The organism is Winogradskyella psychrotolerans (assembly GCF_018860565.1).
Classification (GTDB): domain Bacteria; phylum Bacteroidota; class Bacteroidia; order Flavobacteriales; family Flavobacteriaceae; genus Winogradskyella; species Winogradskyella damuponensis.
Map to the genome: position 1 here is coordinate 57672 of NZ_JAHKPS010000009.1, position 57671 is coordinate 115342.

Annotated in this window: 52 protein-coding genes (2 of these 52 cut by a window edge); 12 read left to right on the forward strand and 40 right to left on the reverse strand. The window is 32.3% G+C overall.

Annotated features, from left to right (window positions below; genetic code table 11):
* From menD to KO504_RS02780, 3 genes are all read right to left on the reverse strand, one after another.
* Nucleotides 1-494, reverse strand: partial view of a 2-succinyl-5-enolpyruvyl-6-hydroxy-3-cyclohexene-1-carboxylic-acid synthase gene (gene menD, locus KO504_RS02770; RefSeq protein WP_215924801.1) — the start only. Its footprint begins 1267 nt before the window's first position; 494 of the gene's 1761 nt are visible here — the first part of the coding sequence; the start codon lies at nucleotides 492-494; the stop codon falls past the left edge of the window.
* Between the two features lie 84 nt (nucleotides 495-578).
* The gene (locus KO504_RS02775; RefSeq protein WP_215924802.1) at nucleotides 579-1697 is read right to left on the reverse strand and encodes a chorismate-binding protein; all 1119 of its coding nucleotides are present in this window, start codon (nucleotides 1695-1697) and stop codon (nucleotides 579-581) included.
* A gap of 3 nt (nucleotides 1698-1700) precedes the next feature.
* Nucleotides 1701-2126 (reverse strand): PaaI family thioesterase, encoded by a 426-nt coding sequence (locus tag KO504_RS02780; protein WP_215924803.1) that lies wholly within the window; start codon nucleotides 2124-2126, stop codon nucleotides 1701-1703.
* Nucleotides 2127-2179: 53 nt separating this feature from the next.
* On the opposite strand from KO504_RS02780, the gene KO504_RS02785 reads away from it, so the two are divergent.
* Nucleotides 2180-2818: an alpha/beta hydrolase gene (locus KO504_RS02785; RefSeq protein WP_215924804.1), complete on the forward strand. Its 639-nt coding sequence runs from the start codon at nucleotides 2180-2182 to the stop codon at nucleotides 2816-2818.
* 26 nt (nucleotides 2819-2844) lie between these two features.
* Here the strand turns inward: KO504_RS02785 and KO504_RS02790 are convergent, their stop codons facing one another.
* The 10 genes from KO504_RS02790 to KO504_RS02835 form a co-directional block, all read right to left on the reverse strand.
* Complete coding sequence (locus KO504_RS02790; RefSeq protein ID WP_215924805.1) at nucleotides 2845-3243, reverse strand: response regulator; 399 nt, start codon at nucleotides 3241-3243, stop codon at nucleotides 2845-2847.
* Nucleotides 3244-3245: 2 nt separating this feature from the next.
* Entirely contained in the window at nucleotides 3246-8045 is a 4800-nt protein-coding gene (locus tag KO504_RS02795) for a PAS domain-containing sensor histidine kinase (RefSeq protein ID WP_215924806.1), read from the reverse strand.
* 507 nt (nucleotides 8046-8552) lie between these two features.
* Entirely contained in the window at nucleotides 8553-8900 is a 348-nt protein-coding gene (locus KO504_RS02800) for a YtxH domain-containing protein (RefSeq protein WP_252723604.1), read from the reverse strand.
* A 91-nt stretch (nucleotides 8901-8991) separates the two neighbouring features.
* Entirely contained in the window at nucleotides 8992-9366 is a 375-nt protein-coding gene (locus KO504_RS02805; protein WP_215924807.1) for a glyoxalase, read from the reverse strand.
* A 46-nt stretch (nucleotides 9367-9412) separates the two neighbouring features.
* The gene (locus KO504_RS02810) at nucleotides 9413-10111 is read right to left on the reverse strand and encodes a DNA alkylation repair protein (RefSeq protein WP_215924808.1); all 699 of its coding nucleotides are present in this window, start codon (nucleotides 10109-10111) and stop codon (nucleotides 9413-9415) included.
* A 29-nt stretch (nucleotides 10112-10140) separates the two neighbouring features.
* Nucleotides 10141-11382, reverse strand: coding sequence for an RNA polymerase sigma factor (locus KO504_RS02815; protein WP_215924809.1), 1242 nt, complete (start codon nucleotides 11380-11382; stop codon nucleotides 10141-10143).
* 6 nt (nucleotides 11383-11388) lie between these two features.
* A complete protein-coding gene (locus KO504_RS02820) occupies nucleotides 11389-11736 on the reverse strand; it encodes a YciI family protein (RefSeq protein ID WP_115816784.1) in 348 nt (115 codons plus the stop codon).
* Nucleotides 11737-11852: 116 nt separating this feature from the next.
* On the reverse strand, nucleotides 11853-12287 hold the full coding sequence (locus tag KO504_RS02825) for a hypothetical protein (RefSeq protein ID WP_215924810.1): 435 nt from the start codon (nucleotides 12285-12287) through the stop codon (nucleotides 11853-11855).
* Nucleotides 12287-13234, reverse strand: coding sequence for an NAD(P)H-dependent flavin oxidoreductase (locus KO504_RS02830; protein WP_215924811.1), 948 nt, complete (start codon nucleotides 13232-13234; stop codon nucleotides 12287-12289). The genes KO504_RS02825 and KO504_RS02830 overlap by 1 nt, the downstream gene beginning before the upstream one ends.
* 90 nt (nucleotides 13235-13324) lie before the next feature.
* Nucleotides 13325-14539, reverse strand: a complete 1215-nt coding sequence (locus KO504_RS02835; RefSeq protein WP_252723605.1) for a class I SAM-dependent rRNA methyltransferase — start codon at nucleotides 14537-14539, stop codon at nucleotides 13325-13327.
* A gap of 207 nt (nucleotides 14540-14746) precedes the next feature.
* On the opposite strand from KO504_RS02835, the gene KO504_RS02840 reads away from it, so the two are divergent.
* Both KO504_RS02840 and KO504_RS02845 read left to right on the forward strand, forming a co-directional pair.
* Entirely contained in the window at nucleotides 14747-15412 is a 666-nt protein-coding gene (locus KO504_RS02840; protein WP_215924813.1) for a NeuD/PglB/VioB family sugar acetyltransferase, read from the forward strand.
* 7 nt (nucleotides 15413-15419) lie between these two features.
* Complete coding sequence (locus KO504_RS02845; protein WP_215924814.1) at nucleotides 15420-16733, forward strand: CoF synthetase; 1314 nt, start codon at nucleotides 15420-15422, stop codon at nucleotides 16731-16733.
* Nucleotides 16734-16735: 2 nt separating this feature from the next.
* On the opposite strand, the gene KO504_RS02850 is transcribed toward KO504_RS02845, so the two are convergent.
* From KO504_RS02850 to dnaK, 7 genes are all read right to left on the reverse strand, one after another.
* Nucleotides 16736-17836 carry a sugar-transfer associated ATP-grasp domain-containing protein gene (locus KO504_RS02850; RefSeq protein WP_215924815.1) on the reverse strand — a complete coding sequence of 367 codons (1101 nt, stop codon included), beginning with the start codon at nucleotides 17834-17836 and terminating at the stop codon, nucleotides 16736-16738.
* A 179-nt stretch (nucleotides 17837-18015) separates the two neighbouring features.
* Nucleotides 18016-19068, reverse strand: coding sequence for a hypothetical protein (locus tag KO504_RS02855; RefSeq protein WP_215924816.1), 1053 nt, complete (start codon nucleotides 19066-19068; stop codon nucleotides 18016-18018).
* Between the two features lie 15 nt (nucleotides 19069-19083).
* Complete coding sequence (locus KO504_RS02860; RefSeq protein ID WP_215924817.1) at nucleotides 19084-19860, reverse strand: hypothetical protein; 777 nt, start codon at nucleotides 19858-19860, stop codon at nucleotides 19084-19086.
* Nucleotides 19847-20413, reverse strand: coding sequence for an RNA polymerase sigma factor (locus KO504_RS02865; protein WP_215924818.1), 567 nt, complete (start codon nucleotides 20411-20413; stop codon nucleotides 19847-19849). Before KO504_RS02865 ends, KO504_RS02860 begins: the two co-directional genes overlap by 14 nt.
* 73 nt (nucleotides 20414-20486) lie before the next feature.
* A complete protein-coding gene (locus tag KO504_RS02870; protein ID WP_215924819.1) occupies nucleotides 20487-21002 on the reverse strand; it encodes an outer membrane beta-barrel protein in 516 nt (171 codons plus the stop codon).
* A 183-nt stretch (nucleotides 21003-21185) separates the two neighbouring features.
* Nucleotides 21186-23849, reverse strand: coding sequence for a BspA family leucine-rich repeat surface protein (locus KO504_RS02875; RefSeq protein WP_215924820.1), 2664 nt, complete (start codon nucleotides 23847-23849; stop codon nucleotides 21186-21188).
* Between the two features lie 203 nt (nucleotides 23850-24052).
* Nucleotides 24053-25957 (reverse strand): molecular chaperone DnaK, encoded by a 1905-nt coding sequence (dnaK, locus tag KO504_RS02880; RefSeq protein ID WP_215924821.1) that lies wholly within the window; start codon nucleotides 25955-25957, stop codon nucleotides 24053-24055.
* Nucleotides 25958-26228: 271 nt separating this feature from the next.
* On the opposite strand from dnaK, the gene KO504_RS02885 reads away from it, so the two are divergent.
* From KO504_RS02885 to KO504_RS02895, 3 genes are all read left to right on the forward strand, one after another.
* Nucleotides 26229-29768 (forward strand): choice-of-anchor I family protein, encoded by a 3540-nt coding sequence (locus KO504_RS02885; RefSeq protein WP_215924822.1) that lies wholly within the window; start codon nucleotides 26229-26231, stop codon nucleotides 29766-29768.
* A gap of 180 nt (nucleotides 29769-29948) precedes the next feature.
* Nucleotides 29949-30443 carry a dihydrolipoamide dehydrogenase gene (locus KO504_RS02890; RefSeq protein ID WP_215924823.1) on the forward strand — a complete coding sequence of 165 codons (495 nt, stop codon included), beginning with the start codon at nucleotides 29949-29951 and terminating at the stop codon, nucleotides 30441-30443.
* 133 nt (nucleotides 30444-30576) lie between these two features.
* On the forward strand, nucleotides 30577-32001 hold the full coding sequence (locus KO504_RS02895; protein ID WP_215924824.1) for an L-serine ammonia-lyase: 1425 nt from the start codon (nucleotides 30577-30579) through the stop codon (nucleotides 31999-32001).
* An 87-nt stretch (nucleotides 32002-32088) separates the two neighbouring features.
* Here the strand turns inward: KO504_RS02895 and KO504_RS02900 are convergent, their stop codons facing one another.
* The 3 genes from KO504_RS02900 to KO504_RS02910 all read right to left on the reverse strand — a co-directional run bounded on the left by KO504_RS02900 (nucleotide 32089) and on the right by KO504_RS02910 (nucleotide 35946).
* Nucleotides 32089-34776, reverse strand: coding sequence for a hypothetical protein (locus KO504_RS02900; RefSeq protein WP_215924825.1), 2688 nt, complete (start codon nucleotides 34774-34776; stop codon nucleotides 32089-32091).
* On the reverse strand, nucleotides 34751-35599 hold the full coding sequence (locus KO504_RS02905; RefSeq protein WP_215924826.1) for a GLPGLI family protein: 849 nt from the start codon (nucleotides 35597-35599) through the stop codon (nucleotides 34751-34753). The genes KO504_RS02900 and KO504_RS02905 overlap by 26 nt, the downstream gene beginning before the upstream one ends.
* 86 nt (nucleotides 35600-35685) lie before the next feature.
* On the reverse strand, nucleotides 35686-35946 hold the full coding sequence (locus KO504_RS02910) for a hypothetical protein (RefSeq protein WP_215924827.1): 261 nt from the start codon (nucleotides 35944-35946) through the stop codon (nucleotides 35686-35688).
* Nucleotides 35947-36131: 185 nt separating this feature from the next.
* On the opposite strand from KO504_RS02910, the gene panB reads away from it, so the two are divergent.
* The 3 genes from panB to KO504_RS02925 all read left to right on the forward strand — a co-directional run bounded on the left by panB (nucleotide 36132) and on the right by KO504_RS02925 (nucleotide 38247).
* Nucleotides 36132-36950 carry a 3-methyl-2-oxobutanoate hydroxymethyltransferase gene (gene panB, locus KO504_RS02915; protein ID WP_215924828.1) on the forward strand — a complete coding sequence of 273 codons (819 nt, stop codon included), beginning with the start codon at nucleotides 36132-36134 and terminating at the stop codon, nucleotides 36948-36950.
* Nucleotides 36951-37164: 214 nt separating this feature from the next.
* Nucleotides 37165-37446, forward strand: coding sequence for a four helix bundle protein (locus KO504_RS02920; RefSeq protein WP_354667377.1), 282 nt, complete (start codon nucleotides 37165-37167; stop codon nucleotides 37444-37446).
* A 99-nt stretch (nucleotides 37447-37545) separates the two neighbouring features.
* Entirely contained in the window at nucleotides 37546-38247 is a 702-nt protein-coding gene (locus KO504_RS02925; protein WP_215924829.1) for an RluA family pseudouridine synthase, read from the forward strand.
* Here the strand turns inward: KO504_RS02925 and KO504_RS02930 are convergent.
* From KO504_RS02930 to tilS, 12 genes are all read right to left on the reverse strand, one after another.
* On the reverse strand, nucleotides 38244-39044 hold the full coding sequence (locus tag KO504_RS02930) for a sensor histidine kinase (RefSeq protein ID WP_215924830.1): 801 nt from the start codon (nucleotides 39042-39044) through the stop codon (nucleotides 38244-38246). The two genes, KO504_RS02925 and KO504_RS02930, sit on opposite strands and share 4 nt — an antisense overlap.
* Nucleotides 39029-39703 carry a hypothetical protein gene (locus KO504_RS02935; RefSeq protein ID WP_215924831.1) on the reverse strand — a complete coding sequence of 225 codons (675 nt, stop codon included), beginning with the start codon at nucleotides 39701-39703 and terminating at the stop codon, nucleotides 39029-39031. Before KO504_RS02935 ends, KO504_RS02930 begins: the two co-directional genes overlap by 16 nt.
* Before the next feature lie 15 nt (nucleotides 39704-39718).
* Nucleotides 39719-40231 carry a hypothetical protein gene (locus tag KO504_RS02940; protein ID WP_215924832.1) on the reverse strand — a complete coding sequence of 171 codons (513 nt, stop codon included), beginning with the start codon at nucleotides 40229-40231 and terminating at the stop codon, nucleotides 39719-39721.
* Between the two features lie 441 nt (nucleotides 40232-40672).
* Nucleotides 40673-40957 (reverse strand): carboxyltransferase domain-containing protein, encoded by a 285-nt coding sequence (locus tag KO504_RS17415; protein WP_354667380.1) that lies wholly within the window; start codon nucleotides 40955-40957, stop codon nucleotides 40673-40675.
* 409 nt (nucleotides 40958-41366) lie between these two features.
* The gene (locus tag KO504_RS02950; RefSeq protein WP_215924834.1) at nucleotides 41367-42485 is read right to left on the reverse strand and encodes a DUF2891 domain-containing protein; all 1119 of its coding nucleotides are present in this window, start codon (nucleotides 42483-42485) and stop codon (nucleotides 41367-41369) included.
* Nucleotides 42486-42552: 67 nt separating this feature from the next.
* Nucleotides 42553-44091, reverse strand: a complete 1539-nt coding sequence (locus KO504_RS02955) for a YifB family Mg chelatase-like AAA ATPase (protein WP_215924835.1) — start codon at nucleotides 44089-44091, stop codon at nucleotides 42553-42555.
* A gap of 76 nt (nucleotides 44092-44167) precedes the next feature.
* A complete protein-coding gene (locus tag KO504_RS02960; protein WP_215924836.1) occupies nucleotides 44168-44491 on the reverse strand; it encodes a hypothetical protein in 324 nt (107 codons plus the stop codon).
* Nucleotides 44492-44493: 2 nt separating this feature from the next.
* On the reverse strand, nucleotides 44494-44997 hold the full coding sequence (locus tag KO504_RS02965; RefSeq protein WP_215924837.1) for a hypothetical protein: 504 nt from the start codon (nucleotides 44995-44997) through the stop codon (nucleotides 44494-44496).
* A 229-nt stretch (nucleotides 44998-45226) separates the two neighbouring features.
* Entirely contained in the window at nucleotides 45227-46189 is a 963-nt protein-coding gene (locus KO504_RS02970; protein WP_215924838.1) for a YheT family hydrolase, read from the reverse strand.
* 78 nt (nucleotides 46190-46267) lie between these two features.
* On the reverse strand, nucleotides 46268-47893 hold the full coding sequence (gene ade, locus KO504_RS02975; RefSeq protein ID WP_215924839.1) for an adenine deaminase: 1626 nt from the start codon (nucleotides 47891-47893) through the stop codon (nucleotides 46268-46270).
* Nucleotides 47894-47895: 2 nt separating this feature from the next.
* Entirely contained in the window at nucleotides 47896-49125 is a 1230-nt protein-coding gene (locus KO504_RS02980) for a T9SS type A sorting domain-containing protein (protein ID WP_215924840.1), read from the reverse strand.
* Entirely contained in the window at nucleotides 49122-50441 is a 1320-nt protein-coding gene (tilS, locus tag KO504_RS02985; RefSeq protein ID WP_215924841.1) for a tRNA lysidine(34) synthetase TilS, read from the reverse strand. Before tilS ends, KO504_RS02980 begins: the two co-directional genes overlap by 4 nt.
* A gap of 155 nt (nucleotides 50442-50596) precedes the next feature.
* Between tilS and KO504_RS02990 the strand changes: the two genes are divergently transcribed.
* A complete protein-coding gene (locus tag KO504_RS02990) occupies nucleotides 50597-51286 on the forward strand; it encodes a hypothetical protein (protein ID WP_215924842.1) in 690 nt (229 codons plus the stop codon).
* Nucleotides 51287-51329: 43 nt separating this feature from the next.
* Here the strand turns inward: KO504_RS02990 and pabB are convergent, their stop codons facing one another.
* The gene (gene pabB, locus KO504_RS02995; protein WP_215924843.1) at nucleotides 51330-52625 is read right to left on the reverse strand and encodes an aminodeoxychorismate synthase component I; all 1296 of its coding nucleotides are present in this window, start codon (nucleotides 52623-52625) and stop codon (nucleotides 51330-51332) included.
* A gap of 330 nt (nucleotides 52626-52955) precedes the next feature.
* Between pabB and KO504_RS03000 the strand changes: the two genes are divergently transcribed.
* A complete protein-coding gene (locus tag KO504_RS03000; protein WP_215924844.1) occupies nucleotides 52956-53846 on the forward strand; it encodes an aldose 1-epimerase family protein in 891 nt (296 codons plus the stop codon).
* A gap of 42 nt (nucleotides 53847-53888) precedes the next feature.
* Nucleotides 53889-55238, forward strand: coding sequence for a DEAD/DEAH box helicase (locus KO504_RS03005; protein WP_215924845.1), 1350 nt, complete (start codon nucleotides 53889-53891; stop codon nucleotides 55236-55238).
* Between the two features lie 233 nt (nucleotides 55239-55471).
* On the opposite strand, the gene KO504_RS03010 is transcribed toward KO504_RS03005, so the two are convergent.
* From KO504_RS03010 to KO504_RS03025, 4 genes are all read right to left on the reverse strand, one after another.
* On the reverse strand, nucleotides 55472-56290 hold the full coding sequence (locus KO504_RS03010) for a mechanosensitive ion channel family protein (protein ID WP_252723606.1): 819 nt from the start codon (nucleotides 56288-56290) through the stop codon (nucleotides 55472-55474).
* A gap of 39 nt (nucleotides 56291-56329) precedes the next feature.
* Entirely contained in the window at nucleotides 56330-56503 is a 174-nt protein-coding gene (locus KO504_RS03015) for a hypothetical protein (protein WP_215924847.1), read from the reverse strand.
* Nucleotides 56487-57080 carry an RNA polymerase sigma factor gene (locus tag KO504_RS03020; RefSeq protein WP_215924848.1) on the reverse strand — a complete coding sequence of 198 codons (594 nt, stop codon included), beginning with the start codon at nucleotides 57078-57080 and terminating at the stop codon, nucleotides 56487-56489. Before KO504_RS03020 ends, KO504_RS03015 begins: the two co-directional genes overlap by 17 nt.
* Before the next feature lie 519 nt (nucleotides 57081-57599).
* A protein-coding gene (locus KO504_RS03025; protein ID WP_215924849.1) for a MotA/TolQ/ExbB proton channel family protein crosses the window boundary here: on the reverse strand, nucleotides 57600-57671 show its 3' end. It continues 345 nt past the right edge of the window; 72 of the gene's 417 nt are visible here — the last part of the coding sequence; the start codon falls outside the window, past its right edge — the gene reads right to left on this strand; the stop codon is at nucleotides 57600-57602.

Here is a 57671-nt window from a genome sequence, read left to right on the forward strand (position 1 = left end):
CCTAAAAATCGTTCTAATTTATTCTCAATATTTTTAAAAATACGCAATTCATTTTCTGGAAGGGTATTATCTGTCTTTTTTAAATCGAGTTTTAAATTGGCACTATATAAAACATGTTCTCCATAAACTCGTTTCTGTTTTATAGTTTGTCCATCTCCAATATCTATCAAATGTTTTGGTCTGTCTGCAGACAAAACCACTAATGGGATATTACTATAATACGCTTCTGCAATTGCAGGATAATAATTTAATAAGGCACTTCCAGATGTACAAACTATAGCAACAGGTTTTTGTAATTTCTGAGCAATACCTAAAGCAAAAAATGCTGCGCAACGCTCATCTACAATACTATAACAGTTAAAAAAATCATCGTGAGTAAAACCAATGGTTAAAGGGGCGTTTCTACTGCCTGGAGAAATAACTATGTGTTTTATATTATGCGTTTTGCATAAAGTAACTATAGTTTGGGACAAAGGTATTTTTGAGTACTTCATATAAATACAAAATTACCTAATAAAAGGAGATAATGAAATAGAGCTTCAACTAAAAATATAACTAATAACGATTACATTCTACACTTAATTAAGTACCGTATTTATTGTAGCTGTTTTATTCACAGTTTCTTCCCATTCGTTCTCTGGGTTAGAAGCTTTGGTAATACCTCCACCTACATAAATATTTGCTTTGGCATCTTTGAGTTGCATACAGCGTAAATTTACATAGAAATTAGATTGTGTTTTTACAACTGCATAAGCGTTATTCTCTACGTTACGTCTATTAGTGTTCCTAGTTTTGCTTTGTTTTAGGTTTAATTCGCCTAAAAAACCAGTGTAATATTCTCTATTATAGTTTTCATGATTAAGAATAAAATCTTTTGCCTTAGCCTTAGAGAACCCACAAACTGCTGGAGTTGGATGCAAGGCTTCGATTATAGCTTTTAAATCTGCATCGCCTTTTAAAACACTGATGATTCTCGTTTTAAGATGTAACAAGTTTCCGGCTCTTACGGTATCTACTTCTGATACATTAATGTTTGACGTATATGGTTTTAATTGTTCAGTTATAAAATCCGTTACAATTTGCTGCTCTTCAAACTCTTTGTTTGTCCAAGTTACCACTGACTGGCTTTGATAAGGCTGTGTTCCTGCTAAAGAAATGGTGGTGAGTCGTTTGCCTTCAACTTTTAATAATAACTCTGGCGTAGCTCCAATCCATAGTCCTACCTTAGGATGATACCAACAGTACACCATCGCATTTGAATAGGTATTAAAAAGGCGTTTAAAAATGGTTAATGGATTCGTATCTTGAAGTGGTTTTGTTTGGCAGCGTGATAATACCACTTTTTGTAAATCGTTATTTTTAATACTTTGGATACCTTTCGAAACTAAATCGATATGTTGAATTCTCTCAGTTTCACTTTGAGTGATTGCGGTAGGTTCAAAATCTTCAACATCTAAACTATCCGTCGTTATTTCAGAATATAAACAGCGTTCTTTTGGAAAAAGAATACTGTTTTGTTTAAGATCAAAAGGAGCAAATAAAAATCCACTCTCAGTAAATGTTTCCGATTTATGAACAGTATCATCTTCTTGCAACCAAGATTTAATGATTGAATTAATTGGTCTACTATAAACTACAAAAGGTAAATTGTTTTTGTATTGCTGCTCTAGAGCATCAAAAAAGGACATCGCATCCATTACTTATTTCTTTTTTGGAAGTGAAATGGTAGATAATCTACATATTGAGATAAGATTATCGGCTTCGTCTGTCACTCTAATATCTAGCAGTTGTGTGGTACGTCCTTTATGCAAAAAAGTCGCTTTAGCATAGATATAACCTTTGGTTACACTTTTTAGATGATTCGCTGTAATTTCTAAACCCCGAACAAACATATTCTCGGTATCTATAAAAATATGCGATGCAAAACTACCAACACTTTCTGCTAAAGCTGCTGTCGCTCCTCCGTGTAATACTCCATCTGGTTGGTATACTTTGGATGTTACAGGCATTTTGGCCACTAAAAAATCATCTCCAAAGTCCACCATTTCAATATCTAAGGTTTCCATTAAGGTGTTTTTGCTTGCTGCATTTGCTTTGGCTAGGAAATCCTCTTTAGTCATTTGCATATAAAAATAGTATTTTTGAATCGATTACAAAGATACAGAAACCGCCTAGAAAAATGAATTCACAAGAGAAAGAAATCTCATACACCAGTACCAACTCCTACTCTACTTTAAATACACTTACGGAACGCACAAAAACGGTTTGGTTGGTGTGTCATGGCATGGGCTATATGAGTCGTTATTTTCTCAAATACTTTAAAGGTTTAAATGCTGAGGACAATTACATTATTGCACCACAAGCTCCCAGCAAATTTTATATTCAACCTAAAATGCATGTTGGTGCTAATTGGTTAACGCGTGATAATACCGAAGCCGGAATGGAAAATATTGTAAACTATATTGATGCAGTATTAGAAGTTGAAAAAATTCCTGAAGGTGTTCATTTAATCGTTTTTGGCTATTCTCAAGGTGTAAGTGTAGCTATGCGATATATTGCAAAACGCCAACTGCAATGCGATCAGCTTGTTCTTCATTCTGGTGGAATTCCAAAAGAATTAACCGCTAAAGATTATAAGTATCTATCTAAAGACACCAAGGTAAAACTGATTTATGGCACTAAAGATGAATACTTAGATGAGCAAAGAATTCAACTTGAGTCAGCACGAGCTACAGATCTATTTGGAGACAAGGTTAGCGTTATGCCTTTTAAAGGCACACATGTTGTAAATGTTGAGTTTATTGAAAAATTGGTCTAAGCCAAACTTAAACAACAAACCGCCATTTAAAGATTAGCCATAATTTCTTGTAACTGTCCCGCCTTTATAGGTTTTATAATATAGTCAGAAATGTCACTAATATTCTTAGCACGTTCAATATCCACAGGGTCTACTGAAGAAGACACCATATAGATAATTATTTTCTTGTTTAATTTTGGTTTTATCTTAACGTACTCTTCCATGAATTGAAAACCATCCATAATAGGCATATTTATATCTAAAAATATGATATCTGGAAGTTCTTCATTATTATAAAGATTATCTATCAAAAACTCTAAGGCCTCTTCACCATCTGAAAAAAGACTTATTTTTTTATCTAAATCAATGGACTTAAGTATTTTAACAATAGTAAATTGATAAATATCATCATCATCAACCACACATATATTGTAATTACTGTTCATAATTAAAAAATTATTGTAAATGTTGTCCCTTCATTAACTTTACTCGATACATTAATAGCTCCACCCATAGCTTCAATTTGTGTTTTGGTCATATATAACCCCACTCCTTTAGCATCAGGATGTCTGTGAAATACTTTATTTAAACCAAAAATTTTATTACCATGTCTATCTAAATTTATACCTAAACCATTGTCAGATATCGTTAATTTAATTTTTTCGTTGTCTCTTTCAGATCTAATGCTAATTTCCGGATCTCTATCCTTAGACTTATATTTTATGGCATTACCTATTAAATTGAGGAAAATACTTTCTAAATAAATTTTATCATAATTTATTAATGGCAATTTAGAAAAATCCGCTTTAATTATAGCATTAGTTTTTAATATTTCTCCACTTAAAATATCTGTTGTTGTTTTTAATACATCTTCAAACAAAATATCTTCCTTCTCCCTAGAATTATCACTTCTTATCTTTAATGCTTCTACTAAGGTATTTAAGGTTAGTGTAAGATGATTAATAACGGTCTCGAATTTTTGAAACAAAACGTCCTTTTCTTCAGGATCATCAGATTCTACATAAAAACCTAAAAGCGAATTTAGATTACTTACTGGCGCACGTAAATTATGAGAGGTAATCTGTGCAAAATCTGCAAGTTGACTATTTTGTATAATCAATTTCTGAGCTAAAACTTCTAAATCATTTTTAGCTTTTATTATTTTCGTCTGGGCTGTTTTTTGTATGGTAATATCTCGAATCGCTGCAGAAATTAATAAGCCTTCTTCTGTTTGTAGCGGGCTCAAACTTATTTGAATTGGTATTTCTACGCCACTTTTATTTATAGCAAATAATTCTTCTCCATTGCCTACGCCCATGGTTCTCACTCTAGGGTTAGTAAAAAATCCATCACGATGCGATACGTGCTCTTCTGAAAACTGCTTAGGAATAAGAATTTCAACAGATCTATTGAATAATTCTTCTGCTGTATATCCAAATAGTTTTTCAGCTTGTTTATTAATCAGTTGAATATTTCCTTCTGCATTTACAATTACCATCGCATCTGGCGCAGACTCTAATAAACCTCTAAATTTATTCTCTGCCATTCGTTGCGCTGTTACATCTTGACATGTACCTATTATTTCTGCGACATCCCCAAAATCATTTGTAGTTACTTGTGCTAAAAGTTGTACAATTTTCACTGTGCCATCTGCCAATTGAATGCGATGCACTATATCTGTAAACCTTTTGTCTTCGACCGTTTTACGCATATGTTCTGCTACACGTTCTTTATCTTCTGGATGGGTATAACTAAGGTATGTTTCTAGAGTTGTTTTAGTATTTTCATCTAATTGAAAAATACGATACAGGTTGGCAGACCATTTAACAGTATCATTTATGATGTCTGCTTGCCAATTACCCATCATAGTTATTTCCTCTGCAAAATTTAGAATTTGGTTTTTACGGAGCAATTCATTCTGTGCCATTTTTCTATCTGAAATATCATTGGCTACAGCTAAAAATCCTATTTTTTCGCCGTCATTATTTTTAATGGCCGTTAAGGTTAATTCTACAGGAAATGTTGAACCATTTTTTCTTTTATATGTCCATTCTCTTGTATCGTGTGCATTTTGCTTTGACAACTCTAAATAAGGACTAAAACCATCAAGATCTTTATTATATTTTTTAGCAATGTCTTTCTTAAATTCTAAAAGCTCTTCTTCTAAATGATAAATATCTGGTTTCTTTTTTCCTATCATTTCTGATGCAGAATAACCTAACAAAATTTCTGCTCCATGGTTAAAGTGGTTAATAACACCTTCATTATCAACCGATACGATAGCTAATGGACCAGAATTAAATATAGCTTTTAATTGTGTGTTAGCATCAAACAATTCTCTTTTGGCAATATAAGCTGCTGTAACGTCTTGGCAGGTACCAATCATTTCAATAATATTACCGAATACATCGGTAATAACTTCTCCTAACAGCTGTATTATTTTTATTTCGCCATTACCAGCGATAATGCGATGTGTAAATCGTTTGAGTTTTTTCTCTACTCTAGTTTGATCAAAATAATTGGTTACAATGTCTTTGTCTTCAGGATGGACAAAACTAAAATACGTATCAAAGCTTAAATCCTCGACCTCCTTATCGAGTCCAAAAATATTATATAAATTATTAGACCATACTACCTTATCGGCAACCGTGTCCCATTGCCAATTCCCTAATAAGGTAATCTCTTCAGCAAAATTTAATAATTGATTTTTTCTTATGAGTTCATTTTTAGCGACGCTTCTTTGGGTAATGTCAAATGCGACCCCTAAAAAACCAATTTTATCATCTTGCTCATTTTTAATTGCTGTTAAGGTTAATTCTACAGGAAACGTAGAACCATCTTTTCTTTTATATGTCCACTCTCGTGTATCGTATTCATTACGCTTTGCTAATTCTAAATAAGGATCACATCCTTCTGGATCTAAACCATACTTTTCTGCTATATCTATACGAAATTGGTCTAGTTCTTCTTCTAAATGATAAATTTCTGGTTCTTTTAATCCTATCATCTCTGAAGCTGAATAGCCTAGTAAAAGTTCTGCTCCACTATTAAAATGGTTTAATATCCCATTATTGTCTGTAGATACAATGGCTATAGGTCCTGAATTAAAGATTGCCTTTAACTGCATGTGGGCTTTATTCAATTCCGCTTCTGCAGCTTTAGCAGCAGTAATATCCTGACTTGTACCATTTATTCTAACAATCTCTCCGTTAGTTTTAGTGATAACTTCTCCTAAAACCTGAATGGTTTTTAATACGCCATCGTCTGTAATAATTCGATGCGTAAACTCATGAAACGATTTTTCTTCTATTATTTTATTTATGTGTTCTTTGACAAAATCTTTATCATCAGGATGAACCAGATTAAAATACGTATCAAAATTTAAGTTATCAGCATCTTTATCGAGATTAAAGATATTATAAAGATTATTAGAACTTTCAATCTCACCGGTAGCTACATTCCATTGCCAATTACCCATTGAGGTAATCTCTTCCGCAAAATTTAATAAGTAATTTTTTCTCAAGAGTTCATCTTGAGCCATTCTTTTTTCTGAAACATCTGTAGATACTCCTAAATACCCAATAAGCTTTCCTTTGTCATCTTTAATAGACGTTAAGGTTAATTGTACAGGTATAACAGCCCCATCTTTTCTTAGATAATGCCATTCTCGAGTATCGTAAGCATTATGTTTAGCAAGTTCTTCTTGTGCGCTAAAACCTGTTAAACTTTTACCGTATTGTTTAGCTATATCTTCTTTAAAAGCATTCAATTCGTCTCTTAAATGATATAAAATAGGTCTTTGTAAGCCTATCATTTCATCTGCTGAATAACCCGTTAAGACTTCTGCTCCAGGATTAAATTTACTAATAATACCATCTGTATTTGTAGCAACAATAGCAATTGCGTTAGAATCGAATATGGCTTTTAATTCCGTATGAGCCTCTCTTAAAGCTATTTGTGAAAGTTTCTTCTCATTAATATCTTGAAACACTCCAAAAATTCGTACACATTTTCCATCTACAATTTCTACCTGACCAATAGCACGCGTCCAAACAATATTACCTTCAAATGTTACCAATTCAACTTCTACATCATAAGGTGTGCCATTTTCTATAGCCTCTTCAACTGCTTTTTCAATAGTGCCTCTACTGTTTCCTTCCTTAAAAAATTGGATGGCTGTTTCTAAATCTGGCTGAAAACCTTCAGGCGCTTCATGTATTTCAAAAACCATTTTACTCCAAAAAATAGTGTTTTTAACCAAATCAATATCCCATGTCCCAAGACGAGACACTTCATTAGATTTTTCTAATATTTTTTCTATTCGTAATTTTTCGTCTTCTTTTTCTTTTAGATGCGTTATATCTTCTGTATGTATTAGTAGACCTCCAATTTTGCCTTCAGAGCTATACCAAGGACGTATATCCCAAGAAATCCATTGTACTGTGCCATCTCCACGAATAAAGGGTGCTTCATCGCAAGTATCAATGGCGCCGTTTAAACATTTTTGGTGTGTTTCTTTCCACTCCTGACCTATTTCTGGAAACATATTATAATGGCTTCTACCTATAATCTCTTCATTCTCCATTTTGTAATCAGCAATCCATCGTTGAGATACCGCTATATATCTCATATCGTTATCTAACATGGCAATAGCTGTTGGTGATTGCTCAATAAACACTTTATTATAAGCGTCTTTTTTTTCTAAATCTATTTTTATACTTGTTAATTCTAATAAATGCTCTTTTACCTTAGCTTCTGATTCTGCTAAATCACTATTTACCTCTAAGAGTTTATCATTTTGCTTAAATAATTGCTTTTGTGCAGGAACTAAAATAAATAGGAACTCTCCCATTAATATTAATATTGCAATAAATGCAAGAATATAAATTGTTTGTAAAAGGCTATGAAGATTTTGATCTGCACTTTTTTGATATTCACTTATTACAGACTGCATTGTTAAAAAATAAGGTAATTCTGAGTCTGCTATAAGATCTACATCTTGGGCAATTAATCTTCTATTTGGAGTATTTATAATATTCTTACTGGCAGAAACTATTTTTTGTGATTGCGTCCCTGTAACCTTAAACAAGGAATCTACAACTTTACTATTCCCTTCTTGCTTATTTACAGAATCTAAATAACGATGTGTCTTTTCAAATTTATCAACATAACCTTTAAACGAATCTATTATATCTGAACTGATTGTGTCACTATTAATACTTTCAAAAGAATATACTAGGCTGTTCATGCGCTCATTTAACAAACACTGATCAGAGGCTTTATTTATAAGTAAAGCTGCTTTTTTTTGATTATTAACGCTACTTCGTAGAATAACTAATGCAGCTATAATAATTAATATAATTGTAGATATAAAAAGGAAATACCTTTTTTTGATTGAATGTTCTAATTTCTTCATTAACCGTTTTTAAAGCATCAAATATGCCTATTAAAAAAATAGATACATATAGATACATTTGCTATAAAAATAATCTAACTATAATATTTCCCATACATAGTATATGAGACACATTCAATTCATTAAGAGCTACTTATATGTAAAAAAAGATGAATATGACTTGGGAGCAATACACATAGATAAAGTGTGTAAAGTACAAAAAAATGTTAATATATTTAGATGTTTAGATTAAGTTAATGCTAATTAATTAAAAAACACGTTCAATAATTCTTTTTAATAAAAACAAAAAAATGAGTCTTTTCAAGATTTGAAAAGACTCATTTTTAGAAGAAAATTACATTAACTTGTTTTCTGAAGGGTTTTATTCTTATCTTTTAAAATAGCTAATTGTTTTTCTAAAAAAGTAATAGCCTGTTCTGTTTTATAACTTGATTTTGAAGCTAAATCTTCTAAATCTTGTTTCAGTTTCTCTTTACCTGAAGAGGCTGCTTTAGATAAATCTTCTTTAACCTCGGTAAAATCGTTAGTAATTTGATCTTTAATTACTTTACCCTCTTTTTTTAGTTTACCTCTTGTAACGCTTCCTTTTTCTGGCGCAAATAAAACGCCTGCTGTAGCTCCTAATAATGCTCCTAATACTAATGCTCCTTTATGAATCATAACTTTTTCTTTTTTTTTATTAAACATGTGTTCTACTAATACGTCGTAAAACAGACTGTTTTGTTACAAACAAATTTATTACCAAGCATTTATGAAAACATTAAGCTATTGAAAACGGTTATTTAATTTGTGCATTGAATTCTCCAAAATGCCATAGGATTCCCGAAGGATCATGAAGAAAAAACTCATTTCCCCAATCATTATAAACAATCTCTGAGCACCTGACATTTTCATACTTTTCTATTAATCCACTTTGCTTCAAATGTTGAAGATGGTTTTGAACATTATCAACTTCAAGGAAAACCATGGTATTATCTATCCAATCTTTTGCGTAATAGTCTTGTAAATAAAAGGCAAATTCTCCTGTTTTAAATACCGACATATTATGAGAAATAACAAATTCTTCAAACCCTAAATCTTTATAAAATTCTCTAGAAATATTGTAAGCTTTTGAACCTATGAATGGTCTTATGGATTTTGGCTTTAGTGTCATATATCTTATATTATAGGATAATAAGTGGTCATTAAACTTTAGGAATCTAAAACCTATAAATAGCTCTCGGATAATTGGACATTCTAATGCCTTCCTTTTGCAATTCGGCTAACGCATTTTTGGCTATCCATTGGGCAGATTTACTTTCTAATTCTAGAATGTCATTAGCGACTTCTATGGCTTTACGATTGAGGTCTACATTTCGTTTTCCTATGTTTCTTAACGCCCAATTTACAGCTTTTTTTACATAGAGTCTCTCATCACAGGCTTCCCGTTTTATAATTGAGAAAAATTGTTCAAATAAGGCGTTATCTGAAGTTTTATCTGCCATACAATACGATGCCAAAGTAGCAAATGCTGCTCTCTTCTCAAACTCTGGTTCTCTTTGTGACCATTCTAATATTTTTGCAAGAGCAAAATTACTTTTTGAAAACAAACCCATACAAAAGCTGTCACATATTTCCCAATTCTCAAAGGTCTTTACCCATTTTTCCATGAGCTCCTCTGTAACATCTTTGGGTTTAAACAGTTTGCTACATAATAAGCGCGCTTCGTAAATTTCACTATCAAAAAGCTGTAAAGCGAGTGTATTGTCTACACCTATTTCTTTAGCTATTACTTTTAAATCTTTATGATAAATACCTAGTGAATTATATGAGATAATGCCAAATTTCTTCGCTTTAAAAGCTACTTTATCCTTGTCTTCTAAGTTATAAAGACATTGTATGATTTCATTATAGGTCATTTAATCAGTCCTATTTTTTTAATTAATTGTTACGAGCGTATCCAAATCGATTTTTTCTTCAATAAATACGCTTTCTCTAAGGTATTAGTTACCGCATCTAAAGCCAAATCAATTTGCAATAAAGCTTCATCAAAATTATCGGTTTCGGCATAATAATCCGCTTTAGCCGCATAATATAAATACGCGCGTTGCTCTAAATCTTCTGGTTTTAGTTGTTTCAAATACATATTTGCTATTTTATAATCCTTAGTCTGCATTGAAACAACTGCCATAGTTAACAAATGTGAAGCCATAGGTTGTAAGGTATAAAGCGCTTTGTACCAGTGTAAAATTTTGTTCCAATTGGTGTCTTCAAATGTTTTAGCTTTTAAGTGTTCGGCTGCAATAGCAGCTTCATAATGGTAACAAGAAAATTCTTCGGTTTCAATGGCTTTATACATCATAGAATTTCCAAGTTGTATTAACGGCAAATGCCATAAGCTTCTATCTTGTTGTTTTAAATCTAGTACTTGGTTATTTACGTTTGTTTTGGCTTCTAATCTTGACGAATGAAAACACATCAAAGCAAAAAGCGCATAACATTCTGGGAATTGGGTTTGTTGATGGTTGAGCAATAATTTACATAAACGCATAGCTTCACCACATAAATCTTCTCTGATTAATTGGTCTTTACTGTTTGAGTGAAACCCTTCATTAAAAATAAGGTATAACACTTCTAATACGCTATCTAAACGTTCTTGTAAGTCTTTGCCTTGGGGAATATTGAATTGCAAATTGGCTGATTTAATCGCTTTACGAGCGCGTAATAATCGTTTTTTAATCGTTTCTTCTTTGGTGAGTAATGCGGAAGCAATTTCTTTAATACTAAATCCGGAAACGGTTTTTAAAGCAAATGAAATGCGGTCTCTAGGATCTAATTTGGGATGGCAAGCCGTAAATATCATTCTAAGCTGTGCATCTTCTATTTCTGCATCTAAAAACAACTCATTAATAGCAATAGCATCAGTGCCTTGCGTAATATGTAGACTATTATTTTTTTGAGCTTTTATGGTTCTAAAAATATCTAGAACTCTATTCTTAGCGGCCTTTGTTAACCATGCTTCAGGATATTTTGGCTGTTCTTTTCTCCAAGACAAGCTCGCTTTTATAAAGGTATCTTGAACGGCATCTTCAATAATATCGAGATGCTGTAGTCCAAATATTCGTGTTAAAACAGAGACCATCTTTCCACTGTGATGGCGAAAAAGATGGTCTATTAGTTTTGGTTCCATTAACGGTTATTGATCGAATACCATAATTTCACGAATTTCTACTGTGTTTCCTAAATCATAATCAGGAAAATCCTTCGCAATCTCTTGAACTGCATCAAAATCCTTGGCTTTTATCAAATAAAATCCACCAACTATTTCTTTGACTTCCGCAGAAGTTAAGTCGGTAACAGTTCTGTCTTTACCAGTAATACGTCTAATTTGTGGTGTTAAGGCTTCACCTCCTTTTAAAATACCTGCTTGTTCCATTTTGGCTCCCCAAGCAAACCATTTTTCCATTCGGCTTTGTAACTCTTCTGGAGACATGCCTAAATCAACATACTCTTTACCAACGAAAATCATCATAAAATCTTTCATAATTTTTAAAATTTAATAGTTATATCCTTATGACGTTTACCAAAAGATAAAAGAGGACAATTATTACATAAAAATTTGAAATAAATATATAGACTTTTTTCTAAAGTAGAATCGTATTAATCAAAAGGTAAGGCATTTGGCGTGTAGTAATATTGAAATTCTACGACTTCACCTGTCTCTAAAGTATCGCGACCTATAAGATAATAGCTTTCTCCAACATGATTACTAAAATATGATTTCGCTGCATGAAATGTAATTACATCGCCTGGTTGGTATTGTTTTACAGACTTCACATCTTCCTCGTTATAATTAGAATCATCATTAACCTCTAAACTGTAATGACTAAAACGCAAGTTGTCTTTATGCCAACGAAGCGTACTAACAGTTTTTAATTGATGTGGTTTGTTTAAAAAAGACACGTAAGGTTCTTCATTTGAAATGTCTTTTTTAGATTTATACAAAATGAAAGCAAATATGGCTGCAAAAAAAAGAATACCTAAAAAACCTATAGTAATAACACCATATCTTATGGTTTTTGATGATATAGCCATTAGTTAACTAATTTTTCTACAATGGTTTTTACTGGAAGGATTTCTTTAGTATGCTCAATGCTAGGACCAGCTACCCAAACTGTTTTATAAGTCGCTTTTTTCGCTGCTTTTTCTGTCGCTTTCATACCTATTGAAAAACGGATCATTTTTACCCATTTTTTTAGGCTCTTATTTTTATTTAAAAGATTTTCAATCCAAGTCGCTTTTGTTCCTATTTTCTGAACATAAGGTGTATTAATTACTGTACATGGTGTACCAGAAATACGTTCTGTCATTATAATATCTTTGGCTCCATAATCTACACAGGCTTGTTTATAATCATCTGTAACACCAGCTTCATTTGAAGCTATAAAGGGACTACCAACAGAAACTCCTTCTGCTCCGTAACTTAACATTTTATCAATATCGGCTTTGCAACCTACTCCACCTGCAGAAATTACAGGAATAGTTAATGCTTTACTTAACAGGTTGGTCAATTCTTCTGGTGATAAATTTCCTCTGTGTCCACCAGCTTCATTATTTACAGCGATTGCTGCGTCAGCACCTAATTGCTCCACTTTTTTGGCAAATCTTAAATCGGTAACATCACAAAACACTTTTATACCAGCAGCATGCGCTTGTCTAATTGTTTCTTCCGGACTACCTAATGATGTAATTATAAAGTCACAACCTTCTTCACAAAGCACTTCTAATTGCCCTTTATACTTAACATTAGACTTGTTTACAATTAAGTTAAATCCAAATGAACCACCTTCAACTTTATTGGCTTTAAGGACTTTTATGGCCGCTCTTAATTCTTCTAAAGTTCTGTAATTTAATGCTGGTATACAACCTGCAATTCCGGCTTTCATTGCTTCTGTAACCATAGCAACATTAGAGACCAAGAACATTGGTGCTTGTATGATTGGGTATTTTATATTTAAAAGTTCTGTGAGTTTTGTAGACATATGTAATTAATTTTAACAACACTTAGACAAGCTTAGTGTGACATTTATTAATAATACAAATGTAATAAATATTATGCACGCATAACACTTTTATTCCAAAAACCGATAGTAGCCACATTTTAAATAGGCTCCTTCTGGAAATGCAATAGGATGGTCTATATCATGTTTGGTTTTTAATTCTGTTTCAAAAAGTCTTGATTTAGAATTTAAGACTTGAGAGTTTAAATCAAAAAATGCTTGGGCCAATACTCTAGAGGAGCATGATGCTAACACTAAAAGCCCGTTTTTAGCAGTGAGCTTCTCTCCTAGTTCTGCCAATTGCGCATATTTCTTTTTTGCTAAATCAATTTCAGATTGCTGTTTTGCAAAACTTGGAGGATCTATGACCACCACATCATAGGTTTTACCTTTTTGAATTAAAGCTTTCATTTCTACAAAGGCATCACCTGAAATGGTTTTATGTTGACCAGTATAAGCATTTAACTTTCCATTTTCGCGCGCCATATCTAAAGCCTGTTTACTAATATCTAAACTTGTGACTTCCGTTGCACCCTTTGCCAACGCATGAACAGAGAATCCGCCGGCATAAGAAAACACATCTAATACAGATTTGCCTTTGCTCATTTCTCCAACGCGTCTTCTATTGTCTCTATGATCTAAAAAATAACCTGTTTTATGACCTTTAATAACGTTTGCAGAAAATTTCACATCATGCTCTACAAATTCAACAACTTCATTGTCTAGCGTACCATAAATCACTTCACCATCTTTTAATGGATGATTTGTACTATTCTGTAAGCTTCTACTTAAACGCATAACCACAGTTTCAGCTTTTGAAATTTGTTGTAAACTTTTTAAAATAGGTTCTAAATATGGTAACCAAATTTCGGAATATAGTTTTACAACTAAAACGGTGTCATATACATCGGCAATTAACCCAGGAAAACCATCATTTTCGCCAAATAATAGACGATAACTATTGGTGTTGGTTTGCAATAATTCTAAACGTTTTTCAAAAGCCAATTCTATTTTATGCTGAAAAAAAGCAGCATCAATTTTAACTTTAGTTTCAGCATTATGAATGATTTTAATACGAATAGGTGAATTAGCATCGTATAAGCCAAAACCAACAACTTTGTTTTTATTTTTACTAAATATAATAGCTAAGTCACCTGTTTTGGCATCATCATTTATCTTAACAATACTGTTAGAAAACACCCAAGGATGACCTTTAACAACAAATTGTTCGCCTTTAGCGTTTAATTTAACGGCTAAATTTTTAGTATCCTTTTTTACGAATGTCATATTGAATGTCATAACTATTTTAAGCTAATTGAAAGTAAAGTTTTAAAAAAGGCAAAATAAGCCTAAAAAAACTAAAGATTCATTATTCCACAGGTAAAAACGAGCTTGTTTTTACTTATTTATATATTTATAATTTGAATACCTATCTTTGTCACAAACAAACCAAATCTATTCTTAGAAACTGTTTCCAAACCCTATTACAAGTTAATGAAAAACATACTAATATATGGTGCTTCTGGTCATGCAAAAATGATCATAGATATTATTCACAAGAAAAACAACTATATCATTAAAGGTTTTATTGACAGTTATAAGCGCAAAAATGAAATGATTAGTGGTTATAAAATTCTTGGTAATTTAGAGCAGCTTTCTAGCATAATAGAAGCGTTAAATATTGAAGGTATTGTTATTGCTGTTGGAGACAATTTTACAAGACAATCTGCATATTATAAAATAAGAGAGATTGCTCCACAATTACAATTTGTTTCAATAATCCATCCTAATGCAGTGATTGCAAATGATGTTATTATTGAAGAAGGTACAGTAATAATGGCAAATGCTGTGATTAATGCAAATGCCAAAGTAGGCAAACTAACCATTTTAAATACAGCCTCATCGCTAGGTCACGATTCTAAAATGGCAGATTTCTCTAGTTTAGCATCTGGTGTTACTATTGCTGGTAATGTACAAATAGGATTTTGTTCTGCTATTTGTCTTGGTGCATTGGTAATACAGCAAATAACTATAGGAGATAATACGGTTGTAGGAGCTGGTTCTTTAGTTTTAAAATCTATAGGTAATTTAAAACAAGCCTTTGGAAGTCCTATTAATACAGTAAAAGGCAGAGCTGTTGATTCTAAATATTTAGGTTAAAATTCACATGATTTTAAATTATACACGTCATAATTTATTTTGGTTATTAGACCGTATAAAAGGAAACACTATAAAAAAACTGTTAAATGAGATAACGTTTTGTATTGAGAATCCTAACTCTCTTAAAGCAAAACAAGTTAAAGATGCACATTTAAAACGCTTGATTACCCATTCTGTAAAAACAACACCATATTACAAACCGTTTGGAGATGCAACAGACATTTCTGATTTCCCTGTAATTAGGAAAACAACAATTCAAGATAATTTTAACGCGTTTCAATCACAAGAATTTAAAGATAAAACTAATTTTAAGGTTTCTACAAGCGGCTCAACAGGAGTTCCCTTTTTCTTATTTCAAAATAAAAATAAACGCCACAGAAACCATGCGGACGCCATTTATTTTTACAACCAGTCCGATTTTAAAATTGGAAATAAATTATACGAACTCGAAGTTTGGCGAGATCACAATAAAAAAGACGCACTTAAATCTTGGTTACAAAATATTGTTCAGTTTGATGTTTCTAGACTTACAGAAGATAGAATTAAAACATTTTTAGAACTATTAAAATTAGATAAACAATCTAAAAAAACACTATTAGGCTTTGCCTCTGCTTATGAAATGATTGCGCAATATTTAGAGAAAAACAATCTCGTATTGAAAGATTTAGGCCTTACTTCTGCTATAGCAAACTCAGAATATTTAAATTCTTACACCAAAACAACCTTAGGTAAACATCTTAATACGACTGTACTTTCAAGATATTCAAGTGAAGAAATAGGTATTATAGCACAACAAACTATAGATTCTCCAAATTGCTTTGTAATTAATGAAGCTAGTTACCATATTGAGTTATTGCAATTAGACAATGATTTACCAGCAAAATTAGGAGACTTTGGTCGGATTATAGTTACCGATTTATTTAATTATGCCATGCCAATAATTAGATACGATACTGGAGATATTGCAAAATTAGGTGAGCATAAAAACGGTATAAAAGTATTTACTCAAATTGAAGGTCGGAAAATGGATCTTATATACGACTCTAAGGGTAACATGATGTCGTCTTTTGTGGTATATACTAAATTTTATAAATATTATCACTTATTGAAACAGTATCAATTCATTCAACAAGGAGAAAAAACATATGATATCAAGTTAAATCTTCAAGGAGACACTTTTCCATTTGAAGATGACTTAATCGCTGATATTAAATCTGATTTTGGAGAAGATGCTGTAATACATATTATTTATGTAGATGAAATTCCTGCTTTAGCCTCAGGAAAACGCCGTAAGGTAATTAACAATTATAAGAAGTGTTAGTCTTATTTTAAACCTAAACTCAGGATCTCATCTGTAAATTCGCCAAATAAAGGACCATTTGTAATTTGATGTAAATCTACATCTTGATAATAGGTATTGTATTCAATAAAAACAGGTAATTCATTATCGTTAATACCAATATCCCAAGATATAAATTTAAAATATGGCACTTTAGGGTGCATTGTTTTTACCATATCTAAAACTTTTGAATAATTAGGTATTTGAAAACCTTTAAAAGAGACATGAGTATGGGTTTCTGTATAAACATTGCCATTTTTAGAATAGCCTTTATGTTTTAAATTTCCCTTAGGATCAATTCCACAGACAATACCACCTCCAGAAAAATTATCTGTATGATGTCCTGGTTGCCCTATACGTATTACGGAAGATAAAATATGTACACCATCTGGCTTAAGATAACTCATTAACCTCAGCGTATTAAGAGATGACGGATTAAGCGCTTTCATAGCAGAACTTTGCGCTACAAGCTCTTGAACAATAAAGTCTTTTTTATATAATCTAAACAACTCTATGGTTTCAAGATTCTTATATGTCGTCCTATTATTTTTAATACCAAACGATTCAACCATAATTCCATTACCAGAATCAATAGTTGGTTTAATAACAAGGGGGTTATTATGGCTATTACAAACTTTAACTGCAATAGCCTCACTTACAATCTCATTATTTACATAGTAAAAGCCATTTATATTCTGTACAACTTTTACAGGCTGATTAACCTCTTTAAATAAAGCATAAGACAAATTTTTATCTAATAGCGCTGGCCATTGTCGCATTTCGTTAAACTTTGGAGAGATAATGGCACTAAATATATCTTCAGGAATATAATTAGGGTAAAATTCGCCACTTATACTCTTATAATAACTGTGCCAATAGGTGTTTTGTAAGTTATAGCCTTTGGATTTAAAATAAGCCTTTGCCTGCTGAACTTCTTCTGGTTTTAATTGTGCTGTTTTGTTTTTTCTATTCGTCTCTTTTATAGCTTTTCTGGTGTTCATTTTTAAATTAAACTCCATAAAACGTTTTTTGAAATTCAAAACATGTGTAATCAATAATCGTTTTAACGAATTATATACATTCATTTTAGGTGCTTTTAATTTAAAATCCAGGTGAATATCTCATACCAAACATAGAAATAATTTGAAAGAGTTTTAAATTATGATTCATTTTTAATTTAAATATATGATAAAAGAAAAACGCAACCCATCCTATTTAATATAAGAGATTGCGTTCTTCTATGCTACAATATTAAGGACTCTTATTAATTAAGATCCAATCTCAAGCCTATTGAAAGGGTATTTATATCTTGAGGGTTATTTTTAAACATAGGACTTACACTATATTTAGCATAAAGACTTAAATCTCTATAACCAACGTATGCACTTGGACCAAAACTAATATTATTCATATTAAACCTATCTTGTTGATTTAAGGTTGTTCGCAAACCATTTTCATCATTAAATTTCATAAACTGTTGTGTATAGATTCTTACTCCTAAATAACCACCTAAACCCATTCTAAAACCACGTTGCGAGCGCAAATAAGACTGCTCTGTTTTACCATGATATTGTGGTTTTGAAAAGTCTAATTCTAAATGTACAGGTAAACTTACATACATATTTGTAAATCGTGATTTATCAATTTTAAAACCGGCATCTTGCAAAGTTGTTTCGTCATTATTAATAACTAAAATAGCGTTATCATGTTCTGGTTTTATTTCATCCGAATATATAGAGAATCCAAATTTAAGATTCCATAGATTAGTAGTTTCTTTTAGCCTATATTTAAAAGTAAAACCAACTTCTCCAAAACCTAAGGGGTTCACTTTAAATCCGTCTCCATAATACCCTCCGTCGTCATTCAAAGCGGTATGCATACCAAATGCAATTACAAATTGTGTTGTAAATCGTTTTTCAATTTTAATTCCACTTATAGAATCTTGATAATAATTTTCTTTAGAAAGTGAGGTAAAAATCGGAATGTCTTCCTTCTCTACTTCTTGTTGACCACTAACCTTATCTTTAATTAAAGCCTGTAATTTTTGTTCTTCAATAAAAACAGCTTCATTTATACGTTTAGCATGGTAACTTGCTAGTCTCTTTTTTTCGACCTCAGCAGCTTCTGAAGTCATCTCGTTTTTTTCAACCTTTTTATCTAGCTTCTTGAGTTCTTTTTTTAAAGTGCTTTTTTCTGCGGTTGTAATAGAGTCAATTCTAGAAGCGATAATTGCTGCTTTTTCTTCAAAATTTTTAGATTGTGCCATTACATATGACGTACAACACAACATGGCAAATATTAAAATTGTATGTTTCATAATAAGATCGTTTATTTAGGGATTAATGTTATGCTCGTAATTTCTATTAGCAACGGCTTCCTTTATTCTTTTAAATTCTTTGCCTGCTCTTTTGAAAATACTTTTGTTTTTTTCGTCAAATAATTCCTTTTCCATTTCAAGTAAAAGCTGATGAGAATCCAAATAAGAATCTGACAACTGTGTTGTATTCTGAATCAAATCTATACCACTATTGTCTTCTGTTGACTCTAAAAGTTGCTCTGCTGTTATGTATTGAAATTGTTTAGGCGACTTTATAACTGCTAAATCTTCGGTCTCTTTTGGTTTTACAAGGTCTTTTTCTATAGTAATTGTAGAATTTTCTGTTGGTAATTTAACGTCCTCATCCGTTTGAATGTCTTGTTTTACAATCTTATTTTTAGACCCTATTCCTTTTGGATTTGAAACGACTTTAGACTGTTTTTTTATGTTAAGTTTTTCATTAGAACCTTGTGGCTCTTCTAATACGATAGCTTTAGTCTCATCTACAGAATCTGGTAATTTTTGTTGCTGAATTTCTTCTGGTAATTCTTTTTCAAAACCGATTTCAATAGGTTGTTCTACGACTCCTTGGTTAAATAGTAATTTACCTCCAACAAAGAACAATCCTAAAACTAAAGACGCAGCTACAGCATAATTTAGCCAAAGTTTTTTCTTCTTTTTAGGCTTAGTGTTTAAAGCCATAATTAAGCGTTCTCTAGCTTCTGAAGATGGCTCTATGCTTCTGTCTTTAAAATTATCTTGAATTAACTTTTCTATATTATTGGGTTCCATTGTCTTTAGTATTTAAATTAGCGAGACTACTTTTTAAAAGCTTTTTAGCATGTGCTAACTGCGATTTTGAAGTTCCTATGCTTACATTTAATAGTTCCGATATCTCTCTATGCTTATAACCTTCAATGACATAAAGATTAAAAATGGTTTTACAACCAATGGGTAGCTGATCTACGGCATTTTGTATAATTTCAGAAGTTGAATTATCAGTTATTGAAGCTGGTTGTGAAAAATAGTAATCTCCAATTTCAACCACATTAAATTTATTCTTCTGAATACGCAAATACGAAATACATTCGCGAACCATAATCCGTCTTAACCAACCTTCAAAACTACCATAAGGTTCGTATTTATTAATATTTATAAATGCTTTATGAAATGATGTAATCATTACATCCTCTGCAAATTGTATATCTTTAATGTATTGTCTACAAACGCCAAGCATCTTCCCCGAAAAGGTATCATAAAGTGCCAGTTGAGCTTTTTGGTTGGATTTTTGTGCTAATCCAACCAGCTCACTCACGTTTTGATTTATAGATACTAATTTTGACATTGTATATGCTGGTCTAATTTTTAATTTTGCAAACGGATTTAATTATAAAGTAATGTTTTAATTATGTTCAATTTTAAATTCTATATTCAAATATTAAACCGGCATTTAATATACCTCCTGGCGAAAAACTACTGAAAGTAGAAACAATTCTTAAACCATAATTTAATTTGCTTTTTAAATTGAACGTGGTTTGAATACCTAAATCTATACCCAGCCCATTGTTATCGTCCTCAAGAATTTTTTTATCAAAATTAATATACGAAAATCCAAATATAGATTCGAGTTTAGTGCTTTCTGATTTTGCAAAATCATAAGTAACTTGAATGGCGTATTTATCTAATTTGTAATTTGTATCCAATGCTTTACTTCTCATAGTTGCATTTGATATTAATAAGCCAATACCTATGTCATTGCTAATAGCATATCCTAAATATGCTTCTAAGTTTTCTCCAGAATCTTTAGCAACCAATTGCTCACTTAATGTAAATCCGAAAGTAAATTTTGATGTATCCGCATTCTCATCCTGAGCAGTAACTAAATTAATACTGAAAATTAAAACTAAAATAATAATGTAGTTTACTTTTTTCATAATACTTGTTTTTAAATGATAATTAATTTTGTTTAAAGCGCACTTATGTTTTCGCTTCTATTAATAAAAACGCTTTTAAAACAAAAAGGGTTGGATGAGAAATAAAAAAAGTTAAAAATAAATGCAAATAAAAAAACGCAATCAAATTAATGACCGCGTTTTCTCTGTATAAATTTCTAATTATTAATTTACAATAACTTTTTTATGTATTAGCCCTTTATTGGTTTCCATAGATAATAGATAAACGCCAAAAGAAAGCTTTTCTGTAGCTAAATAAGTGGTATCTCCTTTAACATCTATTAGTAACTTTCCATGAACATTATACAACTTAGCGGACTTTATATGGACTCCATTATTAACCTTTAAATGAAGACCTCCTTTTGTAGGATTAGGATAAATTGTTACCATCGATTCTAATGAATACGTATTAACACTTAAATTATTTACAACTTCCGTAGAAACCGTGTTTGTTATTATAGGAAAGTTATAATCAAAATATATACGAGCATTACCACTCATTACATCTCCCAATTGAACAGTTGATTTAGGTTTAATTTTGTACGCAATAAAACCTGTACTTCCTAATTCATCAACAGATTCATATGGTAAATTTATAGCATCAAATACAAACTCTATCATATTACCGTTTGTGATATTTACATTGTAATCATGACTTGCACTTGTCACTTTAAAGGTACTCCAATCTAAATCTGTATCTAAATCATCTTCAATTCTAACAAAAGTAGCATTAGCAGTTCCTGTATTTTGAAACCTAATTATGTAATCTAAATAATTAGCAGTGTCATCTTCGGTAATAAATGCACCTTGAAGTACACGTTTATCATTTGGATCGTAAGCATTAACGACAGTTTGTTCTAGTTGGTATGTATTATCATTTGGAGTATAATCATTTGCATTTGGTATAACCGACGCTGTAAAACTTAAAACATCATCTCCATTTACTGTTGGTGGTGTAAAGGTTTGCATTACAATATCGATTTCTTGAGTTTGAAAAGGGTTGAGATCAGAAATAGCAAAGCTTAGGCTATTCGTAGAAGTCACAATTTCTGCGAGTGTTGCCGAAATAAAAGACTGTTTTGAAGCATCAAAAGTTATACTCGCTGTAATATTATGAATAGTTTCTGTACCTATGTTTTCAATTATTAGCTTATAGTTGGCTTCAAATCCTGGTCTTGCATCGCTAATAGGTAAAATTCTTATATTCAAATCTTCTACCGTTTGATTGGCTGTTAAGCAAAAGTCTACAATATGAGTAGGATTAGTATTATTTAATGTCACTGATGTTGTCACAGGTAATACATCAAAATAAAAAGGTGTGTTTATAAGACTTAAATCGTACGTTCCATCTATTAAACTTAAATCATAACTCCCCTCTAAAGCCATAGTACCATAATCAAAATCACTATTTATTGCACTTACAACAATACCATTAGCAACCATATCACTTACATCACAACCATTATTATCTGCATCAAAAAAAACAGCGCCAGAAATTGAATAATTTTCACAATCACTACTGAGTTCATCGTCCACAAAATTCCAACCTGCTTCTTCAATTAAATAAGAGCGCACTGCTGCATCGCAATAAAAAAGATCTTCTGCTATAATCGTTTTGTTTTGTAATCCCGATTGTGCAAAAGCTAGAATTAATGCATCATAATTTGCAGTATCTAGAGCAGTATAACTTAAGAACGTTTTACCATAACTAGGAGAATTCAAATCTATTACCGACTCAAAATTCCAACTTGAAATATCTTGATTAAATGACATGGCGTGATGAAATAACCCATTGATTAATTCAACATTTGATATATCCCAATTATCTAAAGGTTGATTAAATGATGATGCGCCACTAAACATTTCACTTATTGTATGAACGTTAGCCATATCCCAATCATTTAAAGGTTGATTAAATGCCGTTGCATCTTTAAACATACTGTTCATACTTAAAGCTCCTGTGACATCCCAAGCATTAATATCTTGATTAAAAGACGTAGCATTAACAAACATATTACCAAATTCTTCAACATTTGACACATCCCAATTGTCTAAAGGTTGATTAAAAGAAACTGCATTTCTAAACATCCAATACATATCTGTTACCTTAGACACATCCCAGTTATTTAAGGGCTGATTAAAACTACTGTTATCCTCAGTAAAGCATCCAAACATACCAACCATATTAGTTACATTTGAGACATCCCAATCATTAATATTTTGATTAAATGAAGACGCCCTACTGAACATACCACTCATATTTGTTACGTTAGAGACATCCCATTCATTAAGACTTTGATTAAACAGTGTTGCTTCTTCAAATAAAGCGTACATACTAGTAACATTAGAAACATCCCAATCATTTATTGGCGAATTAAACGAACTTGCACCACTAAACATTTCGTCCATATTAGTCACTAAACTTAAATCTGGTGTATCTGTTGCATTTACAACTAAATTCTTCAAACCTTTAAAAGCTCTTTCCATAGATATCCATTGCGCAGTTCCCCATTGTTCTATAGATTTTACTTTTAAATGCATATTATAACCTTGATTATCATAGATTACTCTATTGAAATCTCCACTCACTACTATTGTATAAACGCCTGGTGCGTCATATACATGATGAATACCAGAATTGATATCATCTTCTGTTAAAAAATTACCATCACCCAAATCGATAGTAAATTGTCCACCATAAAATGGATATGTTACATACAGCCCATTATCGTTATCTACTTCATAGGTAATTATAAAATCTTCTAGGTTCTGAGAATAGCTACTAAAACATATAAGAATTGAAGTCCAAAAAAGGTATAGTTTTTTCATGTCGATTGGTGAGTTAGACATTAAATATATATTAATTCAACTTTCTAAAACACAAAAAACGCAACCAAATTAATGATTGCGTTTTTTTCTATATAATTTTAGTCTTCCACTACTTCGAGCTTTGTGCTCTTCGTGAGATACTAACCTTCGTTGTCATAAGCTATTCACACAACTTTCGCAAAGAGCAAAAGTTGGTTATCTGCTTACTTTACTTCTTCAAAATCTACATCTTCCACATCGCTAGACTCATCCGCTGGTTGCTCTGCTCCTGCTTCAGGACCTGCTGCACCACCACCTTGAGCTTCTGCTTGTGCTTTGTACATTTCTTCACTTGCTACTTTCCATGCTTCATTGATTTTCTCTAAAGCTGGTTCTATAACTGCGATATCTTTTGTTTCGTATGCTTTTTTCAATTCTTCAAGAGCATCTTCAATTGGCTTTTTCTTATCGTCAGATAATTTATCACCAAATTCTTTCAGCTGACTTTCAGTTTGGAAAATCATAGAATCTGCCTCGTTTAATTTCTTAGCATTTTCTGCTGCTTTAGCATCAGCTTCTGCATTCGCTTCTGCATCTGCTTTCATCTTTTGGATTTCTTCTTCTGTTAATCCAGATGATGCTTCAATACGGATATCTTGCGTTTTATTTGTTGCTTTATCAGTAGCAGATACTTTAATGATACCATTAGCATCAATATCAAACGTTACTTCAATCTGAGGTGTTCCTCGTCTTGCTGGTGGAATACCATCTAAGTGGAAACGACCAATTGTTTTGTTATCTGCTGCCATAGGACGTTCACCTTGTAATACGTGAATTTCTACTGATGGCTGGTTATCTGCTGCTGTTGAGAATACTTGCGATTTCTTTGTTGGAATCGTAGTGTTAGACTCAATTAACTTAGTCATTACATTACCCATAGTTTCGATACCAAGAGATAATGGTGTTACATCTAATAAAAGAACGTCTTTTACATCACCTGTTAATACACCACCTTGAATACCTGCACCTAAAGACACAACCTCATCAGGGTTTACACCTTTACTTGGCGCTTTTCCAAAGAAAGATTCTACAGCTGCTTGTACAGCAGGAATACGTGTAGAACCACCTACTAAAATTACTTGGTCAATATCAGATTTTGTTAAACCTGCAGCTTTTAATGCTGTTTGACATGGCTCTATCGTTCTTTTAATTAAGTCGTCAATTAACTGCTCAAATTTAGAACGTGTTAATGTACGTACCAAGTGTTTAGGACCACTAGCTGTAGCCGTTACGTATGGTAAGTTAATTTCTGTTTGAGAAGAAGACGATAATTCAATCTTCGCTTTTTCAGCAGCTTCTTTTAAACGTTGTAAAGCCATTGGGTCTTTACGTAAATCCATATCTTCGTCAGCAATAAATTCTTCAGCTAACCAATCAATGATTCTTTCATCTACGTCATCACCTCCTAAGTGTGTATCACCATCTGTAGATAATACTTCAAATACACCATCACCTAACTCTAAGATAGACACATCATGCGTACCACCACCAAAATCGAATACTACGATTTTCTGATCAGTACCTTTTTTGTCCATACCATAAGCTAATGCTGCAGCAGTTGGTTCGTTAATAATTCTTCTCACTTTTAAACCTGCAATCTCACCTGCTTCTTTTGTAGCCTGACGTTGTGCATCGTTAAAGTATGCTGGTACAGTAATTACTGCTTCTGTCACATCTTGACCTAAATAGTCCTCAGCTGTTTTCTTCATTTTTTGAAGAATCATTGCCGATAATTCTTGAGGTGTATATAAACGACCATCGACATCTACTCTTGGAGTATCGTTGTCGCCTTTTACCACTTTATAAGGTACACGCTCTGCTTCTTTTTTAGACTCAGAATACTTGTTACCCATAAAACGCTTAATAGAATAAATCGTTTTTGTAGGGTTAGTCACTGCTTGTCTCTTTGCTGGATCACCAACTTTAATTTCACCTCCTTCAACGAAAGCGATAACCGAAGGTGTTGTTCTTTTACCTTCAGCGTTTGGGATTACAACTGGCTCATTACCTTCCATTACAGAAACACAAGAGTTAGTTGTACCTAAATCAATTCCAATAATCTTACTCATAATTATATTTGTTATTTGTTTTCCGCTTTCACGGAAAGTGTCGTGTTATTATTTTTTTAACTCGATAACTAATAGTCAATGATTATGCCACGGCAAAAAATATGACATGATGTCACTTTAATTAATTGTTATGAGATAATCACAGCCCGCAACATTAGGTACACTTCTACTTAACATTCTTAAAGTTTTCTTCATCCATATATAATATAGAGTATATAATTAAGACATGTTTGGTTGATAATTTCACACCAACTAAAACAACCAAAATATTATGAAACACATTTTACGATTATTATTACTGCTTTTTTCATGCGCTTCTAGTGCTCAGCTTAATACTGGAGATATGGCATTTACTGCTTTTCATGCCAATGACGATGACGATTTTGCTATGGTGACATTTGTTGACATACCTGCAAATAGCATTATCTATTTTTCTGACAAAGAATGGACAGGCACTGCATTCAATTCTGGAGAAGCTAATTACGAATGGCAAACTGGAACAGGTATTATTACTGCTGGATCAATTATTACATTTTACGACATCAGTGCCACACCAAACGTATCACATGGAACTATTGTTGGTTCGCCTGGCGGAATTTCGGCATCATCAGAAGCTATATTTGTATATCAAGGTACAGATATAGACACTCCAACTACATTTATTACTGCTGTTGCAAATTCATCTTCGGCATACGATGATGGCACAGGAACAGGTTTAACAGGCACCGGACTTACAGAAGGCTCTACTGCTATAACTTATTCTAACGGAACTTCATTGGCTGTTTATAATGGACCAAGAACGGGTTATACGGCTAATGGATATAATGTTACCTTAAACAATATGAATAACTATGATTTTGAAAACAATGCTAGCTTACCGTTTAACACGACTCCTTTTGTAATTGCAACGACAGATACTAATCCTCCAAGCGTTGCTAACGTTTATACACTAAACCATACTACATTAGAAGTGGTTTTTACCGAAGCCATAACACAAACTACTGCAGAAACATTAACAAATTATGTTTTCAATCCTATGTTGACCGTTAATTCTGTCGTATATGACAATACTACTTTAACAGCAACCGTGACACATTCTGGTTTTACAGAAGGTATAGCATATAATGTAAACGTTAATAATCTCGAAGATCTATTTGCCAACATTCAAACAACAGCTTATGTAAGTCAAGATTTATATTACAATGCATTAACTTCGGGTTTAATTATCACAGAAATAATGTACAATGCTCCTTCTGACAATTCTAATGCTCTTGAGTTTTTAGAAATCTATAATAACAGTACAGCTTCTATAGATTTAGGAGGTATAACAGTTAATGATGAAGGTAATTTTATCTTTACATTTCCAGAAATGTCACTTGCAGAAGGTGATATAGTATTATTAGCAACTGACAAAGCTACAGCAGACGCTTTTTATGGCGTGACGTTCTTAGACATGCCACAAGCTATATCAAATGCCTTAGGTAATGGAGGAGAATTACTTGAAATTAAAAATTCTAACGGAGATGTCATATCACAAGTTGAATATAGCGACGATGCTCCTTGGCCAACATCGGTAGATGGAGATGGCCCTTCTTTAGAATTGTTAAATCCAAATGCTGATTTTAACGAAGGTACTAACTGGACTCCTGCTACAAATTTAGTCGGTCAATCTATAGGCGAAGATGTGTTTGCCTCACCAGGAAGCTATACACCTGTAACTAATGTTATTCCACAAATAAGTTTTTCTGAAAGCACCTATGTTATTAATGAAGACGAAATAACTGTAGACATTACGGTAGAGTTGTCTGCCACACCAAGTGATGCCGTGTCTATAGATGTGCGTTTAGTTACTGAATTATTAACAGCTACAACTGTAGAAGATTTCACGTTTTCTAACCAAACCTTAAATTTTCCTGCAAATTCTACAAATACAATTACGCTTTCTATTCCTGTAGTGAATGATGCTTTAGCTGAAATGGATGAACTTTTTATTTTAGAACTGTCTAATCCTATTAATGCTACTCTTGGTGCATACGAAACAACTGGAGTTTACATTTTAGATGATGACAATACTATCCCTACACCAACTGACGCCTTAGATATTGAATACATATCTAGTTATTTAGTAGATGATGCTGGTTCTGCCGAAATTGTTGCTCACGATCCAATGTCTGAACGTTTATTTGTATTGAATTCAACAGGTCAAAAATTAGAGATCATAGATTTCTCTGACATTAATGCCATTACAACAATTAATACTATTGATTTATCTATGTATGGCGACCCAACCAGTGTTGCTTATATGAATAATATAGTCGCTCTTGGTATTTCAAAAGGCCCATTAGAAGATGGTGTAGTTGTATTTTGTGATGTCAATGGTACTATCTCTTCTACTGTTACTGCAGGAAATCTTCCAGATATGGTAGGATTTACACCAGACGGCACAAAGCTTTTAGTTGCCAATGAAGGTCAACCTAATGATGATTATTCTGTAGATCCTGAAGGTAGTATTTCTGTGATTGATGTTACAGGTGGATTGGGTAATATTTCTCAAACTAACGTTACGTCAATAAACTTTAATAGTTTTGATAGCCAATTAGCATCATTACAAGCAGAAGGTGTTAGAGTATTTGGTCCCAATGCCACAGTTTCTCAAGACTTAGAACCAGAATACATCACGTTTTCTAGTGACTCTCAAACTGCTTATGTGACACTTCAAGAAAACAATGCTATTGGAGTTATTGATTTAACCACAAACACTATCACAGACATCTTACCTTTAGGCTTAAAAGACCATGCTTTAGCAGGAAACACAATTGATACGTCAGATAAAACAGATTTCGTATTCTTATCTAATTGGCCTATAAAAGGTATGTATATGCCAGATGCTATGGCTTCTTACAACGTTAATGGCATTACTTATTTAGTAACAGCTAACGAAGGTGATGCTAGAGAATATGATACATTTGAGGAAGAAGAACGTATTAGTGATCTCAACTTAGACCCAACTGTGTTTCCTAATGCCGAATTCTTACAATTAGAAAGCAACTTAGGCCGCTTAACGGTTACCAATGCTAATGGTGATTTAGACAATGATGGTGATTTTGATGAAATTCATGTATTTGGTTCACGTTCATTTAGTATTTGGAATACAACTACAGGTGCTTTAGTATTTGATAGTGGTGACGATTTTGAACGCATTACTGCAAATGACCCAACTTATGGCGATTTGTTTAATGTTAGTAATAGTAACAACAACTTTAAAAACAGAAGTGATAATAAAGGGCCTGAACCAGAAGGTGTAACAGTGGCTGAAATTAATGATGAATTTTATGCCTTTATAACTTTAGAGCGTGTTGGTGGTTTTATGACCTACAATATTACCGACCCAAATAATGCTGTTTTTGAAAAATACATTAACAATAGAGATTTAGGTGACGATGAAGGTGGAGATTTAGGTCCTGAAGGCATTATTTATGTAAAGCCAGAAGACAGTCCTAACAACAAAGGTTTAGTAATTATGGCTAACGAAGTAAGTTCTACGTTGAGTTTCTATGCGCTTAACAATAACTCTTTAAGTATTGAAGAACCTACATTAGCGTCAAATACTTTAAAAATGTACCCTAACCCATCCAAATCAAACCAAACGGTATATTTTAATAAATCAGTTTCTGTTGCTTTATTTGATGTTCAAGGTCGTAAAATTTTATCAAAAGAGCATACAATGAGTTTTGAACTCCCAAGTTTAACTGCTGGCACTTATATATTAAAAACAAAAAGTGGTGAAAGCATAAAACTTTTAATTAAATAATTCTGCTAATTTTTTTTTCATTTGAAAGTCGTCTAAAAAGTAATTTTTAGATGACTTTCTTTTTAAGAATACATTACTAAAATCAACTTTAACATGGAAATCCCTATACTTTTATAAAAAAGGCATGCTGTTTGATACAAAATAACAATACATTAGTAATTAATTAAAATTTATATCCTCATGAAAAAAATAGCCTATCTATTATTTACACTTACATTTTTAATAACTGCTTGCGAAGGAGAACAAGGACCTCCAGGTTTTGATGGCGCTAATGGCGTTAACATAGTTGGTCAATCATTTGAAAGAACTATAGATTTTACATCTACAAATAATTATCAAGAAACGATGGAAATTCCTCTTGATATTGATTTATATGAATCGGATATGGTTTTAGTTTACCATCTTAGAGGTCAGGTTGATGGCTATGACGTATGGAAATCGCTTCCAGAAACTGTTTATGTAAACTCTGGAGAGGAATTTCAATATAATTATGAGCATAACTATGATTTCGTTACTATTTTTATTGAATCTCACCCAACATTTGATTTTAACTTATTATTGGATGACGAAAGAATTAATCAAACCTTTAGAATTGTCATACTACCTATAGAATTTGTAAACAGTTCAGATATAGATATTAATGATTACGAATCTGTTATGGAATTTATAGAATAAGCACTAAATATTTAAAATTTATAAAAAGTCTAAACTTATGTTTAGGCTTTTTTTATGTCTTCATTTTTGTGAATATTTGCTAAGTATGAAACAACAAGATGTATATTTGTATTTAACAAAAATGATTTCGTAAATGGAGTGTATTTCTGTATTTGATATGCTTAAAATTGGCGTAGGACCATCGAGTTCTCACACTTTAGGGCCATGGCGAGCTGCCGAACGTTGGATAAAAGAATTAAAAGCTAAAAAGCGTTTTGATAAAGTTGAAAAAATAACGGTAGATCTTTACGGGTCTTTATCACTAACAGGTAAAGGTCATGCTACAGACTTTGCTGTAATTTTAGGCTTAACTGGAGCAGATCCTGAACGTATGCCTATTGAGGATATAGACACCATTATTTCGGGTGTTAAGACAAATCATGTTTTAAACTTTAATAACGAAAGAGCCATTCCTTTTGACTTTAAAACCAATATCATTTTTAATCGGAAATCACTGCCATTTCATTCTAACGGTATGGTATTTAGTGCCCTTATCAATGGTCGGAATTACAAATCTACCTACTACTCTATTGGTGGCGGATTTGTGGTACAAGAAGAGCGAAAAGTTTCTAAAGCAAACAAAATCATCTTTTATTGCACATTTCCTTACCCTGTAGCTTACGGAGAAGAACTTCTCAAGTTTTGTGATCAATTGCAACTCCCTATTTCTGGTGTGGTTTTAGAAAATGAAAAATCGATACGCGATGAAGCCTCTATAGATTTTGAATTAAAACGTATTTGGGATACCATGCTAGAATGCATGTATGTTGGTTGTCATACCGAAGGCAATTTACCAGGTGGCCTCAATGTTAGACGTCGTGCTTATGACATGCATAAAAATATTATTGGAGATAACACCTACGACAATCCACAAGAGTGGCTTGAAACCATTAGAAAAACGGAAGTTAAATTCCGTCAGATTTTAAAATGGGTTAGCTGTTTTGCCTTAGCGGTAAATGAAGTGAATGCATCCTTAGGCCGTGTTGTTACCGCACCTACTAATGGTAGCGCTGGAGTTATTCCGTCTGTATTAATGTATTATTTAGTAATTGAAAATCATGACGCTGATTTTGAACACATCAAAAAATTCCTTTTTGTAGCTAGTGAAATTGGTAGTATTTTCAAGAAAAATGCCACTATTAGTGCTGCAATGGGAGGTTGTCAAGCAGAAATTGGAGTCTCATCTGCCATGGCTGCTGGTGCCTTATGTGAACTATTAGGAGGAACTCCTGAGCAAGTTTTAGTCGCTGCAGAAATTGCTATGGAACATCATTTAGGTTTAACCTGTGATCCTATTGGTGGTTTAGTACAAATTCCTTGTATAGAGCGTAATTCTATGGGAGCTATAAAAGCCATCAATGCCGCTGAATTAGCTCTAGAAACAGATCCTAATAATGTAAAAGTGCCTTTAGACAAAGTGGTTCAGACGATGTGGGAAACTGCAAAAGATATGAGCTCTAAGTATAAGGAAACCTCAGAAGGTGGATTGGCGGTTGGTGTAAACCTTACAGACTGTTAAGTCCTCCCTAGCCTTCCCAATTGGAAGAAACCCTTAATCTTGTGAATTGACTTGCCAAATGATACTTTTAACTTTAACATTTAAATATTAAAAACGATAAGACATAGAAAGTGACACAAAAGATTTATTTAAAAAAATATAAGTATTAGTATTAGAAATTAAAGACGCATAACTATTCTGAAAATTTCTAACATTAGTTAAATTCTGACCAATTAGTCTAAAATCTAATTTATTCTTTATCGCTAAATATTTGAACTCAATATCAATAAAATTATAAACTTGGTCAATATTGTTAGATTCGCTAGGATAGATTTGTTTTGAATCTAAAGAAAATATTAATTCATCATTGATGTCGTAAACCAATTGAAAGAAACTAGTATATTGTGTATTTTTATTATTTATAATTGATGTCTTTAGATTGGTAAACTGCGCTTTAAAACCCGACTTTAAATTTATTTTACTTTTAAAATAGCTGCCATATCTTAAACCTATATTATTAACATAATTTGAAGCCATTTCTTCATTACCTGCAATCTCAACATAACTTCGCCGGTATATACCTCCATACTCTAAAAAAAAACCTGATTTGATGGAACTAAAACTTCTATTTACCTTAAAAGATGCTATGGTTATATTATTATTTTTAGCTCTAGTATTAATTAAAATATCAAAGTTTGGAGTGTTTATATATTCATAACCAAATGTATTTTGGTTGTAATTATAACTCAATGATGCATCAATAAATATGTTTTTCCTGAAATCTGATATTGCGTATGATATTCTTGACCTATGTTTATAAAGGTTAAACAATTCATTTATACCTTTGGTAAATCCCCTATTTGAAGTTAATAATAGGCCACTATAAACATCACTTATTCCAGGTTGTTTTAAAGAAAATTTATAAGAAACAGTATACTTACCATATTTCTTCGTTTTTTTAGATAATTTCAACTCTGGCTCAGCGTATAATTGATGGTTTGTTTCTGTAAAATTCTGCCCTACTATATCATTTTTATATTTTACGCTATTATAACCTCCTTTTGCCTTTATTGTTAAATCATATTTCTTCCCTAACGAAAACAAATACTGCCTATAGACGAAAAGATCTTTACTAGTATTAGTTAAATTATTATAAAACGTTAAATCCTCAAATTGTAACTCAGAGCCATCATTTAAAGTTTTACTAATTATTTTTTCATCCTTAATTAAAAATCCTAGATTCCATTCATGTGTTTTACTAATTAATTTTGAGTTAAACCCATAATGTCTTATTGGATTTTCATAAGATTGAGTTATAATGCCTTGATCATCAAAAATAGGATTACTAGTAGAATAGCCTTGTGGGTTTTTATCTTGTAAATAAAACAAGTTTATACTTAACGCGCTTTTTCCGCTAACTCTAAATGTAGTGTTGAGCTGTTGAGAGAAATAGTAATCTTTAATATCCAAATTTTCATTGTACTGATTGTCATCAATAGTTAAATCTATGTTTGTTTCGTTTTTAGAATTGTTTATAATCCCATTATATTCTATAAACGATTTACTTCCGTTTGCATTCTTAATATTTAACTCAGCATTGAATTCACTAGACTTCTCTCTATGAAATTTTGATTGAAAAACACTAAAGTTTGATGGTGCTGAGTAAAAAGTGGTAAAAGCATTTTCTTTTTTAACAACATCATCTAGAAAATAAAAAATCCCTCTAACATGAATATTTTTTTTGGGTTTTGTGAGAAGATGTAATGAATTAAAATATGAAGTATTATCGTTAATATACGTTTCATTAAACAAACTATTGGACGCTACGACATCTGTCGTAATTATATTTTTGGAAAAAGCTCGATAATCTTCAAAATAACTACTACCCGATCTATTGAACATGGAACCGTTAAGATTCTCATTAGCTTTTTCACCAATGGTATTCGTTTTACTTATTAGAAACGTTTTTAAATTATTGTTTAAATTAAAAAGTGTTAAATCGCCTAAATAATTATTATCATTACCATATCCAACATTAGTTTTACCATAAATAGCTCCTTGTCTTTCTTTTTTTATAGATATATTTAATGCTATATCTTCAGAGTCAGTCAATGCTCGCAATACAGAATTTTCATCAAAATTATAAATAATTTCAACCTCTTCTATATCACTGGCATCAATATTTTTAGTAGCGATTTTATAATTATTATCAAACACATCATCACCACCTATTAACACCTTTGAAATTGCTTGGTTATTTACTTTAACAATTCCATTAGCATCTACTTCAATACCAGGCAAGTTTTTAAGTAAATCTTCAAGTACTTCATTTTGTTTAGTTATAAAGCTAGAAACTTTAAATGTGATAGTATCCTTTTCAATTTTTATAGGCTGTTGAGATTTTACAACCACAGCATCTAACTCTGTGATGTCAGGATACATCATAACATCAATTTGGTATTCTTTCAGCCCTTTTTTAATATTAACTATAACATCATCAACCTTATAAGCTAAGGATTTAAATTTTAAAATATATAAGCTTTTATTAGACGGAATTTTGAAGTTATATTTTCCATCTTTCTGAGTTCTAAAATTAGCGATATACCTATTATTTTTATCTAATACAACTACTGTTATTAAATCTAAAGGTTGGGAAATGGAATCAGTAACTATTCCATAAATATTAATTGATTCTTGGGAATGAGAAATATGGAATGAAAATACTATAAAAAAAATAATTTTAAGACTTGATGATATAATACTAAAGTCATCATTCTTTTTTAAGTGATTCCTCATAAGTATTATATTCAATTTGATGGTATTTATCTAGTAGCTTTATCTGTTCATCATTATATTCTATATTTACGTATGCACTTGGATCTCCACTTCTCATTTGCCCTGTCGCAATCATTGCTTTTTTATTATTTACGTAACTTAAGTACAATCTAAAACTTTCTTTAAGGTACTCCTCTAAATTATATACATCTTTAGAATTTGGTTTCGCATAATATGCTTTTGATTTACTATTCTGCTTTATAGTATTGAAAGTGATATTTATTAAGTCTTTATCATCATGTACTTCTAAAATTAATCCTGGTAATCCGTGAAATTTCCATGGTCCAGTAGGTACTGGAATGTCATAAGTAAACCAAGCCTCATAATTACGACCTCTAAAATTTTGGGTAGTTGCTTTATAACAAACATAGTCTCCTATTTTTTTTGATTCCTCCGTAATTACCCAATTAAAATCAATATCCTTTTCCTTAACGGTAACCTCATACTTCTCCATTAAGACTTCGCGTGAGGTTAACTCTTTGGTATTAAAATTTAAATAAAATTTGTAACCCTCTTCATCATAATTTCTATAAAAACGCACGCCATTAAATCTACCTGTTCTATCTCCTACTTTTTTAAAAAACCCTTCGGCTCCTTCAAAATTTATTCTATTGTAAATAAATAGGCTTGTGCTATCATTGTAGTACAACCTAGATTTGTAAGGTATTCCTTCTGTATAGCTATGTAAATTAACATCAAAAGTATAGGATACTTCTGTTAAATCTATAGTTTCTTGAGAGAAGCAAAATGAATAAAATAAAATAAAGTAAAATGTTAACTTCATAATAATAATAATAATAATAATAATAATAATTCTGTGTGATATAAAAACTATTTTGTCTGGTAAAAATTATAATTTAATAATATCTATTATGGCTCTAATTTAGGAACATTCTTCTTTTTCACAGGCGCTTCGCATCCTTCGGATTCATATACAGATTGAGCATATTCTTCAAACTCTGCTTCACTACACCAACCATAGGACGGACCATTGAATATACACCCAGGACCACCATCTATGACATATGATTGATTGCAATACTCTTCATAATTATCATTATTTAAATCATCGCTAGAAGTAAATGATAAAACTCCTAATGCACAAATTAATGCAAATATTGTTTTTTTCATAATTATTGGTTTTTAAAATGTTAATAGACAAAATAGTTTCTTGTAAACTAATTAAAATACAGATGATTGTTTTTTTTTTAACAAATATTTAACAAGTCAATAAAAGCTTTTTTTAAAATGTATTTAGTTAAAAACAGACTTAATTAAACTATTTACTATTTTTACATTCAACTAATAAAAACACAATGTCAGTAGCAAAAAAAGAATACAAAAGAATTACCGTAAAGAGCCTTGTAGATATGAAGTCTAGAGGTGAAAAAATATCGATGTTAACAGCCTATGATTATACCATGGCTAAAATCGTTGATGGTGCAGGTATCGATGTTATTTTGGTTGGCGACTCTGCTAGTAATGTTATGGCTGGTCATGAAACCACTTTGCCAATCACATTAGACCAAATGATATATCACGCGTCTTCTGTGGTTAGAGCTATTGATCGTTGTTTAGTTGTTGTTGATTTACCCTTTGGAACCTACCAAAGCGACCCTAAAGAAGCCTTACGTTCTGCAATTAGAATTATGAAAGAAAGCGGTGGACATGCCGTTAAAATGGAAGGTGGAAAAGAAATTAAAGAATCCGTAAAGCGTATTCTTAATGCAGGAATTCCTGTTATGGGTCATTTAGGTCTAACTCCACAATCTATTTATAAATTTGGAACATATACAGTAAGAGCAAAAGAAGAACAAGAAGCCGATCAATTAAAAGAAGATGCTTTAATGCTAGAAAAAGCAGGTTGTTTTGCTATTGTTTTAGAAAAAATCCCTGCGGCTTTAGCTAAAGAAGTTGCCGACAGTGTTTCTATACCAGTAATTGGTATTGGTGCTGGAGACGGTGTTGACGGACAAGTACTTGTTTTACACGATATGCTAGGGATGACTCACGAGTTTAACCCTCGTTTTTTACGTCGCTATATGAACCTTTATGAAGAAATGACTTCTGCAATTTCACAATATGTAGACGATGTAAAGACCGAAGACTTCCCTAATGATGAGGAACAATATTAATTTAGATTGTTAGATACCTAGACATTATTAGATTGTTTAGACAACTAGACATTATTAGATTGTTAGACAACTAGACATTATTAGATTGTTAGACAACTAGACATTATTAGATTGTTAGACAACTAGACATTATTAGATTGTTTAGACAACTAGACATTATTAGATTGTTAGACAACTAGACACTATTAGATTGTTAGATAACTGAACCTAGAATATGGCTCATAAATTTAAAGAATTGCTGATTTGGAAAAGAAGTAGGTTATTCTGCTCTGAAATTTATGCTATTACTTCAAAGTTTCCTGATTCAGAAAAATTTGGTCTAACCAATCAATTGAGAAGAGCATCGGTTTCAATTCCTTCAAATATAGCTGAAGGATCTTCTAGAAATTCTAATAAAGACTTCGCTCGGTTTTTACAAATATCAATAGGTTCAGCTTACGAAATAGAAACTCAGCTTCTTATTTCCGCTGATTTAAATTTTATTTTAGATAAATAACACCAACCATGCCTTTCTGAATTAGGTGAAATTATCAAAATGAAATCAAAATTCAAATCTACATTAATCTAATATTTTCTATAAATCTAAAGATCTAAAATGTCTAATAAAATCCTATCTAATAAAAACAACCTTCAAGTACTTCATGAAGACAACCACATCATCGTGGTTAATAAACGTGCGGGAGATATTGTTCAAGGAGACAAAACCGGAGACAAACCTTTAAGCGACGTTGTAAAGTCGTATTTAAAGGATAAATACAATAAGGAAGGTAATGTCTATTTAGGTGTAGTTCATCGCTTAGACAGACCTACAACAGGCATTGTGATGTTTGCAAAAACAAGTAAAGCGCTACCTAGGCTTAACAAATTATTTGCCGAAAAAACAGCTAAAAAAACCTATTGGGCTTTAGTAAAAAACCAACCACCAAAAACTAAAGATACGTTAATCCACTGGTTGAAAAAGAATCCTAAAAATAACAAGTCTACATCTTATACTAAAGAAGTTGAAGGCAGTAAAAAAGCTATTCTTCACTACCAATTGAAACAAACTTTAGATAATTTTTATCTCTTGGAAGTTGATTTAGAAACCGGAAGACACCACCAAATTAGAGCGCAATTATCTTCTATAGGTTGCCCAATAAAAGGCGATTTAAAATACGGATTTGACCGCAGTAATAAAGATGCAAGTATTAGTTTACACGCTAGAACCTTACGCTTTATACATCCTGTTAAAAAAGAAGAAGTGATAATTACAGCACCATTGCCCAATGATTCACTTTGGAATGCTTGTAAGGTTTAATTTGTTCTAAAAGGATATACTAAGTTAAGCGATGTGCCTTTATTTAGTTGAGACACTAATTCATATTTAGCATTCAATAATTCGGCTCGTTTTTCCATATTAATAAGCCCTGAACCTTTTGGTACACCTTCAAGCTCAAAACCATTACCATCATCTTCAACTCTAATATTTAAAAATTCATCTTCGTAATTTAAGACCACGTTAAGGTGTTCTGCCTCTGCGTACTTTAAGGTATTTGAAAAGAACTCTTGCAAAATTCTAAAAAGAATGATTTCATCTTTTTTATTTTCAAAACTAACCTTAGTACCATTAATAGATAAACTAGAAGCAATAAGTCCTGATTTATTTAGACGTAAGACTTCATTTTCAACTGTAGCGTTAAAACCAAGATTAAAAATAACATCACTATTCAACGATTTAGATAAAGCCCTAACTTCTTCTAATGATGCTTTTAATACACTTGCCGTATTATCTACTTTAACCTTTATGTCATCTGTAACGGTAGATGCAACAGTTTTCATTTGCATCGTTGCCAATACAAGCATTTGTCCAACATTATCATGCAGCTCTCGTCCAATATGCTTTAAGGTTTCCTCTTGAATTTCTTGCTGGGTTTTAATGAGCTCTTCATCAAACTTTTGTTGCTGATCAATTTTATCTAAAAGCAGTTGATTTTTTCGTTTTTGAAAAATAATAAAAAACACGATTATAGTCGTTGCAAGAATCGCTAATACAACCACCGAGTAAATCAATATCGTTAAGTCTAAAATCTCTTTTTCTACTACTCCTTGCCCCATATAAACCCTATTGTAAAACAACTATACAAATAAATATTTGCCATAATTAACATCCCATTTCTCATACTTACTAAGTTTGGATAAATCTTCTTATAGTAAGGCATATAAAATACCAAAGGAGGCACTATGAGCCACCAAAGCAACAAACCAATACTTATATAAAACAACGTTGACTTATAGAAAATTAATATTTTATCACTCATCAAAACTTCATAAAAATATAAGGATACGCATATAAAAACAGACAACGTAGTCCATAGAATATTATATTTTAATAGCATACCAAATAAAATAGACCATCCAAAATAAATATTAATAACAACAACCAAACCAGAAATAGCACATAATAGATTCAATATCTTTTTATGCTTAGGGTACATCAAATGTGTTTTATAAAAATAAATATAAAAGAACAATGACCCAATTACATATATATTGAATAACCAAGAATTGGTTACAAAAGGAGTTGTTTTTAAACCATGTAAAAATTCAATTCTATCTATGAAGCTAGTATAATTCCCCATAGCATCAGTAAAAACAGTAATTACTAAAAAATACACAAAAGGCCTTAATTTAGAGTCTCTGTTTTTACTTAAAAAGTAAAACCCTGAAAACGCAGCAATTAGTTCTAATAAACTAGTAATTAAAGCATAAAGCATAAAGCATAAATCTATTTACTGAGGATAATTAGCACCTGGAGGCGTACCTTGACTTCCTAAATTTAAACCACCAAAACCTGGTAAATCTTTACCACCACCTTGCAACGAAAAGATACTACCATCTGAAACAGTCTTATAACCGGTGGGAACAAAAAACATAGTTGTTAAACCTCTCCCTTCTTTAGAATCTGGATAAGCCCCTAAATACAAACGTAAACCATCTAACGTATACCCCTCTTGTTTAGCTTCATGTTTTGTATAAGCCAAATATTCTTCTATTGCCTGCAACTTATACCAAGACGACCTGTTATCTTCTTCTTTAGGATCTTTAAACAAAGAATCATTAATTATATTATACCTTTCATTATAAGCTTCGTCTAGTTTTTTTGCCGTTTCGGAAGTAATGAACCCATAAGGTTTTGGCGGCAACTGTTCTGTTGGCGCACCTACATCATTAGAGTTATAGTAAAAAGACGCGGCAACTACGCCTAGGATAATTCCAAGTATTAGTAGACTGAAATTTTTCATAATATTTTGATTGAATTTAATTAAATAGCCTTTGTAAATTATTAATTTTATTTTACATATAAAATTTTTATTAAACCTATTCTTACATTAATAATCACGCCTTCTCATTGTCAAGCAATTAGACACTATTTCTGACTTCATATATTAATAGCCTTTTCTGTTAATTGAAGAATTATAGGATAGTAATCTGTAGTTTAATAACCTCTTATCATAACAATAAGTTAGCCTAAAGAAGTAAACTGAACTGTTCTTGATAAAACTAGAACTGTTAAAATTGGCTCTAAATTATTTTTATTGATGAATGCGCTATAGGATTAAATAATTCCAATAGAGAATTCCCAATCATATACCAACTTCTAGAACTGTCTTTCAAATAGAGTTCTGTTTATTCTCATCCTATAGCAACCGACCCATTTTCACATAGAAATTCAGAGTTGTTTTTCAATATAAAAACAAAGCTAAATTGCTCCCTCCTAAATACAAAAAACCGATTAAAAAAACCGTGTAAATAGTTTGATAATGCAACTTAATTCTTTCAGGCTTTAACAGTTTTACGTCTTCTGAATAAGGCCCTAAATCAACAGCAAACCCATCATCATAACATACCGGAATTTTAACTATTTTTGATTTCAATATCCTAGTGCCATTTTCAACCTTATACAGTTCTAACAATCTTAAAAACTCAGTATTGACTTTATCAATAGTAAATACGTAAAAAATTAATATTGAATCATATACCTATTTTACATTAACAATTAGTTTAATAGTATTGTTTTAGATTTTATTTTAAAACATAACACATCCCGAAGCACATTTTTACCAATAATAACTAGCTGTTCTACCAGAACAAAAAACCTCATTACACCACAAAAACTAAAACTCACAACGCATATCACTAATTAAATTCAGACGTTCTTTTTATTCAAATTAAAACTTAAATATTTCAAAAAGTCAATCGCATTTTCAGCACCACCACGCACACAAATTACCAATGCTTCCTCCTCTACCTTTACACCTCTTAAAGACTTCTCTTTTTTTGATATTTCACCACACTTAAAACAGAACCAAAACCAACCTCTTTATCATGCAAAATCACCACACTATCCCATCCAAAAATCAGAAACAATATTACACATCATTCTTTTACAGAATTCAAAGCATAAATTGCAAAACTACCAAGCCAGTGCCCTCCTTCATAACTATCACCAACAATACTCGGCAAAGAATAATTAATATGTTTATTCGCCAAATTCTGAAGATACTGATACTCAGACAAACCTTTTGCCACATAATTCAAACTCCATGCTCTCGAAAAATTCACACCATCAAGATGCACCAACTTACCGTCTGTTCTATCAGAAACTTCGCCAACCGACCAGTCAAAACTTTCTTCACTAAGCTCTGGCAAAAAACCACCAATCCACACTTTAAAATCCTCAACAGACAACACACGCTTCATCAAAGCAGCCTCCTCTAAACAAGGAGACAAAAAATCAAATCCACTAGGCTCCCATTCTATCGGACAATCCTGATCGTTATTATAAAAATCTTTAGCTCTATTTTCTATCAACACCCTCAACTCATCATGCCCTACAGCAACAGCATAATCATAAGCAAAACTCAACCCAAAAGCCGTATTCGAGTGCTCACCTACCCTTATCGGGTAATTTAATTTAGGCAGAAATTCCAAATATTTACGAACAATCAAATCTGTTAATGGCTGTAAATTCACTTCCAACTCTTCTGCTACCACTGAACCATTCCACGTACGCAACTCTTCAGCCAATTTAAGCAACCAAGCCCAACCATAAGTGCGTTCAAAAGACACATTATACTGCCCTTCAAAATAAAGTAACTCTTGCGCTATATTCTCCTTAGAGATGTTTTGAAGTAATTTTTGCTGAATCTCATCTTTACGCTCCAAATTCGGAAACTGTTTTAAAAGCGACACCAAACTCCAATGTCCATGAACCGCAGAATGCCAATCGAAACACCCATAAAACGCCGGATGCAATTCTTTTGGTGATTTTAAATCTGACGCACCTCCAATAGTTTGCCCCAGTTTGTTTGGGTATTCTGTATCCATACAATGCAAAGGCAATTGCGACAAACGATTTGCCTGATTCAAATTTAACACTGGCCGCTCCACTAATTCTACTTTTTTCAAAGTAGACACAGGCAACACCTCTTTTTCCTCTACATTACCGCAACTCAACATCAACAACACCAACAACAAAGCGTATATTTTTTCCATATAATGATATATTTTCTTAACACATTTAACTCACACCTAAAACAGCAAACCATCCCAAACCAAAACTCTAACCTAACCAACCTTCACGATCTAAACTACGATACTGAATCGCCTCACTGATATGAACCCCCAAAACAGATTCCGAACCCTCTAAATCCGCTATCGTTCTCGCCACTTTTAAAATTCTATCATAAGCTCTAGCAGAAAGATTTAAACGCTCCATTGCCGATTTCAACAATTGCAAAGAACCTTCATCTAACTTACAATACTCACGTATTTGCTTAGTATTCATCTGCGCATTGTAATGAATATGCTCTAATGCTTTAAAACGCACAGTCTGCCGCTCTCTAGCCTTAATAACCCGCTTCCTTATATCTACAGAAGATTCACCACTCCTCTCATCTGCTAATTTTTCAAAAGGAACAGGCGTAACCTCTATGTGGATATCTATTCGATCCAATAACGGCCCTGAAATTTTCCCCATATAACGCTGCATTTCTGCTGGAGATGATGTGATTGGCGAGCCTGGATCATTGAAATAACCACCCGGACTCGGATTCATACTAGCCACCAACATAAAAGACGACGGATAAGTCACCGTAAATTTTGCTCTAGAAATCGTCACCTCTCTATCCTCTAAAGGCTGACGCATAACCTCTAAAACTTCACGTTTAAATTCAGGTAATTCATCTAAAAACAAAACACCATTATGCGATAAAGAGATTTCACCTGGCTGTGGATAACTTCCACCACCTACAAGCGCAACATTTGATATCGTGTGATGCGGACTTCTAAATGGTCGTTGCGCCATAAGCCCCGTATGCGCTTTCACCCTTCCCACTACCGAATGTATTTTAGTGGTTTCTAAAGCCTCGTGCAATGTCATTGGCGGCAAAATACTAGGCAAACGTTTTGCTAACATCGTTTTTCCTGAACCTGGCGGACCAATAAGAATAATGTTATGACCTCCCGCTGCCGCAATTTCCATACAGCGCTTAATAGACTCCTGTCCCTTAACATCAGCAAAATCGAATTCTGGAAAATCCAACTTTTTATAAAATTCCTCTCTCGTATTTATAACAGTCTGCCCTAAAGGCTCGCCTTTATCAAAATGATCAATGACTTGCCTAATATTTTCCACACCAAAAACCTCCAAATCATCTACAATAGCAGCTTCTTTTGCATTTTGAATAGGCAATATAAACCCCTTAAAACCTTCCTCTCTAGCTTTTACAGCAATAGGCAAAGCCCCTTTAAAAGGCTGTAAGCTTCCATCTAAGGACAATTCTCCCATAATAAGGTAATCCTCTAGGTTTTCAGCTTTAATTTGATCTGACGCAGCCAAAATACCAATAGCCAAGGTTAAATCGTATGCCGAACCTTCCTTACGTAAATCGGCAGGAGCCATGTTTATTGTAATCTTTTTTCCCGGAATTCTATAGCCGTTATTTTGAAGTGCCGCAGCAATACGATAATTACTCTCCTTAATAGCATTATCTGGGAGCCCGACTAAATGATAACCAACACCTTTATCCACATTGACTTCAACAGTAATAGTCGATGCTTCAACACCAAAAACAGCACTTGCAAAAACTTTTTTAAGCATGAATTGTTATTTTCTTAAAAATAGAAATAAATCTTTTATAAAAAAATAGAAATCAAGGTTTTACCTAAAATATCAATCAAATAACAACCGTCACAACTGTATTTACAATGGTTTTTATAATCTTATTCTTTAAATGCCCTAGTCGTAATTTAGAAATTCCCGCCTGATACAATGCATTTAGAATTAATAAATCTTTCTGACTTACCAAAAGCCACTCATAATCCTCAACAGTTAATTCTCCAGCCTGCAATAAGCTTGTCCAACGCTCTAATTTTACTTTTGACAGAGTCAAAAACGCTTCAATATCCGCTTTAGTTTCTTTTTTATAATCACTATAACTCTCCCCTAAAACCAAAAGCAATTCATCTTTCAACAACTTTAATAATTCTTCGATATCCATAATTAATTAGCGCTTAAAAAGTTAAGAATATTAGTTTCGTTTGTCTTATTTTTATTTGCCTCATATCTAATAATCAAATCTAAAGACTCACTTACTTGAAGCTTAGCTTCATCTATAAAAACATTAGACAACTGCCCTTTATCTTTCCAACGTTTAAAAAATCCTGCCAAAAGATTTCGATCTTCATTAGCCACAACTTGCCACATCGCATAACTAACAGCATTGTCTGGTTTATTCTTTTCGTATTCTACAATTTTATCAAGCTCTAACAAAAACATTCTTACATCTTCCTCGTTTTCAACATAAGCTTCAGTAGCATCACCCATAAGACTCAAACCTTCTACTTTAATAGAAATAGCTTGTTGATACGAATACTGATCAAAAACAGCTGTTTTGAGACCTTTACACGACACAAAAAATAAAACTAACAACGGCAGCAAAAAAGGCAACTTGAATAACATTGCTCGTTTTACCTGTAAGTACCGAAACGAAAGACTTGGTTTCATATGTTTTTTATTTAGATTATTACTTTACCACACTTCAAACGCCCTAGCATTACACGAAAATACTACCTTCCATAACACTAATTCGCCTAACAAGATAGCAATTCCAAAAAAAAGCTTCTAACAATCAATTAGAACTTAAAAGGACTCTTGAAATTATAAAAAGATTTGATATTTTAAAACTTAAACTCAAAAACAACCGCCCCAAAAGACCTAAAAACCAGTTGAGACACTATTTCTTAGCTGTCACAAACTCTAAAGCACGACGTTCATTATAATACACGTTCCCTTTACCAATAAAACCAACATGACCACCATACTTTGGCATTTCTAAAAACAAATTAGGATTATGTTTAGCTTCTTTTACAGGGTAACATTCTGCCGACAAAAAGGAATCATTAAGCGCATTAATAACTAACGAAGGCACCTGAATATTTGGCAAAAATTGCAAGCAACTCGCTTTCTCATAATAATCAAAAGCATCCTTAAAACCATGCGCTCTTGAAGTATAAACGTTGTCAAAATCAATTAAAGTATTTATTGAATTAAAGTCTTCAATCGATATATTATCAGGAAATTGTTCTAGCTTAGGCTTTAATTTATCTTTTAAATGCGCCAAAAATCGAATAGCATAATGCTTGTTTTTTAAACTCATCAATTCACCACAAGATCCTTTTAAATCGCAAGGTGTAGAAATAGCGACAACAGCTTTAATTTCGCTTGGCAAATCCCGCCCTTCTCCAACATAATTTAAAGTCATATTAGCACCAAGACTAATACCTTTTATATAAATTTCATCGTAAATATCTTTAGACAAGACATGCTTTACAACAGCATCTAAATCTTCCGTAGCACCAGAATGATAACTCCGAAACAACAAATTAGGCGCACCACTACAACCTCTAAAATTAACACCAACGGCATCAATACCATTGTTGTTAAACAACTTTGCAGAACCTGTTATATAAGGACGTTGCGCATTACCTTCGAGTCCGTGCAGCAAGATAATAACCTTATTAGATTTATTTTGCGCATAACTCCAATCTAAATCTAAAAAATCTGAATCTAGCAACCTAATACGCTCTCGCGTTTGCTTAACTCCATCAACTTTTCGAGCTAGCCCTGAAAACACAGTAGACACAAAGCTTTTTTTAGCCCAAAAAGGCGGTTTATAAGTAGATTCTATTATTGGCATTTGGTTTCACTTTTATGGTTACTTATCAGTATCAGCTTTCAAAAACAGCTTTCAACAAAAGACACACGCTTTTCAAAATCAATCAAGAATCTCTACCGAAGTAAACTCAAATTTCCCTCCATTAAAAAGCCCTTTATCACTCAATTTTAAAGCAGGAATTACCAACAACGCCATAAAAGACAAACTCATATACGGCGCATGAAGTTTACTCCCTAATTGTTTTGCCATATTGTCTAATTCTGAATACTGCTTACCTATCGTCTCTGCATTTTGATCACTCATAATACCTGCAACAGGAAGCGCCACTACTTTTTCTTCTGAATTGGATACAGCACAAATACCACCTTCATTTTCTAACAATAAATTTACCGCTTTACAAATCGCTTCATCAGAAACACCAACAGCAATAATATTATGCGAATCATGACCAACAGAACTTGCAATTGCCCCCTCTTTTAGTCCGAAGTTCTTAATAAAAGCAATTGCTGGCGTATCATTTTGGTAACGGTTAACAACTGTCATTTTTAAAACATCTGTTTTAGTATTTGACACCAAATTACCGGCTTCAATAGTCGCATCCTCTACAAGTTCATTGGTTACCAACTCCCCATCAACACATTCAATTACTCGAATTTTATGCGCTTGTGATTCCAATCTAAAATCTGAAACTTCTTTTTTACTGGTATTAAAATTATTGAGGTTTTCAAATTCAACATGTTTTATTTTAGACACTCCATCTCCATAAACCAACTCGCCATTAATATACGTTTGAAGCGTTTTAAAGTCTTTTAAATCTTCTACAACAATACAATCTGCACTATCACCAACATTTAGCAAACCAACATCTAAACCATAGTGTTTTACAGGATTTACACAAGCCGACTGAAGCACTTTAAACACATCCACACCTTTTGCAACAGCTCTAGCACATAATTGATTAATATGACCTAAAAGCAAATCATCAGGATGCTTATCATCACTACAAAACATCATATTTCTGTAATGCTCATTTAGTAAATCTATAAGCGCATCAAAGTTTTTAGCAGCACTACCTTCTCTAATAATAACCTTCATACCTTTTTGAAGCTTCTCTAAACCTTCATCATAAGTAAAACACTCATGATCTGTAGAGATGCCAGCCGAAATATACTTTGTTAAGTCATCTCCTCGCAAACCAGGCGCATGACCATCAACAGGTTTATTATAATGTTTAGCCCATTCTATTTTCCTCAGCACTTCAGCATCATCATAGATAACTCCAGGATAATTCATCATTTCAGCCAAATACTTAATATCAGGATTTGCCATTAAAGTTTTAATAGCGTCAGAATCGATTACTGCTCCTGCAGATTCAAAACTCGTCGCTGGTACGCATGATGGTGCACCAAAATTAAATTTAAAAGGTGTTTTCTTTCCGTTTTCAATCATAAACTCCACACCTTTTACACCAAGCACATTGGCAATTTCGTGCGGATCAGAAACTGTAGCAACTGTACCGTGGTTTACAGCAATCTTAGCAAACTCACTTGGCACCAACATTGAACTTTCGATATGAATATGTGCATCAACAAAACCAGGTAAGATGAAATGATTTTCATTACAATCCTTTTCTTCAATAGATTTTATTTTACCGTTTTCTATAGTAATTTCACCTTTGAAAATTCTGCGATTAGAAATATCGACTATTTGACCACTTAAAACCATTTCTATTGTTTTATTATGTTTTTGATTTCTACACCTTTTGATGTTTCAATTTTTATAATATAAAACCCGCTTAACAACTGGTTCGTTTTTACAACAGCGTGGATATCTGAAGGCTCTTCTTCAAATACTATTTGACCATTACTATTAAAAATTGTAAGATGATTAATCTGATGTTCTGATTGTAAATTTAATTCATCTTTTAATGGTATTGGAAACACTTTAGTTTCAGACACTATAGCGTAATCATTGATACTCAAACTACAATCGTCACTAACTATGGTTTCAGTATAACCCAAAGCATCCAATTCTGCTTGAACTGCAGAAACTTCAAAATCATTTGCACAAATAAATTCTAAATTAGGATTTCCAAAAAAACCAGAATAATCCGTAAATGGAATGCCATTTTTAATGTTAGCGTATATTAAATCATTGTTTTGCACATTTAATTCAAACACATTGGAATTGTTACTCACATCTATTTCAGATAGCAAATTATTAGATAGTGATATAACTATTAAATTAAGATTTTCGCTTAAATCAATTGCTGTTAAATTGTTATGATCTGCACTCAAATATTCTAGTAGCACATTATTTGATAGGTCTAAAACCGAAAAATTTGTATGAGACGTTGTCAAGGATTTTAATTGTATATTATTTGAAACATCCAGTGTTGATAGTGGGTTTACAGAACTATTTAAAGTCTCTAAATTGGTATTAAAAGAAATATCAATATCAGATAATTGGTTGAGAAAAAATTCAAGATTTATGAGGTTTGTATTGAGTGTTACGTCCAATGCTGTCAATAGATTTTCAGAACAATACAACTCCTCTAAGTTTACATTACTACTCACATTTAGCTCTATTAATTCATTCGCATCACATAGTAATGACCTGAGGTTTGTAAGTGCCGAAATATCCATAGTTTGAAGATCATTAAACTGAACATTCAAATAGGTTAAATCCACAAAATTCTCAATACCCTCAAGAGAAGTTATGTTTTTATTTACAACACTCAAGCCTTGTATACCTAAAATTTCTGAAAGTTGTATTTCATCATCATTATTAAGGTCGACTTGACTTGTAAAGTTTCCATCACCATTAAAATCTGCACAATTTGTATTCAGTAGTGCATTTTTAAAATTGATATCTGGTATGTCTATAATTTGCGACCAGCCAATACTGTATACAAAAGGTATAATGATTAGTACGATTAGTGTTTTTTGTTTATTCATCTTATTGCAATTATTAAAATTTGTTTTGTGTTTTTTGTAATCTTAAAGCGTTCATCAGCTCTTTTTCCTAGGACCCAAATAATTTTATCTTCCGAAGTTAAAACCCAAGTATTTTCTTTTTCAACTAACGACAGTTTTTCGTCTTTAAGATATTTACTGACTCTCTTTTTACCTGTCATTCCGATAGGTTGAAATGTGTCGCCTTCTTTCCAAAGTCTTAGTACTAATGGGAATTTTAATAGTTCTTTATCGACGTAAATACATTTTTTTGATGTTTCACTTACAGCATCGACTTCATCAAAAAATAAATCGCCAAAAGCGGTTTTAATAATTCCGTTTTGCACTTCATCGGCACTTAATGTGACAGATTCAATAGTAGTTGATTTTAAATCTGCTAAAATCAAATATTCACGATGCTTTATTAAACGATGTGTATTCGATTTTACAAATTTACCAGATTGTGCATCCAATAAATCAACGATATCATGCCACTCCGTAAATCCGTAATTCTTAAATATCTCGAATAAATAGGCTTTAGGGTTGCCTGTGTTTTTAAATTCCGATACTTTATAAGTTGTTCCAAAACTATCTTTAGAAACAATAGCACGTTCAGCAAAAGCTTTTAAACTATTCTCTACAATAAAGGCGGTGTCGTTAAGGTTGTGGATTGTATTTTGAAAACTGTCTAATAATTGTGGATTGATTTCCTTTAAAATAGGCACGACTTCGTGTCTTAGCTTATTCCTCAGATATTTACGAGACGCATTGCTAGCATCTTCTCTCCAAGTGATTTTCTGTTCTTTTGCAAAAGCTTCAATTTGTAATCTCGAAAATGGTAATAAGGGTCTCACCACATTATCATTTAGCATCGGAATTCCGGTTAACCCATTTAACCCAGTTCCCCTTGTGAAATTAATGAGAAATGTTTCTAAATTATCGTCGGCGTGATGTGCTGTTAAGATATAATCGAATTTTAATTGTGTTGCTAATTCTTTAAACCAATCGTATCGTAATTCGCGTGCTGCCATTTGAATAGAACGTTTATGCGCTTTAGCATATGCTTCTGTGTCAAAATTTTGAATAAAAACTTCAACATCTAACGCTTCAGCCAATTCCAACACAAAAGCTTCATCTTTATTACTCTCTTCTGCTCTTAAGTTGAAATTACAATGTGCCAAAGAAAAATTCAGACCTAATGCGTGGCATAAATGTGTTAACACCACACTATCAATTCCGCCAGAAACAGCAATAAGCAACTTACTTTCGTTTAAAACCGAAAGCTTATGGTTAATATGGATTTTGAAGTCTTTTTGCACATCTCAAAGGTATTGAAATTATTCATTTCCTAAGAGGCACAAAGAATCAAAGTTTTTCAATTTCTTAACCATAAATACGGATGTTAAAATGACATTTATCATATCAACCTGTTTTCTTTTTATTTAACTTTAAAAGAATTTAAAATTATTAGGTCATGAATGCAACAGACAAATTAACAACAGAATCTGCACGAACCGCCTTTGACAAAAAGGTCCTTTCGGCATTACCACACCTTCATCCTTATGTAAAACACAGAATTTATATTGCTGAAACCTCAGGTATTTTACCAAAGAACATGTTTTCTTCTAATGGTATTATTGACGAAAGCATTATTATACTTTACGATAAAGGCTTTAATGTAGATGCAGAGCCTATGGCTATAAAACTTGAATTGTTTAAAATTGTAGACGATTATATGAATGTGCTGTTTAAAAATGAAACATTTCATAAAAGCACAATAAGCACAGACGAGCTTCTTAAAAAGGAATTATCTAAACTGAGCGAAGATTATACCGTTGATGCCGATTTTGATTTTATTTTAAATACCGATCTTAATGATATTTCTTATCATCAAGATCAGAGTGAGCCACTGCAATTGTACGCCAATAAAGAAACATCAATTTTAAAGGCGTTTGACATCAAAGACTTACCAGCTTCAAAATCGCATAAGGCCTTTGGACAACTTTATAGTTGGCTACCTTTTAACGTTTCTAATATAGTAGATTTATATATTATAGGAAAACTAGATTTTGAATCTATTGCTAAGATTAAGAAGATTGAGCAAAAACGTGTTGAAGCTATTTTTGACAAGGTTAAGCGTACGTTTAGACGGCATATTGAATAAAAGCACACAGAGCCTTTAAACAATTAGAAATTGAAGCTGAAGCTCAATCTTCAAGCGCTTCACGCATAGCCTTTGCTTTAATCAAACATTCCTCGTACTCTTTGAGTGGATCACTTTTTGCCGTAATGGCTCCACCTACAGAATATGAAATGTATTTTTTGGTTTCGTTGTAAAGGATACTTCTAATAATCACATTAAAATCAAAATCACCATTGGGCGCAAAATAACCAACAGAACCGGAGTACAATCCTCGTTTTGTTTCTTCGAGGTTTTCAATGATTTTCATGGCTGATATTTTAGGAGCACCTGTCATGCTTCCCATTGGAAATGTTGTTTTTATAATAGCTACAGGGTTGGTCTCTGGTTGTACTTTAGATTGTATGGTAGAAATCATTTGATGCACTTGCAAAAACGAATATACTTTACACAGCTCCTTTACCTCTACACTTCCTTTACAAGCTGTATGTGATAGGTCATTTCTAACCAAATCTACAATCATTATATTTTCGCTACGCTCTTTAGGATCTTTAGATAACTCTTCTGCCAGCCTTAAATCTTCTGCTTTATCTTCTGAACGCTTTGCAGTACCCTTTATAGGTTGCGAGATGACTTTAGTTCCTGTCTTTTTAATATAGCGTTCTGGTGATGCAGACATCATGTACTTATCTTCAAACTTTAAGAAGCTCGCAAAAGGTGGCCGTGAAATAGCATTCAATTTTTTGAATGTCTCCAACGGATTTATTTCACTGTTTTCCGCATAAAACTCCTGACAAAAATTAGCCTCATAAATATCTCCTCTATGAATATGAGTTAGCATTTTAGTGACTTTATCGGAGTATTCGTCTTTATGTATTCTTAGTTTTATTTTGATAGGATTCTGAGACTTCTCAACTGCGCTTAAAGAGACACAAGAATTAATAGACAATAGATCATCTGCTATCTCATCATCTACCATTTTTAAATACTGAATTTCAATCTGATTGTCTTTAAACAAAAAGAGTTTTTTAGGCTGAAAGAAATACAAATCAGGAAAGTCTAAACCATCAAGATTTTCAGACTTTAGACGTTCTGTAGTATTTTTTAAATCGTAAGCTAAGTAGCCAAAAATCCAATCGTTAACAGACAACTGATAATCTTTTAAACGCTCAAAAGCATCAAAATAATCGGTACGTATGGCCGTAAACGCATCTACTGCCAAAACCGTATCATAACTGCTATATTCATCGTTATGGTTGTTAGAATCTAACCACACAACATCATCAAACTGCTGACTCCAAAGCAATAGATTTTGCTTAAAGGTCTCAATATTTTTTGGTTGATGATTTTGTGTTGTTCTCAATAGAAAAATAATTGCTGCAATTTACTGAAATAATATGGTTTCTTTTATTGAGAATTTACATGTTAAAGTTTTTTTAAGATAGAATTACACCCCTAAAGTCCCCTCGAGGGGACAGTCTTACTGTTGCGAATAAAAAAATCTAAAGATTTTTTTATTAATTGTCCCCTTGAGGGGATTTTAGGCTGTTTTCAACGTTGAATAATACTTCTTTTATTTTTTCAAAATTATAGCCTTCCGAAAATTTGAAATTAAAAAAACATACAGGATAAATATTAATTTTACTAGAGAAGAAATATCAAGAATTGTATATTTCAAAAAAAATAAGACCGCATGCATACTTTAACTAACGACGACTTAAAAATTAATATAAAATCTAAAGGTGCTGAATTGTGTAATATCACTTCTACTAAACACAAAACGGAATTTATCTGGCAAGCAGATCCAAAATTTTGGGGAAGCCATGCGCCAAATTTGTTCCCTATTATTGGCTGTATGAAAGACAACAGCTATATCTACAACAACAAAACATACCACATGCCCAAACATGGTTTTGTAAGGCACAACGATAATTTTGTTGTCAAAAACCAAACCGATACGAGTATCTCGTTTTCATTAGTATCTAATGACGAACTGTATAAACATTATCCTTTTTTATTTGAATTCGAAATTACTTATACACTTGCGGGTAACACCTTAACAATTAACCATACGATTACAAATAGAGACGCAAAAACACTTTTCTTTTCTTTAGGTGGCCATCCTGCGTTTAATTGTCCGCTTTCTAAAGATGACAATTACACAGATTATTATCTAGAATTTGAACAAGCAGAAAATAGCCAATCGTATATATTAAACACCAATAACGGATTATTAACTACAGAGTCAATACCTGTATTTAAAGAGGGAAACAAAATACATTTACGCCCAGATTTATTTAATAAAGATGCTTTAATCTTCAAAGATTTAAAGTCGCGAAGAGTAAATTTAACCCACAAAACCAAAGGAAAAGTATTAACTGTAAACTTTAAAGATTTTAAACAACTAGGCATTTGGGCAAAACCAAATGCACCTTATGTATGCATTGAACCCTGGTTAGGTATTGCCGACAATGAAACTACGGATCAAAACATAGAAACTAAAGAAGGAATTCTAAGCCTCAAAGCAGGTGCTATTTTTAACGCTTCTTACAGTATTGAAATAGAACAAAGCCATTTAGTGTAAGTTGAGTAATAAAATAGTAGCTTTGCAGCAAAACTTTGCAACGTGACTTTTAAAGATCTTAATTTAAACACACCTTTATATAACGCCTTAGACGATTTAGGATTTACAACTCCTACTCCAATACAAGAAGAATCATTTAGTGTGGTGGCTTCTGGTAAAGATGTGGTAGGTATTGCACAAACTGGTACAGGAAAAACACTGGCCTATATGCTTCCTATTTTACGTAATCTTAAGTTCTCAAAACAAGATAACCCTAGAGTCTTAGTATTGGTACCAACAAGAGAATTGGTTGTACAAGTTGTTAGTGAAATTGAAAAATTCTCTAAATACATTAATAATCGTGTGTTAGGTGTTTATGGTGGCACCAACATAAATACACAAAAACAAGCTGTTGCTCAAGGACAAGATATCATTGTAGCCACACCTGGTCGTTTGTATGATTTGGCTGTGAGTAGAGTTTTACAGTTAAAATCCATTCAGAAATTAGTGATTGACGAAGTAGATGTAATGCTAGATTTAGGCTTTAGACATCAGTTAATGAATATTTTTGATATCCTACCACAACGTCGTCAAAACATTATGTTCTCTGCAACGATGACAAAAGATGTAGACGATTTAATTACGGATTTCTTTACGAGTCCTGCAAAAATATCAATTGCAGTTTCTGGTACACCTTTAGAAAACATAAAGCAAGAACGCTACGATGTTCCTAATTTTTACACCAAAGTAAATTTATTAGAACATTTACTTCACGATAAAGACACCTTTTCAAGAGTCTTAATTTTTGTGGCTTATAAGAAAATGGCTGACCGCCTTTTTGATAAACTTGAAGAATTATTTCCAGGCCAATCTTGTGTTATTCACTCTAACAAAACTCAAAACTACAGATTGCGTAGTATTGAGCAATTTAGAGAAGGTGAAAACAGATTATTAGTTGCTACAGATGTCATGGCTAGAGGTTTAGATATTGAAGGTGTATCGCATGTTATTAATTTTGACACCCCAGACTATCCTGAAAATTATATGCACAGAATTGGTAGAACTGGTCGTGCAGAACAACAAGGACACACCATCTTATTGTCTACAGAAAAAGAACAAGAAAGCTTAAAGCGCATTGAGGAATTAATGCAAATGAAAATTGAAACATTATCAATTCCTGAGCGTGTAGCTATTTCTACCGAATTAATAGAAGAAGAACGTCCACAGATTAGAGAACGAAACAATCCAATAAAACGACGTGATGAAGATGCTCCAGGACCTGCTTTTCATGAAAAATCTGAAAAGAACTCTAAAGAAAATTTAGGAGGCTCTTATAAGTTTAAGATTGCAGCAAAGTATAAAAAGCCTAAAACACGAGGAGATAAAAATTACAACCGTAGAAATAAGAAATAGTACACACTATCACCTTGCCACTTAGTATAAAGCACAAGTGTAAAACAACACTAATAATTAATCTCGTATATTTATTCGCTGTAAACCAACTTTAGGATATAACCAAAACAATAATCTATCTTAAATATGACCATAAAAAAACCCTAATCAAATTAATGAAAAGGGTTTGAATATGTCAAGTACATGCAGGATTGTATTTATGGAAACATAAATCTATGACCCTAACCTCACAGTTAATCCTGCATTTGTACTTGATTTTCTATTAAATCCTTAATAGGAACAATAAGTCTTCCTTCAGAATTCTTTAAGATTACAGAGATGCTTTGCACAGCATCTATAGTGTATACTTTTTCGTTAAAAATTATTTTTTGCCCAACTTCAAATGTTTTTCGGGCATAAAACGTATTTAATAATTTACCTACAACATCTCTTGCACCTAAACCTACAGCAATAGCAAAGGCTATTAGGAAAGCTGCAATAATCATGTTTATATTATTGGTAATTATATAGGTGTCAATTCCGGCTTGGTTTAAAGCTGTTATAGAAATAAAAGTAAGCAGTAAAAAGAAAACAACATTACTAATCATTTTACCACCAGACAAATCCATTGACTCAAAAAGAGACTTTAATCCGTTCTTTACAAAATTTGCAAACAAAAGCCCTAATATAAATATCACTAATGCAGCAAACAATTGAGGTAAGTAAGCTAATAAAGCGCTAACTTGATTAGATATAATCTCTAAGCCCATGATATCAGATGCTGTAATTAGCAGCACGATATACATTAACCATTTCACAAAACTTGAAACAATCTTTACAGTATCAAAATTGAGTTTTTTACCTTCTAAAATTTCAATTTCATTAAGTTTATCATCTAATTTATTGACTTTCGCTAATTTTAAAACTTTCTTTATTAGCTTCACAATTAATTTAGTTACAATCCATCCAATAATTAAAACAATAAGCGCACCTATAATATTCGGAAATATTTTAGTTATCTCTAACCACATAGTGGTTAACGACTGCGTTGCAATATCTTTAAATTCTGTCATTTTTTCCATACTAATAATATTACGGCTAGGATTTATCTACTATTTTTCTCTATTATTTGTTACACTTTCAATAATATGAGCAATATTATACGAAAACAACTCAGCTATTTCCATAAGAAGCTTGGCAAGAGCAATATCATGCATAACTTTGCTTTTCAGTTCTTGCGGAACTTCCTGTAAAGGCTTATCGATGTTCTTAAATGGATTTTCCATCTTTCGTATAATTTGCGTACTTACGTACTAGTTTTTCCTTTGCTCTTTTTAATCGCATTTTCACTGCACTTTCTCCTATTTCTAAAGCGTCAGCTAATTCTTTTATTGATAAATTATCTTGGTATTTTAATAATAAAATCATTTTTTCTTCTGGTGAAATCAGCTCCATAACCTCTTTCAATTGCTCTACTCTCATGTTTTCAAACTCAACAGTAGAACTTACATCTTCACCAATATTCTCAATATCTACAAGTTCCGAACTTACAGATTTTTTTTCAAATTTTTTCGCTGTATTCCTTGTTACATAATTCACACAATGGTTATAGGTAAATGCATACAACCATGTTGAAAATTTAGACTTACCTTTAAAACTCGCTAATTTCACAAAGACTCTTAAAAAAACATCTTGTGTTAAATCCTTAGCTTCATCAACTCCATTGGCAAATCCATAACACTTATTATAGACCATATTCGCATATCTATCGTACAGCACCTCGAACAACATAGTGTCGTTAGTTTTTACGATTGCCTCTACGAGCGCTTCATCGGTTAGGTTATGAATAGCGTCTTTAGTCAAGTTACTCTTTTAGTCTATTAATTAGTTGGTTATTGGTATTAAGACACTCCTTTAATTAAGAGGTCACATTTATTCTAAATAAAATTCTTATTTTTTTAAATGATCTTTAATACCATTTAAATGATGCTGTAATACTTTTACTGATATTTGAATTTCCCCTATTAAAAATAGTAAAGACATAATAAGCCCAAATCCAAATGCTCAAACAGCTATGCCCTACGATTTACATATATCTTGTCAACTTTACGCTCTATTTCAGGTTATTGATTTGCCTAAAAATGGAAGCATCCTGATGCTCGTATATATTTTTTCACTTCAACTCCTAACTAAAGCAGCATACACTAAAAACCGCTTGGCGCAAGCAAGCATTATTAACGAAATTAAAGAATAAAAGTGCTGGTATTCTTAGCCTGAATTCTTCCTTAAATCCATTTTACAAAATTAAAGAATAAAAACATTACAAATAAAAAAAGCGAACTTTATTAAGTTCGCTTTTTACAAATAATTAGTAATAGAACACTAATCCTTCCCTTCGTCTTTTAAACTCCATCGCAATAGTAAAATGCCTGCTCTTGCAATAACAAATGAAAA

Coding starts and splice junctions, on each gene's coding strand:
- KO504_RS02865 (WP_215924818.1), bottom strand. CDS start 20,413: ATGTCAAAATTAGTATCTATAAATCAAAACGTGAGTGAGCTGGTTGGA.
- KO504_RS02830 (WP_215924811.1), bottom strand. CDS start 13,234: ATGTCTACAAAACTCACAGAACTTTTAAATATAAAATACCCAATCATA.
- KO504_RS02780 (WP_215924803.1), bottom strand. CDS start 2,126: ATGCAAATGACTAAAGAGGATTTCCTAGCCAAAGCAAATGCAGCAAGC.
- KO504_RS02875 (WP_215924820.1), bottom strand. CDS start 23,849: ATGAAAAAACTATACCTTTTTTGGACTTCAATTCTTATATGTTTTAGT.
- KO504_RS02820 (WP_115816784.1), bottom strand. CDS start 11,736: ATGAAAGATTTTATGATGATTTTCGTTGGTAAAGAGTATGTTGATTTA.
- KO504_RS02795 (WP_215924806.1), bottom strand. CDS start 8,045: ATGAACAGCCTAGTATATTCTTTTGAAAGTATTAATAGTGACACAATC.
- KO504_RS02920 (WP_354667377.1), top strand. CDS start 37,165: ATGGCTCATAAATTTAAAGAATTGCTGATTTGGAAAAGAAGTAGGTTA.
- KO504_RS02850 (WP_215924815.1), bottom strand. CDS start 17,836: ATGAATGTATATAATTCGTTAAAACGATTATTGATTACACATGTTTTG.
- KO504_RS02840 (WP_215924813.1), top strand. CDS start 14,747: ATGAAAAACATACTAATATATGGTGCTTCTGGTCATGCAAAAATGATC.
- KO504_RS02805 (WP_215924807.1), bottom strand. CDS start 9,366: ATGACACTAAAGCCAAAATCCATAAGACCATTCATAGGTTCAAAAGCT.
- KO504_RS02845 (WP_215924814.1), top strand. CDS start 15,420: ATGATTTTAAATTATACACGTCATAATTTATTTTGGTTATTAGACCGT.
- KO504_RS02925 (WP_215924829.1), top strand. CDS start 37,546: ATGTCTAATAAAATCCTATCTAATAAAAACAACCTTCAAGTACTTCAT.
- KO504_RS02955 (WP_215924835.1), bottom strand. CDS start 44,091: ATGCTTAAAAAAGTTTTTGCAAGTGCTGTTTTTGGTGTTGAAGCATCG.
- KO504_RS02910 (WP_215924827.1), bottom strand. CDS start 35,946: ATGAAAAAAACAATATTTGCATTAATTTGTGCATTAGGAGTTTTATCA.
- KO504_RS02895 (WP_215924824.1), top strand. CDS start 30,577: ATGGAGTGTATTTCTGTATTTGATATGCTTAAAATTGGCGTAGGACCA.
- KO504_RS02800 (WP_252723604.1), bottom strand. CDS start 8,900: ATGTTTAATAAAAAAAAAGAAAAAGTTATGATTCATAAAGGAGCATTA.
- KO504_RS02960 (WP_215924836.1), bottom strand. CDS start 44,491: ATGGATATCGAAGAATTATTAAAGTTGTTGAAAGATGAATTGCTTTTG.
- KO504_RS03015 (WP_215924847.1), bottom strand. CDS start 56,503: ATGGAAAATCCATTTAAGAACATCGATAAGCCTTTACAGGAAGTTCCG.
- KO504_RS02885 (WP_215924822.1), top strand. CDS start 26,229: ATGAAACACATTTTACGATTATTATTACTGCTTTTTTCATGCGCTTCT.
- KO504_RS02810 (WP_215924808.1), bottom strand. CDS start 10,111: ATGACCTATAATGAAATCATACAATGTCTTTATAACTTAGAAGACAAG.
- KO504_RS02790 (WP_215924805.1), bottom strand. CDS start 3,243: ATGAACAGTAATTACAATATATGTGTGGTTGATGATGATGATATTTAT.
- KO504_RS02970 (WP_215924838.1), bottom strand. CDS start 46,189: ATGCCAATAATAGAATCTACTTATAAACCGCCTTTTTGGGCTAAAAAA.
- KO504_RS03010 (WP_252723606.1), bottom strand. CDS start 56,290: ATGACAGAATTTAAAGATATTGCAACGCAGTCGTTAACCACTATGTGG.
- KO504_RS02855 (WP_215924816.1), bottom strand. CDS start 19,068: ATGAAACATACAATTTTAATATTTGCCATGTTGTGTTGTACGTCATAT.
- KO504_RS03000 (WP_215924844.1), top strand. CDS start 52,956: ATGCATACTTTAACTAACGACGACTTAAAAATTAATATAAAATCTAAA.
- KO504_RS02870 (WP_215924819.1), bottom strand. CDS start 21,002: ATGAAAAAAGTAAACTACATTATTATTTTAGTTTTAATTTTCAGTATT.
- KO504_RS02930 (WP_215924830.1), bottom strand. CDS start 39,044: ATGGGGCAAGGAGTAGTAGAAAAAGAGATTTTAGACTTAACGATATTG.
- KO504_RS02980 (WP_215924840.1), bottom strand. CDS start 49,125: ATGAATAAACAAAAAACACTAATCGTACTAATCATTATACCTTTTGTA.
- KO504_RS02940 (WP_215924832.1), bottom strand. CDS start 40,231: ATGAAAAATTTCAGTCTACTAATACTTGGAATTATCCTAGGCGTAGTT.
- KO504_RS02900 (WP_215924825.1), bottom strand. CDS start 34,776: ATGAGGAATCACTTAAAAAAGAATGATGACTTTAGTATTATATCATCA.
- panB (WP_215924828.1), top strand. CDS start 36,132: ATGTCAGTAGCAAAAAAAGAATACAAAAGAATTACCGTAAAGAGCCTT.
- KO504_RS02905 (WP_215924826.1), bottom strand. CDS start 35,599: ATGAAGTTAACATTTTACTTTATTTTATTTTATTCATTTTGCTTCTCT.
- KO504_RS02935 (WP_215924831.1), bottom strand. CDS start 39,703: ATGCTTTATGCTTTAATTACTAGTTTATTAGAACTAATTGCTGCGTTT.
- KO504_RS02775 (WP_215924802.1), bottom strand. CDS start 1,697: ATGGATGCGATGTCCTTTTTTGATGCTCTAGAGCAGCAATACAAAAAC.
- KO504_RS02825 (WP_215924810.1), bottom strand. CDS start 12,287: ATGGCTATATCATCAAAAACCATAAGATATGGTGTTATTACTATAGGT.
- KO504_RS02815 (WP_215924809.1), bottom strand. CDS start 11,382: ATGGAACCAAAACTAATAGACCATCTTTTTCGCCATCACAGTGGAAAG.
- dnaK (WP_215924821.1), bottom strand. CDS start 25,957: ATGAGTAAGATTATTGGAATTGATTTAGGTACAACTAACTCTTGTGTT.
- KO504_RS02785 (WP_215924804.1), top strand. CDS start 2,180: ATGAATTCACAAGAGAAAGAAATCTCATACACCAGTACCAACTCCTAC.
- KO504_RS02835 (WP_252723605.1), bottom strand. CDS start 14,539: ATGACATTCGTAAAAAAGGATACTAAAAATTTAGCCGTTAAATTAAAC.
- ade (WP_215924839.1), bottom strand. CDS start 47,893: ATGGTTTTAAGTGGTCAAATAGTCGATATTTCTAATCGCAGAATTTTC.
- KO504_RS02890 (WP_215924823.1), top strand. CDS start 29,949: ATGAAAAAAATAGCCTATCTATTATTTACACTTACATTTTTAATAACT.
- KO504_RS02860 (WP_215924817.1), bottom strand. CDS start 19,860: ATGGAACCCAATAATATAGAAAAGTTAATTCAAGATAATTTTAAAGAC.
- KO504_RS02965 (WP_215924837.1), bottom strand. CDS start 44,997: ATGAAACCAAGTCTTTCGTTTCGGTACTTACAGGTAAAACGAGCAATG.
- KO504_RS02990 (WP_215924842.1), top strand. CDS start 50,597: ATGAATGCAACAGACAAATTAACAACAGAATCTGCACGAACCGCCTTT.
- KO504_RS02950 (WP_215924834.1), bottom strand. CDS start 42,485: ATGGAAAAAATATACGCTTTGTTGTTGGTGTTGTTGATGTTGAGTTGC.